Source organism: Streptomyces sp. NPDC006624 (assembly GCF_040611555.1).
In the GTDB taxonomy this organism is placed as follows: domain Bacteria; phylum Actinomycetota; class Actinomycetes; order Streptomycetales; family Streptomycetaceae; genus Streptomyces.
The window spans coordinates 1-55,646 of sequence record NZ_JBEXOM010000032.1; the positions used below are offsets into that span (position 1 = coordinate 1).

General features: G+C 73.3%; 52 protein-coding genes and 1 pseudogene (1 of these 53 running past the window's edge). 22 read left to right on the forward strand and 31 right to left on the reverse strand.

All coding sequences use genetic code 11. The annotated features are described in order from the left end of the window. Positions 1-146: 146 nt before the first annotated feature. Entirely contained in the window at positions 147-377 is a 231-nt protein-coding gene (locus ABZY20_RS34660) for a chaplin (RefSeq protein ID WP_356447093.1), read from the reverse strand. Positions 378-595: 218 nt separating this feature from the next. Between ABZY20_RS34660 and ABZY20_RS34665 the strand changes: the two genes are divergently transcribed. Continuing rightward, positions 596-802, forward strand: coding sequence for a hypothetical protein (locus ABZY20_RS34665; RefSeq protein ID WP_356447095.1), 207 nt, complete (start codon positions 596-598; stop codon positions 800-802). A gap of 76 nt (positions 803-878) precedes the next feature. Here the strand turns inward: ABZY20_RS34665 and ABZY20_RS34670 are convergent, their stop codons facing one another. The 4 genes from ABZY20_RS34670 to ABZY20_RS34685 form a co-directional block, all read right to left on the reverse strand. After that, entirely contained in the window at positions 879-1,376 is a 498-nt protein-coding gene (locus ABZY20_RS34670; protein ID WP_356447192.1) for a DUF5709 domain-containing protein, read from the reverse strand. Positions 1,377-1,516: 140 nt separating this feature from the next. Then, a complete protein-coding gene (locus ABZY20_RS34675) occupies positions 1,517-2,992 on the reverse strand; it encodes a hypothetical protein (protein WP_356447097.1) in 1,476 nt (491 codons plus the stop codon). 113 nt (positions 2,993-3,105) lie between these two features. Next, positions 3,106-5,460: a glycosyl hydrolase family 65 protein gene (locus ABZY20_RS34680; protein WP_356447098.1), complete on the reverse strand. Its 2,355-nt coding sequence runs from the start codon at positions 5,458-5,460 to the stop codon at positions 3,106-3,108. Further along, the gene (locus tag ABZY20_RS34685; protein WP_356447100.1) at positions 5,457-6,194 is read right to left on the reverse strand and encodes a beta-phosphoglucomutase family hydrolase; all 738 of its coding nucleotides are present in this window, start codon (positions 6,192-6,194) and stop codon (positions 5,457-5,459) included. The genes ABZY20_RS34680 and ABZY20_RS34685 overlap by 4 nt, the downstream gene beginning before the upstream one ends. Positions 6,195-6,298: 104 nt before the next feature. Here ABZY20_RS34685 and ABZY20_RS34690 point away from each other — a divergent pair, with 104 nt between their 5' ends. Continuing rightward, a complete protein-coding gene (locus ABZY20_RS34690) occupies positions 6,299-6,970 on the forward strand; it encodes a nucleoside/nucleotide kinase family protein (protein WP_356447102.1) in 672 nt (223 codons plus the stop codon). Between the two features lie 15 nt (positions 6,971-6,985). Continuing rightward, on the forward strand, positions 6,986-7,495 hold the full coding sequence (locus ABZY20_RS34695; protein WP_356447104.1) for a GNAT family N-acetyltransferase: 510 nt from the start codon (positions 6,986-6,988) through the stop codon (positions 7,493-7,495). A 64-nt stretch (positions 7,496-7,559) separates the two neighbouring features. Here ABZY20_RS34695 and ABZY20_RS34700 read toward each other — a convergent pair whose 3' ends face one another. The 5 genes from ABZY20_RS34700 to ABZY20_RS34720 all read right to left on the reverse strand — a co-directional run bounded on the left by ABZY20_RS34700 (position 7,560) and on the right by ABZY20_RS34720 (position 13,963). Beyond that, entirely contained in the window at positions 7,560-9,302 is a 1,743-nt protein-coding gene (locus ABZY20_RS34700) for a hypothetical protein (RefSeq protein WP_356447105.1), read from the reverse strand. Positions 9,303-9,307: 5 nt separating this feature from the next. Beyond that, on the reverse strand, positions 9,308-10,210 hold the full coding sequence (locus tag ABZY20_RS34705; protein WP_356447107.1) for a carbohydrate ABC transporter permease: 903 nt from the start codon (positions 10,208-10,210) through the stop codon (positions 9,308-9,310). Then, a complete protein-coding gene (locus ABZY20_RS34710) occupies positions 10,207-11,118 on the reverse strand; it encodes a sugar ABC transporter permease (RefSeq protein WP_356447108.1) in 912 nt (303 codons plus the stop codon). The genes ABZY20_RS34705 and ABZY20_RS34710 overlap by 4 nt, the downstream gene beginning before the upstream one ends. A gap of 114 nt (positions 11,119-11,232) precedes the next feature. Beyond that, entirely contained in the window at positions 11,233-12,561 is a 1,329-nt protein-coding gene (locus ABZY20_RS34715; protein ID WP_356447110.1) for an extracellular solute-binding protein, read from the reverse strand. Between the two features lie 280 nt (positions 12,562-12,841). Beyond that, on the reverse strand, positions 12,842-13,963 hold the full coding sequence (locus ABZY20_RS34720) for an ROK family protein (RefSeq protein ID WP_356447112.1): 1,122 nt from the start codon (positions 13,961-13,963) through the stop codon (positions 12,842-12,844). Between the two features lie 239 nt (positions 13,964-14,202). Between ABZY20_RS34720 and ABZY20_RS34725 the strand changes: the two genes are divergently transcribed. The 3 genes from ABZY20_RS34725 to ABZY20_RS34735 all read left to right on the forward strand — a co-directional run bounded on the left by ABZY20_RS34725 (position 14,203) and on the right by ABZY20_RS34735 (position 19,005). Further along, positions 14,203-15,102: a BadF/BadG/BcrA/BcrD ATPase family protein gene (locus ABZY20_RS34725; protein WP_356447114.1), complete on the forward strand. Its 900-nt coding sequence runs from the start codon at positions 14,203-14,205 to the stop codon at positions 15,100-15,102. 231 nt (positions 15,103-15,333) lie between these two features. After that, on the forward strand, positions 15,334-17,250 hold the full coding sequence (locus ABZY20_RS34730) for a phosphatase PAP2 family protein (protein WP_356447115.1): 1,917 nt from the start codon (positions 15,334-15,336) through the stop codon (positions 17,248-17,250). A 216-nt stretch (positions 17,251-17,466) separates the two neighbouring features. Continuing rightward, a complete protein-coding gene (locus tag ABZY20_RS34735; RefSeq protein ID WP_356447194.1) occupies positions 17,467-19,005 on the forward strand; it encodes a phospholipid carrier-dependent glycosyltransferase in 1,539 nt (512 codons plus the stop codon). Between the two features lie 33 nt (positions 19,006-19,038). Here the strand turns inward: ABZY20_RS34735 and ABZY20_RS34740 are convergent, their stop codons facing one another. Together ABZY20_RS34740 and ABZY20_RS34745 are read right to left on the reverse strand one after the other, a co-directional pair. Further along, positions 19,039-19,440 (reverse strand): DUF3662 domain-containing protein, encoded by a 402-nt coding sequence (locus ABZY20_RS34740; RefSeq protein ID WP_356447117.1) that lies wholly within the window; start codon positions 19,438-19,440, stop codon positions 19,039-19,041. Positions 19,441-19,493: 53 nt separating this feature from the next. Beyond that, the gene (locus tag ABZY20_RS34745) at positions 19,494-19,661 is read right to left on the reverse strand and encodes a hypothetical protein (protein ID WP_356447197.1); all 168 of its coding nucleotides are present in this window, start codon (positions 19,659-19,661) and stop codon (positions 19,494-19,496) included. A 151-nt stretch (positions 19,662-19,812) separates the two neighbouring features. Between ABZY20_RS34745 and ABZY20_RS34750 the strand changes: the two genes are divergently transcribed. From ABZY20_RS34750 to ABZY20_RS34765, 4 genes are all read left to right on the forward strand, one after another. Next, the gene (locus tag ABZY20_RS34750) at positions 19,813-20,730 is read left to right on the forward strand and encodes a MurR/RpiR family transcriptional regulator (RefSeq protein WP_356447119.1); all 918 of its coding nucleotides are present in this window, start codon (positions 19,813-19,815) and stop codon (positions 20,728-20,730) included. A gap of 260 nt (positions 20,731-20,990) precedes the next feature. Further along, positions 20,991-21,371: a hypothetical protein gene (locus ABZY20_RS34755; RefSeq protein ID WP_356447121.1), complete on the forward strand. Its 381-nt coding sequence runs from the start codon at positions 20,991-20,993 to the stop codon at positions 21,369-21,371. Positions 21,372-21,417: 46 nt separating this feature from the next. After that, positions 21,418-21,984 (forward strand): antibiotic biosynthesis monooxygenase, encoded by a 567-nt coding sequence (locus ABZY20_RS34760; protein WP_356447123.1) that lies wholly within the window; start codon positions 21,418-21,420, stop codon positions 21,982-21,984. A 108-nt stretch (positions 21,985-22,092) separates the two neighbouring features. Next, entirely contained in the window at positions 22,093-24,489 is a 2,397-nt protein-coding gene (locus tag ABZY20_RS34765; RefSeq protein WP_356447124.1) for a SpoIIE family protein phosphatase, read from the forward strand. Positions 24,490-24,750: 261 nt separating this feature from the next. On the opposite strand, the gene ABZY20_RS34770 is transcribed toward ABZY20_RS34765, so the two are convergent. Together ABZY20_RS34770 and ABZY20_RS34775 are read right to left on the reverse strand one after the other, a co-directional pair. After that, entirely contained in the window at positions 24,751-25,239 is a 489-nt protein-coding gene (locus ABZY20_RS34770) for a flavin reductase family protein (RefSeq protein WP_356447126.1), read from the reverse strand. A 145-nt stretch (positions 25,240-25,384) separates the two neighbouring features. Continuing rightward, positions 25,385-26,110, reverse strand: coding sequence for a peptidoglycan-binding domain-containing protein (locus tag ABZY20_RS34775; protein WP_356447128.1), 726 nt, complete (start codon positions 26,108-26,110; stop codon positions 25,385-25,387). Positions 26,111-26,290: 180 nt separating this feature from the next. Between ABZY20_RS34775 and ABZY20_RS34780 the strand changes: the two genes are divergently transcribed. Together ABZY20_RS34780 and ABZY20_RS34785 are read left to right on the forward strand one after the other, a co-directional pair. Continuing rightward, a complete protein-coding gene (locus ABZY20_RS34780; protein ID WP_356447130.1) occupies positions 26,291-27,001 on the forward strand; it encodes a TetR family transcriptional regulator in 711 nt (236 codons plus the stop codon). Between the two features lie 152 nt (positions 27,002-27,153). Continuing rightward, a complete protein-coding gene (locus ABZY20_RS34785) occupies positions 27,154-27,567 on the forward strand; it encodes a zinc ribbon domain-containing protein (protein WP_356447196.1) in 414 nt (137 codons plus the stop codon). A gap of 7 nt (positions 27,568-27,574) precedes the next feature. Here ABZY20_RS34785 and ABZY20_RS34790 read toward each other — a convergent pair whose 3' ends face one another. The 3 genes from ABZY20_RS34790 to ABZY20_RS34800 form a co-directional block, all read right to left on the reverse strand. After that, complete coding sequence (locus ABZY20_RS34790; RefSeq protein ID WP_356447132.1) at positions 27,575-27,763, reverse strand: hypothetical protein; 189 nt, start codon at positions 27,761-27,763, stop codon at positions 27,575-27,577. Between the two features lie 65 nt (positions 27,764-27,828). Further along, positions 27,829-28,215, reverse strand: a complete 387-nt coding sequence (locus tag ABZY20_RS34795; RefSeq protein WP_356447134.1) for a PPOX class F420-dependent oxidoreductase — start codon at positions 28,213-28,215, stop codon at positions 27,829-27,831. Positions 28,216-28,295: 80 nt separating this feature from the next. Further along, on the reverse strand, positions 28,296-29,474 hold the full coding sequence (locus ABZY20_RS34800) for an aminotransferase class I/II-fold pyridoxal phosphate-dependent enzyme (protein WP_356447135.1): 1,179 nt from the start codon (positions 29,472-29,474) through the stop codon (positions 28,296-28,298). A gap of 24 nt (positions 29,475-29,498) precedes the next feature. Between ABZY20_RS34800 and ABZY20_RS34805 the strand changes: the two genes are divergently transcribed. Together ABZY20_RS34805 and ABZY20_RS34810 are read left to right on the forward strand one after the other, a co-directional pair. After that, positions 29,499-30,488: a hypothetical protein gene (locus ABZY20_RS34805; protein ID WP_356447137.1), complete on the forward strand. Its 990-nt coding sequence runs from the start codon at positions 29,499-29,501 to the stop codon at positions 30,486-30,488. Positions 30,489-30,647: 159 nt separating this feature from the next. Beyond that, positions 30,648-32,000 carry a S1 family peptidase gene (locus tag ABZY20_RS34810; protein WP_356447139.1) on the forward strand — a complete coding sequence of 451 codons (1,353 nt, stop codon included), beginning with the start codon at positions 30,648-30,650 and terminating at the stop codon, positions 31,998-32,000. Positions 32,001-32,040: 40 nt separating this feature from the next. Here ABZY20_RS34810 and ABZY20_RS34815 read toward each other — a convergent pair whose 3' ends face one another. From ABZY20_RS34815 to ABZY20_RS34835, 5 genes are all read right to left on the reverse strand, one after another. Further along, complete coding sequence (locus ABZY20_RS34815; RefSeq protein ID WP_356447141.1) at positions 32,041-32,226, reverse strand: hypothetical protein; 186 nt, start codon at positions 32,224-32,226, stop codon at positions 32,041-32,043. A 170-nt stretch (positions 32,227-32,396) separates the two neighbouring features. Then, complete coding sequence (locus ABZY20_RS34820; RefSeq protein WP_356447143.1) at positions 32,397-33,092, reverse strand: L,D-transpeptidase; 696 nt, start codon at positions 33,090-33,092, stop codon at positions 32,397-32,399. Positions 33,093-33,234: 142 nt separating this feature from the next. After that, complete coding sequence (locus ABZY20_RS34825; RefSeq protein ID WP_356447144.1) at positions 33,235-34,149, reverse strand: SDR family oxidoreductase; 915 nt, start codon at positions 34,147-34,149, stop codon at positions 33,235-33,237. Between the two features lie 89 nt (positions 34,150-34,238). Next, positions 34,239-34,868: an MBL fold metallo-hydrolase gene (locus tag ABZY20_RS34830; protein WP_356447146.1), complete on the reverse strand. Its 630-nt coding sequence runs from the start codon at positions 34,866-34,868 to the stop codon at positions 34,239-34,241. Next, the gene (locus tag ABZY20_RS34835; RefSeq protein WP_356447147.1) at positions 34,868-35,953 is read right to left on the reverse strand and encodes an S-(hydroxymethyl)mycothiol dehydrogenase; all 1,086 of its coding nucleotides are present in this window, start codon (positions 35,951-35,953) and stop codon (positions 34,868-34,870) included. Before ABZY20_RS34835 ends, ABZY20_RS34830 begins: the two co-directional genes overlap by 1 nt. A gap of 163 nt (positions 35,954-36,116) precedes the next feature. Between ABZY20_RS34835 and ABZY20_RS34840 the strand changes: the two genes are divergently transcribed. Beyond that, positions 36,117-37,871: an ABC transporter ATP-binding protein gene (locus ABZY20_RS34840; RefSeq protein WP_356447149.1), complete on the forward strand. Its 1,755-nt coding sequence runs from the start codon at positions 36,117-36,119 to the stop codon at positions 37,869-37,871. Between the two features lie 59 nt (positions 37,872-37,930). Here ABZY20_RS34840 and ABZY20_RS34845 read toward each other — a convergent pair whose 3' ends face one another. Next, entirely contained in the window at positions 37,931-38,218 is a 288-nt protein-coding gene (locus ABZY20_RS34845) for a hypothetical protein (RefSeq protein ID WP_356447151.1), read from the reverse strand. 163 nt (positions 38,219-38,381) lie between these two features. Between ABZY20_RS34845 and ABZY20_RS34850 the strand changes: the two genes are divergently transcribed. Together ABZY20_RS34850 and ABZY20_RS34855 are read left to right on the forward strand one after the other, a co-directional pair. Then, a complete protein-coding gene (locus tag ABZY20_RS34850; RefSeq protein ID WP_356447153.1) occupies positions 38,382-38,747 on the forward strand; it encodes a nuclear transport factor 2 family protein in 366 nt (121 codons plus the stop codon). A 617-nt stretch (positions 38,748-39,364) separates the two neighbouring features. After that, positions 39,365-39,706 (forward strand): hypothetical protein, encoded by a 342-nt coding sequence (locus ABZY20_RS34855; RefSeq protein WP_356447155.1) that lies wholly within the window; start codon positions 39,365-39,367, stop codon positions 39,704-39,706. Positions 39,707-39,774: 68 nt separating this feature from the next. Here ABZY20_RS34855 and ABZY20_RS34860 read toward each other — a convergent pair whose 3' ends face one another. Continuing rightward, positions 39,775-40,434 carry a TetR/AcrR family transcriptional regulator gene (locus ABZY20_RS34860; RefSeq protein WP_356447157.1) on the reverse strand — a complete coding sequence of 220 codons (660 nt, stop codon included), beginning with the start codon at positions 40,432-40,434 and terminating at the stop codon, positions 39,775-39,777. A 164-nt stretch (positions 40,435-40,598) separates the two neighbouring features. Here ABZY20_RS34860 and ABZY20_RS34865 point away from each other — a divergent pair, with 164 nt between their 5' ends. Beyond that, positions 40,599-41,846: a YncE family protein gene (locus tag ABZY20_RS34865; RefSeq protein WP_356447159.1), complete on the forward strand. Its 1,248-nt coding sequence runs from the start codon at positions 40,599-40,601 to the stop codon at positions 41,844-41,846. On the opposite strand, the gene ABZY20_RS34870 is transcribed toward ABZY20_RS34865, so the two are convergent. Then, complete coding sequence (locus ABZY20_RS34870) at positions 41,839-43,704, reverse strand: cellulase family glycosylhydrolase (RefSeq protein ID WP_356447161.1); 1,866 nt, start codon at positions 43,702-43,704, stop codon at positions 41,839-41,841. The two genes, ABZY20_RS34865 and ABZY20_RS34870, sit on opposite strands and share 8 nt — an antisense overlap. A gap of 76 nt (positions 43,705-43,780) precedes the next feature. Next, a pseudogene (locus tag ABZY20_RS34875) lies at positions 43,781-45,754 on the reverse strand (translation factor GTPase family protein). Between the two features lie 184 nt (positions 45,755-45,938). On the opposite strand from ABZY20_RS34875, the gene ABZY20_RS34880 reads away from it, so the two are divergent. Continuing rightward, positions 45,939-47,045: an XdhC/CoxI family protein gene (locus ABZY20_RS34880; protein WP_356447163.1), complete on the forward strand. Its 1,107-nt coding sequence runs from the start codon at positions 45,939-45,941 to the stop codon at positions 47,043-47,045. Between the two features lie 233 nt (positions 47,046-47,278). On the opposite strand, the gene ABZY20_RS34885 is transcribed toward ABZY20_RS34880, so the two are convergent. Beyond that, on the reverse strand, positions 47,279-47,806 hold the full coding sequence (locus tag ABZY20_RS34885; RefSeq protein WP_356447165.1) for a metallophosphoesterase: 528 nt from the start codon (positions 47,804-47,806) through the stop codon (positions 47,279-47,281). A gap of 95 nt (positions 47,807-47,901) precedes the next feature. Between ABZY20_RS34885 and ABZY20_RS34890 the strand changes: the two genes are divergently transcribed. From ABZY20_RS34890 to rfbC, 3 genes are all read left to right on the forward strand, one after another. Beyond that, positions 47,902-49,806 (forward strand): DEDDh family exonuclease, encoded by a 1,905-nt coding sequence (locus ABZY20_RS34890; protein WP_356447167.1) that lies wholly within the window; start codon positions 47,902-47,904, stop codon positions 49,804-49,806. A 174-nt stretch (positions 49,807-49,980) separates the two neighbouring features. Continuing rightward, entirely contained in the window at positions 49,981-51,924 is a 1,944-nt protein-coding gene (locus ABZY20_RS34895; protein ID WP_356447169.1) for a glycosyltransferase family A protein, read from the forward strand. A gap of 3 nt (positions 51,925-51,927) precedes the next feature. Next, the gene (gene rfbC / locus ABZY20_RS34900; protein ID WP_356447171.1) at positions 51,928-52,524 is read left to right on the forward strand and encodes a dTDP-4-dehydrorhamnose 3,5-epimerase; all 597 of its coding nucleotides are present in this window, start codon (positions 51,928-51,930) and stop codon (positions 52,522-52,524) included. Between the two features lie 63 nt (positions 52,525-52,587). Here rfbC and ABZY20_RS34905 read toward each other — a convergent pair whose 3' ends face one another. The 4 genes in view from ABZY20_RS34905 to ABZY20_RS34920 are tightly spaced (each overlapping or abutting the next) and all read right to left on the reverse strand, a layout consistent with a single transcriptional unit that may run on beyond the window. Then, positions 52,588-53,391, reverse strand: coding sequence for a class I SAM-dependent methyltransferase (locus tag ABZY20_RS34905; RefSeq protein WP_356447172.1), 804 nt, complete (start codon positions 53,389-53,391; stop codon positions 52,588-52,590). Continuing rightward, positions 53,378-54,265, reverse strand: coding sequence for a dTDP-4-dehydrorhamnose reductase (rfbD, locus tag ABZY20_RS34910; protein WP_356447174.1), 888 nt, complete (start codon positions 54,263-54,265; stop codon positions 53,378-53,380). Before rfbD ends, ABZY20_RS34905 begins: the two co-directional genes overlap by 14 nt. Next, entirely contained in the window at positions 54,262-55,242 is a 981-nt protein-coding gene (rfbB, locus tag ABZY20_RS34915) for a dTDP-glucose 4,6-dehydratase (protein WP_356447176.1), read from the reverse strand. The genes rfbD and rfbB overlap by 4 nt, the downstream gene beginning before the upstream one ends. Continuing rightward, on the reverse strand, positions 55,239-55,646 hold the 3' end of the coding sequence (locus ABZY20_RS34920) for a glucose-1-phosphate thymidylyltransferase (RefSeq protein ID WP_356447178.1). It continues 660 nt past the right edge of the window; only the last 408 of its 1,068 coding nucleotides appear in the window; the start codon falls outside the window, past its right edge; its stop codon occupies positions 55,239-55,241. Before ABZY20_RS34920 ends, rfbB begins: the two co-directional genes overlap by 4 nt.

Genomic DNA, 55,646 nt, shown 5'->3' on the forward strand with positions numbered 1-55,646 from the left:
GGGGCGCGCGCCCGCGCCGGGGCGGGCCGCGGCCGCGCCGGCCGGGGGGGGCCCCGCCCCCCCCCCCGCCGGCGACCCCCCCTCCCGCGGGGCGGCCGGGGGCTCCGCGGCCCCGCCCGCCGCCGGGAGGCCGTACGACCGGTACGTCAGTCCTCGATCGAGCACTTGACGCCGAACACAGGGCTGAGCAGCCCGTTGTACGAGTTACCGCAGAAGTTGGTGTTGATCTCCACCGGCAACTGGATGACGTTGCCGGAGAGCACGCCGGGGCTGTGGCTGGCGACACCGATCACTCCGTCGTCGGCGCTCGCCGTACCGGCCGTGGCCAGAAGGGCGGCGCAGGCCAGGCCGACCGCGGCAGTCACACGTGTACGCATGGAAAAGCTCCTGTCGTTCGCAGGGACACGTGTGACCACCGTGGCCCGAGGGGCGGCAGTGCGACATCGGGGAGCGTCCGAACGGGGTGCCCGGCCTTCCGTGGGGCCGGGTCCGCACCCTCCGGATGCACACCGGGCTCCCGCGGGGAATGGTGATAGCGGACCCGTTTTTCAGCACCGGGGCCGCACCAGCGATCCGGACCCTAGGAGCAGAGAACATGTCGACGTCACAGCCCCCCGCGTCCCGGCCGCCCGAGGACCGCACCACCCCCGACCGTCTGCTCCACGCCCGCACCGGCACCGACGTGTCGCCGGAGGACCTGGTCCTCGCCTCGGGCAAGGACCTCACCCCGAAGAACCTCGACTGGGCCAGGCGCAAGCTGGAGGCGGAGGGACCTGCCGCCATGGAGAAGCTGCTGCCCTAGCCCTCGGCACGTGTGAGGCCACCGCGTCCGGCGCCGTACGCGCCGGACGCGGTGGCCTCACACGGGGGCAGCCGGTTCAGATGCCGCTGTCGTCCTCGTCCCCGGGCAGCGCGGTGTCGTCCGCCACGACGTGCACCGCGGCCTCCTCCGCGCCGGCCGCGCCGCCGTCGATGCCCACGTCGCTCGCGACGGCGTCCTTCGTGGTGTCGGGGTGGGCGCCCTCGTCCGGGGCGACCAGGCGGCCCGCGCGTTCCGTGCCCGCCTCGGGGTCCACCGGTTCGCCGTCGCCGTCGGGGCTGTCGCCCACCCCGTCCCCGACCGGCTCGGCCGTCACGTCGGGGACCTCCTGGGCCAGCCGCTCGTCGAGGGTCTCGCCCTCGTGCTGCTCGGCGGCGGTGGTGCCGGTCTTGGTGACGCCGAGCGGCTTCTCCGGCGGGGAGTAGCCCTCGTCGAGGGTGTCGTCGTAGGTCCGCTCGTCGACGGCGTCCTGCAGGTCCAGCGGCGCGGCGTCCTCCTGCTCCTCGTTGCTCCCGGTGGGCTGGTACACATCGTCCGCCATCGGTTCGGGGCGCATCGGTTCCGTGCCCATCGTTCCTGCCTCCCTGTCGTGGTGCGACGACTCGTTCGTCTCGTCCGCCCGTTCCGCGTTTCCCGTTACGCGCGCTCTAACCTCGGCGGATGCCCCTGGCAGGGTCGGGGGACGCGGCTCGCGGGTCAGGGGCGCGGTGCGATGCGGACGTCCAGGTCCGGGATCCGGTGGAGCGGCCAGGCGCGGGCGTAGCGGGGCGGGGTGGTGCCGGTGGGCGCGAGATGGGCGACCGGGAGGCGCTCGGCGGTGCGCAGGATGCCGGCCACGGTGGTGTTCTCGTTGTTCCCGGAAATCGCTCCGGAGGAGCAGCCGGTGTAGTAGCCGATCGGGATGGCCTCGTGGCCGGTGAGCAGGCACGGCGGGCGGACCCCGAGGCGGTGCAGGGCGGCGGCCGTGCGGTCCCAGTCGCGGCGGCTGTCGGTGTTGCGGACGACGGCGCCGTGCAGGACGGCCGTCTGCACCGCCAGGTGCCCTGCCAGGCCGAGCGCGACCAGGGATGCGGTGACCGTGCGCCAACGCCCGTCCGGCGTCCTGACCAGGTGCCACAGGGCGTCCGCGACCGGGACGGCGAGCAGGGCGTAGGCCGGCTGGAGGAAGCGGGGCGCGGCGTAGCCGATCATGAACAGGTACGGCACGGCGGCCGTGGCGGCGCAGGCCAGCGGGATCAGAGTGCGTCCCAGGCGCCGGGCCCGGCCGGCGACGACCAGCGCGAGACCCGCCAGGACGGGCAGCACGAACCACCAGATCAGCACCGGCGGGTCCGGCATCGGCCCGGTGCACGGCCGGCACAGGGCCCGTCCGCCCAGGCTGCGCATCTGGTCGTCGACGGCGAACTGCCAGCCGAGCCCGCCCTGGATGCGGGAGGCCTCCGACAGCCGCTCCCGCAGCCCGCCGTGCGCGGCGTAGGCCTCGACGATCCACTGCACGGCGCCCGCCGCGAGGCCCGCGACCAGCGCGAGGAGCAGTCGCGGGCGGCGGCGCGCCAGGGCGAGGACGAGGAGCGGGACCGTCACCCAGACCGCGTCGGTGGGGCGCATCCACGCCATGAGGGCGGCGCCCGCGGCGACGCCCCACACGGCCCCCCGGGCGGAACGTTCCTCCCGGGCGCGCAGGAAGCAGCCCACGCTGATCAGGGCGCCGATCGCGACCCAGTAGTTGGGCATGGCCTGCGGCCCGTAGAAGAGGGTCATCCACAGGGACGCGAAGAGGGCGCCGCCGGTGACCAGGACGCGGGTCGGGAACAGGCCCCGCCAGGCGCGCAGCGCCAGGAAGAGGGCGAGGCCGGACAGCAGGGCGAGGTAGACCCGCAGCAGCGGGACGGACGACGACCAGGACGCCACCGGCGCCACGAGCAGGGAGACGCCCCGCGAGCGCGGGGCGCTGAAGAAGGCCGCCGGGGTGTGGGACGTGACCTGGCTGACGTAGACGATCTCGTCCCAGCCCAGGCCCAGCACGGGCCGTACCAGGGCGAGTTGCGCGACGGTGAAGGCGGCGGCCAGTACCGCGAGGGCCCGGTCGCCGCGCCCGCCGCCGGTCGCGCGTGACGCCGTCTGCTCGCGCCGCCGCCTGCGGACGAGGATGGCGTTCGAGCCGTCGGCCATGTTCCGCCCCTTACCCGGTCGGGCCACAGAGTCACAAACACGGACAAACTAACTCGCGTGCGGTGGGGGTGCAGGGCGGAATACGGCCAAGCGCCTGACCGGAGGCCGGGCCGTCAGCGTGTGTGCGGGGCGCGGTGCGGGGGCTGGGCCGGGGCCGGACGGTGGGTCGGCACGGGGATGGAGCGGACCGCGGGCGCGTCCTCGCCGACCGTCAGCTCGCTGCCGTGGTGACGCAGGGTCAGGGCGGGTCCGGAGACCAGGTGGTACGTGGCCCGGTCGGCGGTCAGCTCCACGCGCAGGCGGCGGCCGAGGAAGCCGACGGTGAACGCCAGGCGGCCGTACCGCTCGGGCAGCCGCGGCGAGAAGCTCAGGGTGCCGTCGGTGCAGCGCATGCCGCCGAAGCCGGCGACCAGCGCCATCCACGTGCCGGCCAGCGAGGCGATGTGCAGTCCGTCGCGGGTGTTGTGCTCCAGATCGCCCAGGTCCATCAGCGCGGCCTCGGCCGTGTAGGCGGCGGCCAGGTCGAGATGGCCGGACCGGGCGGCCATGACGGCCTGGACGCAGGCGGACAGCGAGGAGTCCCGGACGGTCAGCGGTTCGTAGTAGGCGAAGTTGCGGGCGATCTGCTCCTCTCCGAAGAACTCCTCGAAGAAGCTGCCGCACGTGTACATCGCCAGCACGAGGTCCGCCTGCTTGATCACCTGCTTGCGGTACAGGTCGAAATAGGGGAAGTGCAGCATCAGCGGGTACTGGTCCGGGCCCGTGCGGGAGAAGTCCCAGCGCTGGTAGCGGGTGAAGCCGGCGTGCTGTTCGTGCACGCGCAGTTCGTCGTTGTAGGGGACGTGCATGGCCTCGGCGGCGTCCCGCCAGGCGGCCATCTCCTCCTCGTCGGCGCCGAGCCGGGCCGCCTCGTCGGGGTGGCGCTTGCAGGCGTCGGCGGCGGCCAGCAGGTTCGCCCGGGCCATGAGGTTGGTGTACGTGTTGTCGTCGGCGATGGCGCTGTACTCGTCCGGCCCGGTGACGCCGTCGATGTGGAAGACGCCCCGGTCGTCGTGGTGGCCGAGGGAGCGCCACAGCCGGGCGGTCTCCACCAGCAGTTCCACGCCGACCTCGCGTTCGAAGGTCTCGTCGCCGGTGACGGTCACGTACCGGACCACGGCGTCGGCGATGTCGGCCCCCACGTGGAAGGCGGCAGTACCGGCCGGCCAGTACGCGGAGCCTTCCGAGCCCTCTATCGTGCGCCAGGGGAACGCGGCGCCGCGCAGGCCGAGTTGGGCTGCGCGCTCGCGAGCGGCGGGCAGCGTGTCGAGGCGCCAGCGCAGCGCCTCGGCGGCGGACTTGGGCGCGGTGTAGGTCAGCAGCGGCAGCACGAACGCCTCGGTGTCCCAGAAGGCGTGGCCGTCGTAGCCGGACCCGGTGAGTCCCTTGGCGGGGATGGCGCGCTGCTCGGCGCGGGCACCGGCCTGCAGGACGTGGAACAGGGCGAAGCGGACGGCCTGCTGGATCTCCTCGTCGCCGTCGATCTCCACGTCGGCGCGCGCCCAGAAGTCGTCGAGGTAGGCCCGCTGCTCCTCCAGGAGCCCCTGCCAGCCGCTGTGCGCGGCCGCCGCGAGGGCCGCCTCGACCTGGTCGCTCATCGCGGGCCGGGAGCGGGTGCCGGACCAGCCGTGCGCGACCAGCTTCTCCACCCGCAGCCGCTCCCCCGGCTCCAGCACGGAGGTGACGGTCAGCCGGGCCACGTCCGCGTTGCTCTCGCCGGCGGTCGTGGTCCGTTCGGGCCCGGTGACGACGTGGTCGGCGGCGACGGCGACCCGCAGGCCGCTGCGGCGGGTGCGGTGCACCAGGCGCAGCCTGCGGCCCAGCGCGAGGTCCTCCTCGGGCTCCAGCGGCGACTTCAGCGCCTTGGCGGCCCGCGGGTCGCCGTCCGGCTCGGGCAGGCTCTCGTTGGCGACCAGCTCCGACTGGACGACCACCCGGGTCCGGCCCCCGACGGGCTCCACCTCGTACGCCACGGCGGCTATCGCGCGCTGGGTGAGGGAGACCAGCCGCGTGGAGCGCACCCGGACGGTCGAGCCGGCCGGGGAGGTCCACTCGCAGACCCGCTCCAGCACGCCCCGCCGCAGGTCGAGGGTCCGCTCGTGGACGACGACCCGCCCGTAGCGCAGGTCGAACGGCTCGTCGTCGACGAGGAGGCGCAGCAGCTTGCCGTTGGTGACGTTGATGGCCGTCTGGCCGGACTCGGGGTAGCCGTAGCCGGCCTCGGCGTAGGGCAGCGGGTGCAGTTCGTGGACGCCGTTGAGGTAGGAGCCGGGCAGTCCGTGCGGTTCGCCCTCGTCGAGGTTGCCGCGCCAGCCGACGTGGCCGTTGGACAGGGCGAACACGGACTCGCTCTGGGCCAGCACGTCCAGGTTGAGTTCCGACTCGCGCACGCTCCAGGGTTCGACGGTGTAGGCCCGCTGCGCGATCACTCCGCGTCCCCCAGTTCGGCGAGGTCCTTCACCACGATATCGGCCCCGTGCCGGTACAGGGCGTCGGTCTGCCCGACGCGGTCGACGCCGACGACGTACCCGAAGCGGCCCGCGCGGCCGGCGTCCATGCCGGCCAGGGCGTCCTCGAAGACGGCCGCCCCGGACGGCTGGACACCGAGGTCCGCGGCGGCGGCCAGGAACGTGTCGGGACGCGGTTTGCCGGGCAGTCCGCGCTCGGCGGCGACGACACCGTCGACGCGTACGTCGAAGAGGTGCTCGGCGCCGATCGAGTGCAGCACGTCCCGGCAGTTGGCGCTGGAGGAGACGATCGCGGTGCGCAGGCCGTGCGCGCGGACCGCCTCCAGGTAGCGCAGCGTGCCCTCGTAGGGCTCCACACCCTCGGTGCGGATCTTCTCCAGGAGCAGCGCGTTCTTGCGGTTGCCGAGCCCGTGGACCGTCTCGGCGCCCGGCGGGTCGTCCGGGTCGCCGTCGGGCAGGTCGATGCCGCGGGAGGCGAGGAAGGTGCGCACTCCGTCGGCGCGCGGCCGGCCGTCGACGTACTCGTCGTAGTCGGCCGCGTCGAACGGCCGGTAGTCCTCGCCGTCCCGTGCGCGCAGGAAGGCGTCGAACATCTCCTTCCAGGCGGCCGCGTGCACGGCGGCCGTCTTGGTGACCACCCCGTCTAGGTCGAAGAGGCAGGCCTGGATGTCGTCGGGTAGACCGAGCTGCGTCATACAGGACCGTTTCCCCATTGCGGGGGCATCCACTGAGTGGCGCACGCCACATCGGCGGACGACTCCCCGCGGCACGGGCGGCGGAGGGTGACACACTCTGCGGTGTGCCGCTCACCTTCGACGACCTCCTCCGGCGCGCCCGGGCCCTGCCCCGGCCCGGCCGGCGCGCGCTCCTCGGCATCGCCGGCAGCCCCGGCGCGGGCAAGTCGACGCTCGCCGAGCACCTGGTGCGGGAACTGAACGGGACGGACGAGCCCTGGGTGGCGCACGTGCCCATGGACGGCTTCCACCTGGCGGACGCCGAACTGGAGCGGCTCGGGCTCCGGGACCGCAAGGGCGCGCCCGAGACGTTCGACGCGGCCGGATACGCGGCGCTCCTGGGCCGCCTGCGCGACGACCCCCGCGGCGACACCGTCTACGCCCCCGGTTTCGAACGCGTCCTGGAGCAGCCGCTGGCCGGGGCGATCCCGGTCCCTCCACCTGCCCGGCTGATCGTCACCGAGGGCAACTACCTGCTCCTGGACACCGGCGCCTGGGCCCGCGTCCGCCCCCTCCTGGACGAGGTGTGGTTCTGCGAACTCCCCGAGCACGAACGCCTGCGGCGCCTGGTCACCCGGCACGAGGAGTTCGGCAAGGCGCACGACGAGGCGGTGGCGTGGGTGGAGCGAACGGACCAGCGCAACGCCGAGCTGATCGCCCCGACCCGGGACCGGGCCGACCTGGTGGTGCCGCAGTCGGCGCTGCCGCGGGGCCGTTTCCCCTCCCCCGGCCGATGAGGCAGGATCGACCGCATGATCAGACCGGCCACCGTGCACGACGTCCCCGCCATCCGGACGATGATCCGCGAACTCGCCGCCTACGAGAAGGCCGAGGAGCAGGCCCGCGCCAGCGAGGAACAGCTGCGCGAGGCCCTGTTCGGCGAGCACCCGGCCGCCTACGCCCTGATCGCCGAGGACGACGGCACGGGCGAGGCCGTGGGCTACGCCCTGTGGTTCCCGCGCTTCTCGACCTGGACGGGCACGCGCGGCATGCACCTGGAGGACCTGTACGTACGGCCCGGGGCGCGCGGCGGTGGCCACGGCAGGGCGCTGCTCGCGACCCTCGCCGCGCTCTGCCGGCGCGAGGGCTACGACCGGTTCGAGTGGTGGGTGCTGGACTGGAACGAGCCGGCGATCGGCTTCTACTCGTCGCTCGGCGTGGAGTTCCTGGACGAGTGGAGGGTGTGCCGGCTCAGCGGCGAGCCCCTGGAGGAACTCGCCGCCCGGGCACCGGAGGCGGTGGGCACGGCCCGCGCCGTGTGAGCCGCCCCCAGCCGGACGGGATCGGTGCCGGTTCCCCGTGCGCGTCGCCCGCCCTGATGTCCCGTCACCGCTGCGGAGGCTCCTGCGCGCGCCGGCGGGCGCGCAGTGCGAGGGTCAGGGTCTGCGGGCCGTGCCCACCGATGTGGACGCGGTTCCCGCTCGTGGCATCGGTGCCGCCCACCACGGTGTGGTCCTGCCCCGGGTCGTACCGCAGGAGGTCGCCCCGGTCCGGCCCGGCCAGGGGCTCCCCCGCCTCGACCGCGGCCCGGACGCGGATCTCGTCGTCACCGACCCGGTAGGTCATCGGCCCGGCCGTCAGGCACCAGCGCCCGTCACCGATCGGAACCGCGCCCTGCGGCACGCCACCCGGCCGGAAGGTCAGCTCCAGCGCCCAGGGCACCCGGGGCCCGCTGATGTCGATGCGCAGGTCGGCGCCGTCCTCCCGCAGGTCCACCTCGACGCGGGTCGTGTGGGAGACCTCGTCCCGGGGCCGGTCAGCGAAGGCCATCGCGGCCGAGAAGCGTCCCTCGTCCGCCATCCGGTAGGAGCCGTCGTCCCGTCGCCGGTCCGGCGCGAGCGGCTGGTAGTAGGCGGCGGAGAGGGTCTCGGTGAGCCGGTAGCGGCCGTCGGCGAGCCGCTGCATGCCGGCGGCGCGGAACGGGCCCAGGTCGAAGAAGCCCCGGGACAGGCGGACCGCGTCGAGGACCGCGTCGCCGGCGAACAGGCGCAGGAAGGTGGGGTTGCAGGCGAGACCGGAGCGGATGCGCCGGTGCTCGGGCACGTCGGAGCCGCCGTACACCACCGTGTGCGCGGTGTCCGAGGCGCGTGCGGCGAGGCGCGCGGTGGTGAGGTACCGCTCGCGCGGCAGCACCTGCGCCGCCGGTGCCGGCAGGACGTGGCACAGGTCCGGGGTGAGCAGGGTCCCGGCGAGCAGGCCGGGGTCGTCGATGCCGCCGTGGGCCGCCTGCCGCGCCGCGCGGCTGAAGTCGCCGCGGCCGGTGCGGATCGCGAGCAGCCGGTAGTGCGGCAGGTAGGGCGCGAGCGGGAACGGGCCGTGCTGGTCCTGCCGTCGCGAGTGGACGGTCTCCACCGTGCCGTCCGGCCTGATGAGGTCCAGGGTGGCGGCGAGGTTGCGTTCGACGGCGTCGAGCAGGTCGGCGCGGCCGAGCACCTCGGACAGCAGCAGCAGCGACGGGTTGGTCACGTGGGCCGCGTAGTTGGCGCTGCGTTCCGAGTACAGGCCCTCCGCGTCGATGTCGACGCCCTCGGCGAGCCACTGCCCGACGCGGTCGAGCAGCCGGCCGTCGGGGAACGACCGGTGCAGGCGGGCCAGCGCCGCGCACAGCTCCCAGCGGTGGTTCGGGGTGTGCACCCCACCGGTCAGGAGGCTCTCGGTGGCGGCGCCGGCGATCTCGGCGAGCGCGGCCGTGGCCGCGCGCAGCCCGGGCCCTCCGCCCGCGGCGAGGACGTGCGCGTCGCACACGTCGTTGACGGTGAACGCGGAGTCCGGCGGTGACTGCACGTTGTCGCCGCCGGCGAACAGGCCGGTGCCGGTCTGTGCGGCGCGCAGGGCGCGGAGGTGGGTCATCGCCGCGGCGACGGCCTGCCCGCTGCCGTGCAGTGCCGAGTCCGGGGACCGGTATGCCGCGAGCAGGGTCTTCACCCGGCTCGCCAGGGTGCGATGGGGCACACCGGCGGGCTCTGCGCCGGGGCGGGCCGCCAGCGGGGCGGCCAGCCGGTCGGCGGCGGCGGCCGCCGCGCGGACGAAGTCGTGGTCGACGAAGTCGTGGTCGGGCGGGGTGGGCACGGTCGTCAGTCCTTCAGTCCGGCGTTGATGTCGGCGTTCATGACGTAGCGCTGGAACACCAGGAAGACGACGATCAGCGGCACCATGGAGATGACCGATCCGCCCAGCAGCACCGACCAGTTGATGTTCTGCGCCCCGACGAGGCTCTGGATGCCGATCTGCACGGTGAACTTCTCGGGGTCGTTGAGCATCAGCAGCGGCCAGATGTAGTCGTTCCACCGCCACTGGAACGACAGGATGGCCAGCGTCAGCATGATGGGCCGGGAGATCGGCACCATGATCCTCAGGAAGATCGACAGCTCGCGCGCGCCGTCGATGCGGGCGGCCTCGAGGAGCTCGTCGGGGACCGTCAGGAAGAACTGGCGGAACATGAAGCACCCGGTCGCGGTGAGCACGGCGGGGAGGATGATGCCGGCGAGCGAGTTGTACAGGCCGAGGTCGCGGACCACCAGGAACTGCGGGGCGAGCATGACCTCGGACGGCAGCATCGTGGTGGCCAGGATGCCGATGAAGAAGGCCTTGAGCCACTTGTTGTCGTACTTGGCCAGCGCGTACCCAGTACAGCAGCTGACTCCCACCGTGAGGATCGTCGCGATCACGCACACGATGGTCGTGTTGATGAAGTACTGGGAGAAGTTGGCGCTGTCCCACGCCGCCTTGTACCCCGACACGGTGGGGTCGGACGGGAAGAGCGTCAGCGGAAGGGAGAACAGGTCTCCCGCCGGTTTGAAGGAGCTGAGGACGAACCACAGCACCGGCACCCCGTAGAGGGCCGCCAGCACCCACAGCAGTGTCGTCGCGGGCACCGCGCGCCGGAATCCGCCGCGGGACGCGCCGCGGGGCTGCTTCTTCGAAACGGCCCGGCCGGGTCCGGCGTCGACGGGGCGGGGCATGTCAGTGGTTGTCATCGGTTCTCCACCCGCCGGTTGACGAACAGCTGGATGACCGCGACGGCCATCAGGATGAGCATGAGCACGAACGACGCGGCGCTCGCGTAGCCGATCTGCCCGGACTTGAAGCCGGTCTGGTAGATGTACTGGACCAGCAGGTTGTTCGACGTCCCGGGCCCGCCGTTGTTGAGGGAGGCGAAGAGCGGATACTCCTTCATCGCGTGGATCGTGTTGAGCAGGATGACGATGAAGGACGTGGGCGCGATGCTCGGCAGGGTGATGCTGACGAACTGGCGCCACGGGCCGGCGCCGTCGAGCGCTGCCGCCTCGTAGTACGACGTCGGGACGTTCTTGATCGCCGCGATGAACAGCAGCATGGAGAAGCCCGTCCAGGCCCAGGACGCCGCCACCACGACCACCAGCAGCGACAGGTCCGCGTTCGACTGCCACGGAACGGCGCTGCCGCCGGCCTTCTCGATCAGGTAGTTGACCAGGCCGAAGTTCTCACCGAACAGCCACCGCCACAGCACGCCCACGACGATGGGCGACAGCAGCCACGGGATGAAGAAGAAGACGCGGGCGACGGACACGCCCTTGGCGTGCCTGCTCACCAGCACGTTGGCGATGAGCAGCGAGAACACGAAGTTCAGCGGGACGAAGAGCACGGTGTACAGCAGGGTCCGGGTCACCGCGTCGTAGAAGGTGGAGTCCCCGAGGAGGTTGCTGTAGTTGTCCAGTCCGATGAACTGGAACGCCCCCACGCCCGTGTAGTTCGTGAAGGAGTAGACGAGCCCGATCACCGCGGGCCAGACGAAGAACAGCGCGAAGAGCACGACGTTGGCCGCGATGAGGACGAGCGGCGCGAGGGTGTGGCGGCTGCGTCTCCTGGGCGGGCTCACGGACACGTCCGGGGCGCGTTTGGTCATCTTCCTGACTCCGTGCTGGTGAGGGGTTCCGGTGGGCTCAGGCGGTGAGCCCGGTGTCGCGCGGGCGGCCGGGGCCGGGCGGCGGGTGCTCGGACCCGCCGCCCGGCCCCCGGCTCACGATCCGCCGCCGACCTGCTGGTTGTAGCCGGCCACGATGTTGTCCAGGGCCTTGTCGACCGACTGCTGGCCGTTGATCGCCTTGCCGAGTTCCGTCTTGGTCGGGTCCTCGGTGAGGCTCTTGCCCTTCAGCACCCAGTTCGTCTGCGCGGTGTTGAAGTAGCCCGAGATCGGCTCGTACAGCGGGATCGACTCGTTGTAGAGCTTGAACGCCGCCTGGGCCGCCTCGGAGGTGAAGGGGTACTTCGGGTCCAGGCCGGTCTCGACGGGCAGGAACCCGGAGGTCTCGCACAGCTCGCGGTAGTGGTCCGGCTCGTACAGCCAGGACATGAACTTCTTCGCGGCGCCGGCCGCGGCCTCGTTGTTGTTGAAGCCGACCATCATGCCGCCGCTGTTGACGTCGCTGGCCTGCACGGGCTCGGCCGGGGTCGGGACGCTGGCCCACTCGAACTTCTTGATGCTCTCGGCGAAGGCGGGCACCTGCCACACACCGGACCAGTAGGCGACCACGTCACCGCTCTGGAACATGGCGGACGGGTCGGCGCCGCTGGTCCACACCGACTTCGGCATGGTCTTGTCGTCGTTCAGCGCGACGAAGCGCTTCACGGCCTTGCGGGTGGCGGCGTCCACGGAGAACTTGCCCGAGGAGTCGGCGTGGACGTACTTCCCGCCCAGCTCGTAGACCATGGCGCGCAGCCGGGAGGGCGACTGGTCGAAGGTGAGCGAGTACTTGGCGCCGGTCTTGTCGCGGACCTTGTCGGCGGCCTTGACGAATTCGGTCCAGGTCCAGGTCTTCTCGGGCGAGGTGGGGAAGTCGACGCCGGCCTTCTCGAACAGCGACTTGTTGATGTACAGACCGGAGGCGGTGATGTCCGAGGGGATGGACAGCACCTTCCCGGAGGAGTCCTTGGCGATGAAGTTGGGGTTGATCTTGTAGCTCTTGTTGCCGGCGATGGAGCCGAGGTCGATCAGCTTGTTCGCCCAGATCGGGTCCAGGGCCGGCACGGCCGCCACGTCGGGCAGCGAGTTCGCCTGCGCGGCGTTGTGCAGCTTGGCCGGGTATCCGTCGTAGGGGATGTTGACGAGCTTGACGGCGACGCCGGTCTCCTTCTTGTACTGCGCCACCATCTTCTTCCAGCCCGCGTCCTGCCCCGGGACCGTGGAGACCCAGAACGTCAGCGACTTCTCGGTCCCGCCCGAGCCCGAGCCCGACCCGCAGGCGGAGAGCAGAAGGGCACCTGCCGTGGCCACGGCAGCGAGGGGAACCACGCGGCGTATGCCGCCGCGGCCGAGCCGGCGGGAGCGCCGCACACCCACACTGATCATGTTCGATCCCATTTCTCGTGACGGAGGAAGCACGGCGCCAGCCGAGGCGGCACGGGTGCATTGTGCAGGAGATGTCGAATGTCGCTTCCCGGGGCGCGGCCTCGCCCGGCCGCGTCGCCTTCACGGGTGGGGTCCCCGGCCTCGGCGGCCGAGCGTCGCACGAGCTCGCCCTCGTGCGGCTGCCGTACGTCGCGTACGAGCGGGAGGCTTACCCGGAGTCGGCGTCCCGGCCGACTTAGAAAGCGCTTGTCCGGACATTGGCAGACCGATGGCGCAGCCGTCAATGCCTCGCTCGCACGGCTCCGGTCACGGTTTGAATTCCATGGGCGACGGCCAGCCTGCTGGCGCCCGCCACCGTGCCGGTGTCGCCCACGACGCTGCTGACCACCTCGGTGGGCCAGCTCAGCCGGGCCAGCTCGGCCCGCACACCCGGCAGGAGCTGCGGATCCGCGCCCGTGCCGCCGCCGAGCACGATCAGCCCGGGGTCGAGGACCGCGGCGACGGCGGCGGCGAGCCGGCCCACGTCGGCGGCGTGCGCGCCGACCACGGCACGGGCCGTGGCGTGCCCCTGCGCGGACAGGGCGAGCAGCCGCTCCGCGGTGCGCGGACGCGGCCCGTCGCCGTCCCGCCAGGCCTCGGCGGCCCGCCGGAGCAGGGTGCGCGAGCCCATGCGCTGCTCCAGGCCCTCGTGGCGCGGGGCGCGGTCGTCGTCCCAGGGGTAGGGCAGCCGGGCCACCTCACCGGCGGCGCCGTTCGCACCGCGCAGCACCCGGCCGCCGATGACGACGGCGAGACCGATGCCGACGCCGATGCGCAGGTAGCCGAAGGTGTCGCGGCCGACGGCGGCGCCCTCGTGCAGCTCCGCGAGCGCGGCGCAGTTGACGTTGTTCTCCAGGTGGACGGGCACGCCCTCGGGCAGGGCGACGGCCATGGCGTCGAAGGCGGGGCCGGCCTTGGAGGTGGCGGGGCGTTCCCCGGCGCCCTCCCGGTCACGGGTGGTGACGTCACCGACGGCGACCACGACGGCCCGCAGTGGAGCCCCGGCGGGCAGTGCGTCGAGGACCTCGCGGACGGTGCCGGCCGCATCGGACCGGGAGCCGGTGCCCTCGGCGAGCAGCGTGCCGTCCAGGGCGCAGCCGCGCACCCGGGTCTCGGCGGGGCCCAGGTCGACCGCGAGCACGGCGCCTGCGGCCGGGCCGAGCCGGTAGACGGCGGCGCTGCGGCCGGTGGAGCCGGAGGCCCGGCCGGAGTGCGCGGCGAGCTCCGCGGCCTCCAGTTCGGCGACGGCCGAGGAGACGGTCGGCTTGGACAGGCCCGCACCGGCCGCCAGCTGGGGGCGGGTGGCCGTGCCCGTCCCGGCCAGTACGTCGAACACCACACGGGCACTCTCACTCAGCTGCATGGTCTCCCCAGGTCGTGCTGCGGCCGGACACGGCGAGCCGCAAGAGTGGCGCGGCAGCGGTGATTCCGTGCCTCTTGACGCACCCTACTTCGTTAGTTAACTTCCTAACGAACTTCACGGTACTCGCCTGCCGTGCCCCGCAGAAGCCCGTCCCGGGGCTTCCCTACCTCTTCAACTGCCGTGGTCCGGCGCGCGGTTCGCCTGCCGCTCGCCGTGACCGCGCGACGAAAAGAGGACCCGTGCAGGACTCCACGCCTTACGCGGTCGGTATCGACGTGGGCGGCACCAAGACCTGGTTGCGCGCTCACGCGGGCGGTGCGGCGGTCGTCGATCACGTACGCCTCAGTACGGGATGGCGGCCGCACGACGCCCGGGCCGCGGCCGGCTGGCTTGCCGCGCTGGTCCACGAGGCACTGCCCGCGGGCGCACGCCCGTCCGCCGTCGCCGTGGGCGGGCACGCCTGCGAGACACCTCGCCAGTGCGAGGGCATCCGGGCCGCGCTGCACGAGCGGCTGGGGGTGCCCGCACGGGTCGTGGGGGACGCCGAGCTGCTCGTCCCGGCCGCCGGTCTCGACAAGGGTGCGGGCCTGGTCGCCGGTACCGGTTCGGTCGCCGTGGGGCGGTCGCCCGACGGCGGTCCGGTCCAGGTCGGCGGCTGGGGCGCGGTGCTCGGCGACGAGGGCGGCGCGGCCGGACTCGTCCGCGAGGCCGCCCGGGCCGTCTGGGCGGCGCACGACCGCGGCGAGCGGCCCGACGCCCTGGCGTCCGGTCTGGTCGCCGCCTTCGGGGTGGCCGAGGTGCCCGCGCTCGGCGCGGCCCTGGAGGCCGCCGCGGACGTCTCCGCCGAGTGGGGCCGGCACTCCCCCGTCGTGTTCGCCGCCGCCGAGGCGGGCTCACCGCTCGCCCGGGCCGTGGTCGCCGACGGCGGCCGGGCCCTCGCCGCGCTCGTCGTACGGCTCGCCGCGCGCGGTGCCGCCGTGGACGACGTGGTGGTGGCGGGCGGCACGGTGCTCGCCCAGCCCGCGCTGTACGAGGCGTTCACCGCGGCGCTCGCCGAAGCCCTGCCCGGGTCCCGGCCGCGGCGCCTGCGCGTGCCGCCGGTCGAGGGCGCCCTGAGGCTGGCCCGCGCCCTGCTGTGAAGGGCGCCGCCCGGCCGTTCCGGTGAGCCGGGCGGGGGCCGTTCACGTTCCGGACACCGGCCCGTGGCCGGACCCACCGCGACGGGTCACCGCACGGCCGTAGATCTTCACTCGTCACAGGTGCCACGGCAGTCACACAGGCATCAGCCGTCGCACCTGGCACCACCTCGTCGGCCGTCCGGCCGCAGCACCGCCGCAGAGATCCCCCGCAGACTCCAGAGAGGCGCACCCATGCCGTCATCAGCCGGGACCCGCACCGCCACCGCCGTCGACCGGCGGGGATTCCTGAAGACCTCCCTCGGGGCCTCGGCGGGCGTGCTCGCCGCCCCGGCCCTCGTCACCTGGGCGGCCGCCGCGGACGCCAAGGCGGCCACGGGCTTCCCCGCCTTCGTCGACGACTACACGTCGAACGTCCTGGCCAACCAGACCCCCGAGACCAACGCGGTCGTCCGGATCCTGGGCGGTATGGCCGAGGTCTGGAAGACCGGAGACGCCTGGAACACCGGCCGCGTCCTGGACCGCGAGGTGCTGCGCGCCAACATGCGCTACTGCGCCCGGATCACCCGGGCCCGCACCGAGGCGCAGGCGAAGGAGGCGTTCCTCCACGACCGCCAGCACCAGAGCTACGCCGTGATCGCCGGTCTCGGCCCGCTCGCCGGACCGTACCGGGAGGGCGCCAAGGCGGTCACGTCGATCACCGCGGCCCCGGACGGCACGCCCCCCGGGAAGATCAGCGACACCCTGCCCGCCGACGCCCCGGCCGGCTCCGCGCTCGGCGCGGGCTCCCACGACTCGGACCTCGGCCGGGTGGCCCGGCTGGTCGACACCGTGCGCGGCCCGTTCGCCTCGGGCAACCCGGGCAAGTTCGCGTTCCAGTACCCGCGTCCGTGGCGCATGAACGAGGACAGCGAGGTCGTCGACACCGGCCGGAAGGACGCATTCGGCTACCCGGTGTACGACTCGGACGTGGTCGTCGCCCCGCAGCTGCTGCGCCAGCGCTCCGAGCACCCGGAGGAGGACGGCGGCTTCCCCAGCGGTCACACCAACGCCTTCCACCTGGCCGCCCTGGCCTTCGCGTACGCGGTGCCCGAGCGGTTCCAGGAGCTGGTGACGCGCGCGTTCGAACTGAGCCACACCCGGATCGTCGCGGGCATGCACTCCACCGTCGACGTCATCGGCGGCCGCGTCATGGCCACCGCCCTGACGGCCGCGGCGCTGGCGGACCCGGCGAACGCCGAGCTGAAGGCGGCGGCCCGCGCCCAGGCCCTGGACTACCTCACGCGCGCGACCGGCACGACCCCCGACACCCTGTACGCCTACGCCCACGCGGACGCCGGTGACGCCTACGCCGACCGCGAGGCCAACGCCCGCGCGGTCGGACCGCGGTTGACCTACGTCCTGCCGCGCCGCGGGCGCAAGGAGCCGATGACCGTGCCCAAGGGCGCGGAGGTCCTGCTGGAGACGCGGCTGCCGTACCTGTCCGCCGGGCAGCGCCGGGAGGTGCTGCGCACGACCGCGCTGCCCTCCGGCTACGTGCTGCTGGACGGCTTCGAGCAGTGGGGGCGGCTGAACCTGTTCGCGGCGGCGGACGGTTACGGCGCGTTCGCACAGGACGTCACCGTGACGCTGGACGCGCGGGCCGGCGGCTTCCACGCGGCCGACAGCTGGCGCAACGACATCGAGGGCGAGGGCGGGCTGACCAAGCGCGGCACGGGCACGCTCACGCTGACGGGCCGCAACACCTACCGCGGCGGGACGGTGGTGGCGGACGGCACGCTGGTCGCGGCCTCGGCCCACGCCCTGGGCCGGGGAGACGTCCGCGTCACGGGCGGCACGCTGCGCGCCGGGGACACCCTGCGGGTGGGCGGCTCGTACGTGCAGGAGGGCGATTCCACACTGGAGTTGACGCTCCGCCGGCAGCACGGCCCGGCACTGGCGGTGGGCCGGCGGGCCCTGCTGGGGCGGGGCGCCGTGCTGTCGCTGCGGCTCGACACCGAGCGGCCCCCGGCCGCGGGGACGACCGTGCCGGTGCTGTCCGCTCCGGGGCTGCGCGGCCGGTTCGAGCGGGTCGAACTGCGGTCCGACACGCTGACGGCCGTGCCCGTCCACACGCCGGAGGGCCTGTCGGTGCGACTCGTGCGGCGGTGACGCCGTGCGCGGCGGGGGCTGATGCAGAGTGGGTCCATGAGGGACCTGTGGACCGCCCCCGCCGTGCCCCGGCCGGTGCCGCTTCCTCCCCCGGCACCGGCCGGCGCCGTGCGGCGGCGGCCCGGCGGACGGTGGCCCGGCGGACGGTGGCCCGGCGGACGGTGGCCCGGCGGACGGTGGCCGGTGGCGCTCGCGGTGGTCCTGCTGCTGGCGCAGATGGCCTTCGCGATGGTCACGACGGCGGTGCGGCAGACGCCGACCATCGACGAACCGGTGTACGTGGGCGCGGCCGTGGAGTACGTGCGCGAGCACCGGCTGCGGCACAACCCCGAGCATCCGCCGCTGGGCAAGCTCGTCATCGGCGCGGGTGCCGTCCTCGCGGATCCGCGGGCCGGCACGGGGTTCACCGGGGACCAGGGGCGGCTGGGGCGGCACCTGCTGTACGAGTCGGGCAACGATCCCTGGCGGCTGATGCTGTGGGCCCGGCTCCCGGTGATCGCCCTGACACTGCTGTTCGGGCTGGTCGTGTTCGCCTTCGCCCGTGAACTGGCGGGGCGGTACGCGGCGTTGGCGGCGCTCGCGCTGTACTGCTTCTCCCCCGACGTCATCGCCCACGGGTCGCTCGCCACGCTCGACGTCCCGGCCGCCGGGTTCGTGCTGACGTCGGTGTGGCTGACGTGGCGGGCCCGGGTGAGGCCCCGGACGTACGTGCCGCTCGCGGGGGCGGCGCTGGGTGCCGCCCTGGCCACGAAGATGAGTGCGCTGCCCGCCGTGCCGGTGGTCATGGCGCTGGCCGCGGTGTCGGTGTGGCGGGCGTCCTCGGCGGGCAGGCGGCTCGGGCGGGCGGTCGCCGCGGCGGCCATGGTGGCCGTGGCCGCGGTCGCCGTCGTCTGGGCCGTGTACCTGATGGTCGATCCGCGGCTGCGCTGGGATCCGGAGCAGCCGGTGCCCGTGGTGCGCGGACTGCGGGGCCTGCTGGTGCACCTCCTTCCGTTCCCGGAGGCCTACCGGGACGGCATGCGGATGCAGTTCGCGCTGGAGAACCGGCCGTGGCAGGGGTTCCTGTTCGGGCGGTTGTACGACGGCTCGCTCTGGTACTACCTGCCGGCCGCGCTGCTGGTGAAGACACCGCTGGGCATGCTCGCGCTGTGGGCGGCGGGGGCGGCGGCGGCGGTGGCGATCCGGCGGCTGCGGCCCGCCGCGCCGTACGTGCTGGCCGCTCCCGTGGTGCTGCTGGCGGCGGCCATGCAGGGGGCGCGGGACTTCGGGACCCGGTACGCCGTGTTCCTGCCGCTGTTCCTCGCGGTGGCGGCGGGGTGCGTGACGGCGTTGCGGCGGCGGTGGGCGTCCGCCGGGGCGGCCCTGCTGGTGGCGTTCACCGCGGTCAGTTCGCTGCGGACGTTCCCCTACTACCTGCCGTACTCCAACGAGGCGTTCGGGGGGCCCGGCCGGACGCGGGAGTGGCTGCACGACTCCAACGTGGACTGGGGGCAGGACCTGGGGCGGCTCGCCGAGCGGCTGCGGGAGCGGTATCCGGGCGAGCGGGTGTGGCTGGTGTACAAGGGCAGCGGGGTTCCAGCCTTCTACGGGATCGAGGCCTGCGATCCCCGGCGGGTGCCGCTCCGCGAGGTGCGGGGGCTGCTGGTCGTCTCGGACTCCGCGGCGGCGAAGGCCACGGGGCGGCTGGCCGGACTCATCGGCGGCAGCCGCCCCGTGGACCACGTCGGGCACTCGATCACGGTCTATCGCCGCTGAGTACCCGTCAGGTGCCGTGCGGCGTGCGGTACTTCAGTGCGTCGCGCGGAAGAAGCCGTCCGCGCTGACGTGCGGCATGACTTTGCTGGACACCCGGTAGCGGCCGTTGGGCACCTCGGGGCACCGGGCCACGTGGACCGCCAGCGGGCCGGCCCACTCGTAGCCGCGGCGCTCCGCGTGGCGGGCCAGGCTGTCGGTGAGGGCCTGGCCCACGTCCGTGCCGCTGCGGGCCAGGTGTTCGTGCACGTCCTCGGGCAGTTCCACGTCGTAGGCGTTGGGGACCATGACCCGGCCCTCGCACGAGACCACGGCGTTGCCGTCGCACTCGCGGCGCAGGGCCTCCAGGACCTCGACCGGCTCGCGGTCGCGGATGCGGGCCCACAGCGCCTCCCATCGGTTCTCCAGTGTCTCTTCCAGCGCACTCAGTGCGCCCATGCGGCCTCACCTGCCGGTAGCTCGTCGGTTCGCTTGCGGTTCCGGGAGGCGGGCTACCGCTCGTCGAAGTCGTCGGGGCGGACCTCGGCCTCCTCCAGGGCCTCGCGCATCGTGCGCCCGGTCGCGCCGGCCGGCCGGTCGCGGTTCTCGTCGTGCTGCTCCAGGACCTCGTCCGTGGTCCCGGTCTTCGGACGGTTCTCCTCGGGGACGGTCATCGTCATGGCTCCTCTCGCGATCTCGGGGCGGCGGGTTCCCGCCCGGCGTCCGGGTATCCCCCCGGCGGGCGGCTCATGTGCACCAGCGAAGAAGCCGCTGGTCACTACGGTGCGTGAGCTATGTTGAACGTCCGTGGGAGACGAAGGAGGCGCACCGGTGCCATCGCCGCAGCAGGCACGCGCACAGGCATCCGCGATCAGTTCGGGGAAGACCGACCCGGAGACGGAGGTCTCCCCGTCCTCCCAGCTGCGCACTCTCTTCGACCGGCCCCGGCTGTCCCCGGGGCAGCGGCGCATCGCGCAGTACCTGATCGAGAACATCACCGAGGCGGCGTTCCTGTCGATCACGGATCTCGCGGACCGGGTCGGGGTGAGCCAGCCGTCGGTGACGCGGTTCGCCTCCGCGGTCGGGTTCAGCGGCTACCCGGCCCTGCGCGAGAAGCTGCAGTCGATCGCGCTCGGCACCCTCGCCGGCGGCCCGGCCGAGGAACACCGGGGCAACGAGCTGCAGGCGGCGGTCGACGCCGAGATCGAGAACCTGGAGAACCTGCGGCGCGACCTTGCCGACCCGGACGCGGTCATCGACATCGGCCGCAAGCTGTCCTCCTCCACGCCCCTGACCGTCCTCGGCCTGCGCATCTCCGTGTCGCTCGCCGAGTACTTCGCCTACGCCGCGCGCCGGATCCACCCGGACGTACGGCTCGTGACGCGGGGCGGCAGCGTCGCCTACGACGCACTGCTGCAGTCACGTGAGGCGGGTGGTACGTGGGTGCTGGCGTTCTCGATGCCGCGGCACGCCCAGGAGACCCTGACGGCCGTGCGGGTCGCGCGGGGCGCCGGGCTCAAGGTCGCCCTGATCACCGACCTGGCCCTCGGGCCGCTCGCCGACGAGGCCGACGTCGCCTTCGCCACCGGCACCGGTTCGCGCCTGGTCTTCGACTCCTACGCGGCCCCGGGCGTGATGTGCTCGGCGCTGCTGCAGGCGATGACGGACGCCGACCCGGAACGGACGCAGGCCCGCCTGGAGGAGTACGAGCAGGTCGCCGACCAGCACCATTTCTTCCTGAAGGACTGAGCGCTCCGCCTCCGGGCGCACCACGGGACCACCCGCAACAAAGCGCGCATGAATGTTTTCATGCGTCTTGCAAACCGGAAGGCATATATAAATACTGCTCACGGATCGCGACCCGGCTCGTCCGGATCCGTTCCGCACCCGAGGAGGCCGGGTCCTACCCGCTCCGGCGTCCCGGGTGTCCGTGGCGGCCCCGGTCATCCCCTAGGCCGGGGCCGCCCCGACCCGTCGTCCACCCTCACGACGCCGCACACCCGGAAGCGATGATCATGCCCCTGACGTCCACGCGCATCAGCCCGGACTGGCCCTGCCAGGTGAAGACCCCCGGGAGCTACGACTGGGAGCGCTCGGCGGCCAAGTGGCTGCGCGAGCTGGTGCCCGCGCGCTACGCCGGATACCCCGTGTTCGTCCGCCACCCCGTCCTCCTCGCCCGGCACGCCCAGATCCAGGTCCAGCAGGAGATCCGGGTGGCCCGCACCGCCCTGCAGACCGCCCGCGCCGACCTTCCCGGGCTGGGCCTGCACGAAGGCGTCATCGAGCACACCATCAAGCTGTACGCGGCCGAGGTCATGCAGCTGCAGCACATCGCGCGCAGCGTCCGGGTCGTCACCCAGGCCCTGGTCGAGGCCCACCGCCACGCGTGACGCCCCGGGAGGCATGACCCGCGGCGTACGTGGCACGCGTAATGCGATGAGCACCACGCAAGCGCGCCGCGCGGAGCCGGTGACCACGGTTCTGACCTGGCAGGTGCGCCCCGGCCGGGAGCCGCAGTTCGAGGAGTGGACGCGCGGCATCACCCGCTGCGCCCGGCGGTTCCCGGGCAACGAGGGCGTCTCCTGGCTCACCCCCGAGGACGGGCACCGCTACCACGCGGTGCTGCGCTGGTCCGACCGGTACCGGCTCGCCGCCTGGCTGGAGTCCGAGGAGCGGGCCCACTGGCACCGGCGGATCCAGGACATCGCCACCGAGGTCAGCAGCGCGCGCCAGTCGACGACCGGCATGGAGACCTGGTTCAGCCTGCCGGGCACGACCGTGCAGGCGCCGCCCCGCTGGAAGATGGTGCTGACGACCCTGCTCGGCGCCTACCCCTTCGTGCTGCTGATCCAGTGGCTCGTGACGCCGTACACCGCCGGCTGGCCGCTGCCGCTGCGGGCCGCCGTGTTCCCGCTGGTGCTGCTGCCGGTGCTGACGTACCTCGTGATGCCGCGGCTGAGCCGGCTGCTGCGGCAGTGGCTGTATCCGCGCAACGGCGACTGACGGTCCTCCCGGGCGGGCCTACGGGACGCATGAGGCGAGAGTGGCGTCCGAGCGGCTCCCGCCCGCACAGCGCTCTTCGAATCGGGCCAGGTGTGAAATGCTCGACGGGTGACGAGCGAGCCCGTGACACCGGAGCAGCCCGGGGCCGCACCGGACCTGGTCGAACTGGCCAAGATCGTCGCCCGGCAGCGCGCGGAGCTGGACCGGCTGCGCGACCAGGCGGCGACGTCGGCCGTGGTGGAACGCGCCAAGGGCGCCGTGATGGCCCTGACCGGATGTCCCGCCGACGCCGCGGGCGAGCGGCTGCGCGAGCAGGCCAAGGCGGCCCGTCACACCCTGCTGGAGGAGTGCTGGATCACGCTCGGCGGCCTGGCGCCCGCCGGGCACGCCCCGGGCGAGGCGGCCGGGTCCGCCGGTGCCGGGACACCCCGCACGGAGGCCGCCGCCCTGGAGGGTGCCGCCGCGCCGGACGACGTCGCCGCCGCCCTGGGCCGCCTCGCCCGTGCCCTCGTCCGCGTGATGACGCCGCAGGATCTGGCACGGTGCCTGCTGGAGCACCTCTCGACGGACATGGCGGCCGACGCGATCCTGATCTACGCCCGCCGGGCCGACGGCGGCTTGGAGCTGACCGGGCACGCGGGTGTCGACGAGAAGCTGGCCGCCCAGTGGAGCCAGGTACCGCCACTGAGCGGGATCGCGGCGCTGGACGCACTGCGGGCGGGCGAGCCGCGCTGGCTCGAGGACCACGCCGCGGACGAGCGGCGGTACCTGCTGATAGGCGACCCTCCCGACCGGTGGCGCTCGCGCGCCTGGCTGCCCGTGGGCGTCGCGGGCTCCGCCGAGGTCTGCATCGGCGTGCTGCGCGGACGGGACGGTGTCTTCACCCCGCGCGACCGCGCGCATCTGCGGGGGGTCGCCCTGCTGTGCGCCGGCCGGCTGCGGACCTTCGACACCCCGGCCGAGCGGTCCGCCGACGCCGCCACGGACGCGGTGCAGGCGCTGTTCGAGGCGCTGCCGGTCGCGGCGATGCTGCTCACGCCGCTGCGTTCCGTCTCCGGCGAACCCGAGGACTTCCGGGTGGAGGCCGCCACCGCCCAGGCGGGCGACCTGCTGGGCCGCGCCGGGGAGGAGCCCGCCGGGCGGCGGCTGCTGGAGTTCCGGCCCGCCCTTCCTGCGGAGCCGCTGTGGCGCGGCCTGGTACGGGTCCTGGCCACCGGGGAGCGGTACGAGGGCGAGCCGTTCGCACACGAGGAGGTCGTGGACGGCGTCGCCGAGCTGTTCACGTACACGGCGCGGGTGGCGCCGCTGGGCGACGCGCTGGTCGTCTCCTGGGTCCGGCGCGGCTCCTCCGACCGGCAGGAACAGCGGCTGGCGGACCTGCAGCGGCTCGGCAGCCTCGGCTGGGCGCAGTGGAACCTGGCCTCCCAGGAGGCCTCCTGGTCGACCCAGGTGTTCGCCCTCCTCGGCCGGGACCCCTCGCGCGGCCCGGTCCCCCTGACCGGGGTGCCGGAACTCGCGCTGCCCGAGGACACCCCCGCGCTGACCCGTGCCGTCGGCGAACTCGTCCAGCAGGGGCGGGCGTTCGACGTACCGTTCAGGATCCGGACCAACGGCGGCATCCGGCATCTGCGGCTCGCGGCCGAGGCGGTGACCGACACGCACGGCACACCGGTCGAGGTGCAGGGCTTCGTGCAGGACATGACGGCCCGGCGGCGGGCGGAGCTGGCCCTGATCGAGAGCGAGCGGGCCATCGTCACACAGCACGACGTGCTGCGGGCGGAGCGGACCCTGGCCTCCCGGCTCCAGCACGCGCTGCTGCCGATGTCCAACCGGCCGGTGCATCTGGCGGGGCTGCGCGTCGAGGTCGCGTACCTGCCCGCCCAGTCGGGGGTGCACGTCGGCGGCGACTGGTTCAGCGCCTTCGAACTGCCCGACGGGGACGCCCTGCTGGTGGTGGGGGACGTCGCCGGGCACGGGGTCGACGCCGTCGCCACCATGGCCCAGCTCCGGTTCACCGCCAAGGGCATGGTGCTCACGGGCTCCTCGCTGACCGGCGCCCTCCACCGGCTGAGCACGCTGCTGCTGCACTCGCGCGACACCTACGCGACCGCCACGATGGTGATGGCCCGCTACTCCCCCGGCGACCGCCGGCTGGTCTGGGCGCAGGCCGGGCACACTCCGCCGCTGCTGCTGCGCGGCGGTGAGGTGCGGTACCTGGACCGCCCGCGCGGCATGCTGCTCGGCGCCTCCGCAGCGCCGGTCTACGAGGAGGCCGAGTGCCGTCTCGAACCGGGTGACCGGCTGATCCTGTTCACCGACGGCCTGGTCGAGCATCCGCCGGAGAGCATCGACCGGGGCCTGGAGCGTCTCGCCGAGGCCGTGGCGGCGCCGCACGCCGACGCGCCGGCGTCACTGGGGCCGCTGCTCGCGAAGATGCTGCCGCAGGAGCGGCGGGACGACGTGTGCGTCGTGGACGTCCGGGTGCCGGAGGTGCGGGAAGGGTAGGGGCGCTCGGGGCGGGCCGTGCCGGGGTTCACGAGTCGCCGCGGTGCCGCCAGTACCACCACAGCCCCATGATCACGGCCAGCAGGAACAGGACGGGCAGGACCAGGCCGGGGATGCGGGAGCCGTTCATGGGGTTGGCCTTCGGTTCGCGGCGGAGCGGGCGGCCCGTGCGCCGCCCCCGCCCAGGGTGCGGCAGCGCGGGCCCGCGGCTGCCGTGCTTTTCCGAGCTGTTGCCGGGCGTTCGACGGCCGGGGGGCGACGTCAGTCGACCGGGTGACCGGGTGCGATGTCGACGGTGTCGGAGAGGCGCAGCAGGGGACCGTCGCAGGACGTGCGCGCACCCCACTCGACCGGGTCGAGGACGAAGCCGATGTGGTCGCCGCCGCCGCAGCGCGTCAGGATCCGGCCGACGAACCAGGCCGCCGCGTCCTCCAGCACGAGGGCCCCGCCGTACGCCTCGCGCAGCCGTACGTCCCGGAACTTGTCCTCCTCGTCGCCGGTGTGGCCGCCGAACAGCTCGGCGAGGCCGTGCTGTTCGCGGGTGAGCAGGTGCACGGCGAGGACCTCGGCGGTGCGGGCCACCCGGAAGGTGTGGTTGAGCTCGGACAGCCAGACCACGAACCGCACGGGCCGTAGCGAGCACTGCGAGGCGAATCCGACCAGGCAGCCGGCCCGTTCCCCTCGCGCGGCGGCCGTGACGAGGCACATGTCGGGGTTCAGCCGGTCGACGAACTCGTCCATGCCCGCCATGGTCGCATCACTGCCGCGGCCGGGCGACGCGCGGCACCGACCGCCCCGCGGTCGACACCGGCGCGCGGCACCGACCGCCCCCGCGGGCGACACCGGCGAGCGCGGTGCCGGACACCCCGTGGTGCCGGTCAGCCCGTGGTGCCGGTCAGCCGGTGACCGGTGCCGTGCGGGACTCCAGTGCGGCGCGGGTGTCGTTGCCGTAGACGCCCGTCTCGTCGCCGCGGATGCCGTACCAGAGCTGGAAGCGGGCGACCGCCGCGGTGAGCGTCGGGTCGTAGCGGCCGCTGGTGGAGCCGTCGCGGTAGACGTCGGGGATGCGCAGCAGGCGTTCCTGGAGTTCGGTCACCTCGGGCCCGGTGGCTCCCTCGCGCAGGGTGCCGGCGCCGTCGGGGTCCACGGGCGCGGTCGCGGGCGGGGTGGGCGTGGGTTCGGGGGCGGCGGCGGACGGTGTGGGCCGGGGGGCGGGTGCGGCGTCGTCCTCGGTGGTCCCGCTCTCCCGGAGCAGCAGCGCGCCGCCGAAGCCGATCACCGCGGCGGCCACGACGGCCAGGGCGACGGCGGCGCGGCGCAGTCCGCTTCCGGGGCGCCCGGCGCGGTCCCCTCCGTGGGAGGGGGCGTGGAAGGGTCCGTGGGTGGGACCGGGTGAGGGGGCGACGGGCGGCAGTTCCTGGGTGAGGGCCTCGGAGCCGGCCGGCGGCCTCGGCAGGGCAACGGACTCGTAGCCGCCGGGTGCGCCGGCCGCGCGGTCCGTCTCCTCGTGGTACTCCCGCATCAGCTCCGCGAGCGCGTCGGTGCGGCGCGGCCGCAGGACGCGGATGGGTTCGAGGGGCGGGCCGTCGTGCGGCCGCCCGGGCCCGGACGGTGTCGACACGCTGCTCTCCTTCCGTCCGGGCGCGCGGGTGCCCGACGTCGAGGATCGTCCTGCCGCTAGATACGCGGCCGGGGCGCAGGCGACTCAACGGGGGTCCGGCCGGCGCCGGAGAGCACTCAGTACCTCCTGAACAGTGCACTGAGTGCCATGTGGGGCCCTCCGGGTGCTACGTTCGCGCTCATGAGCTCCGAGAAAGCCGACGCGGGCAACGGGAAGCCGCCCATGCGGGACGCCCTGGTCGCGGCGGCGTTCCAGCTGTTCCTGGAGCGGGGGTACGAGCAGACCACCGTCGACGACATCGTGGCGCTCGCCGGGGTGGGGCGGCGCTCGTTCTTCCGCTACTTCCCCTCCAAGGAGGACGTGGTCTTCCCCGACCACGAGCGGTGCCTGGCCGACATGACGGCCTTCCTGGCCGCCGGCACGGACGACGACGAGCCCGTGCGGCGGGTGTGCGACGCGGCCCGGCTCGTGCTGCGCATGTACGCGGAGAACCCGACCTTCTCCGTGCAGCGCTACCGCCTCACCAAGGAGGTCCCCGGGCTGCGCGCCTACGAACTGTCGGTGGTGTGGCGCTACGAGCGCGCCCTCGCCGCGTATCTGCGCCGGCGTTTCGCGGCCCGCCGGGACGGGACGCTCCAGGCCGACGTGATCGCGGCGGCCGTGGTCGCGGCGCACAACAACGCGCTGCGCTCCTGGCTGCGTTCGGACGGGCGGGGCGAGGCGGACGCCGCGGTGGACCACGCGCTGGCGTACGTGCAGTCCTCGTTCGGGGACGTGCCGGCGCCTCCGGCCGGGGAGGAGCCCGACGACGTGGTGGTCGTGGTCTCGCGGCGCGGGGCGCCGCTGTGGCGGGTGGTGCAGGAGATCGAGTCGACGCTGGGGCGCGGCTGAGCCTCCGCATTTTGAGGGTACGGAGTGCCTTTACGAGTGGCACTGAGTGCCATACTCTGTGCTGCGTGCACGGTGGCACGGCGAACCGCGCACCCGTGTGCGCGGTCGCCCGCGCCCACGGATTTCCGGCCGAGTGCAGGGAGTTGACCAGCGTGTACCACCCCTCAGGAAGCGTCGCTCAGCAGGCAGCCGGCCCCGCGACGGGTCTCCTCGACCCGAAGGGCGCGGACAGGGACGCCCTCCTCTTCCAGCGCTGCACCTGGTGCGGCACCGCCATGTACCACCGGCTGCTGTGCCCCGTCTGCCGGGGTGCCGATCTGCGCACCGAACGCAGCGAGGGCACGGGCACGGTGCGCCACTCCACGGTGGTGCACCGCAACACGCCCGCGGCGCGCAACGTGTCCCTGGTCGAGATGACCGAGGGCTTCATCGTGCGCGGCCGGGTGATGGGCCCGCCGATCGGCATCCACAGCGGCGACCGCGTACGGCTGTCCACCGCCAAGGACCCGGTACGGGGCGAGCCGGTCTTCCAGTTGCTGGACGAGCCGTACCGGGCCTGGAGCTGACGGAGCCTCAGGCGGTCGCCAAGTCCGTGAACAGGGTGCCGGTGCGCACGGGCCGTCCGGTCTCGAAGCTCCGGTCGGCCGCCAGGCCCACGGTCAGGGCCGGCGCTCCGTCGCGTGCGGTGGCCGCCGCACGGGTCACCGCCGCGGAGCCCGTCGGCCGGTCCGGGCCGACGGGGCCGGGCAGCGCGTCGCGCATGCGCGGGTCGCCGCCGTGGGCCTCGTGGGCGACGCCGAGCCCCGAGGGAAAGTGCTTGCCGGATCTCAGGGTGTGAGGGTGATCCGGATGCCCACGGTGCCGTCGAGGCCCCGGCGCAGCCGGCTGCCCAGCAGGGTCAGCCGGCCCATGACGCCGTACTTGCGGGCGAGCAGCCGCCGGTAGCGCGCGGTGGTCGCGGGGTCGCAGATCTCCGCCGTCGCGGGTACCTGGTCCCCGGTGGGGTTGCCGCGCAGGTCGCAGGGCCCGACCAGGACGTCGGGACGGTTGCGGATCCGCTTGACCTTCCAGGAGTCGGCCGCGGTCCAGGCGCCGAGCGCGTCCCCGTCGCGCACCACCCAGACGGGGGTGGACACCGGCGTACCGTTCTTGCGGTAGCTCGTGACCAGCAGGTACTTGCCTTCGCCCAGCTTGTCCAGCGCGGTTGTGTCCATGACGGGCAGTCTACGTTTCCGGCACGCAGTCCCGACGGCAGGCCGCTGTGGCGACAGGGGCGGGGAGGGCGGGCCGGTGCTCAGCCCACCGCCGCCGCCATCCTCCGTACCGCCTCCGTGATCACCTCCGGCGAGGTCGCCAGGTTGAGGCGGACGTGGCCGGTGCCGCCGGTGCCGAAGGGGATCCCGGAGTTCAGGGCGACGCGGCCGCGGTGCAGGAAGGTCTCGGCCGGGTCGTCGCCGAGTCCGAGTGCGCGGCAGTCGAGCCAGGCGAGGTAGGTGGCGTCGCCCGGGCGGTAGCGGATCGCGGGCAGGTGCTCGGCCAGCAGTTCCGCGAGCAGCCGCCGGTTGGCGTCGAGGCCGGTCAGCAGGTCGTCCAGCCAGGCGCCGCCGTCGCGCAGGGCGGCGGTGTGGGCGAGGATGCCGACATGGCTCGGGCCGTGCCCGACCTCCTCGGGCATCCGGGCCAGGTCGGCGGCGGAGTCCGGCCCGGCGATCGCCAGGGCCGCCTTGAGCCCGGCCAGGTTCCACGCCTTCGACGCCGACATCAGGGACAGGCCGCGCCCACCGCCCGGCACGCTCAGATACGGCACGAAGCCCGCGCCGCCCACCACGAGCGGCGCGTGGATCTCGTCGGCGACGACCCGCACACCGTGCCGCCCGGCGAGCGCGGCCACGGCGGTCAGTTCCTCGGCCGTGTGCACGGTGCCGGTCGGGTTGTGCGGGCTGCACAGCAGATACGCGGCCCGCCGCCCGTCCGCGACGACCCGCCGGAACGTCCCCTCCAGGACGTCGAGGTCGATCCGCCCCTCCGGCCCGAGCGGGGCCTCCACCACCCGCCGGTCCAGGTGCGCGACGAAGTCGTAGAACGGCGGGTAGACCGGCGGGTTGACGACCACCGCGTCCCCGGGCCCGGTGACCAGCTTCAGCATCTCGACGACGCCCAGCATGACGTCCGGCACGATCGCGGTGCGCTCCACGGCGATCCCGTCCCAGTCCCACCGCTTCGCCGCGAAGGCGGCCAGCGCCTCGGCGTAGGCGGTACCGGCCGGGTAGCCGGTGTCGCCGAGCTCCATCGCGCGGGTGACGGCACGGACGACGGGTCCGGCGAGCGGCACGTCCATCTCGGCCACCCACAGCGGCAGCACGTCCTGGGGATAGGTGCGCCACTTCATGCTCGTACGCCTACGGAGGTCATCGAGCGAGAGGGCCTGCAGAGGATTCGGTTCACCGGACGTCTCGTGCGGGATCCTGGTCATGGGCACACGATAGGGGGCCGTGCAGTGAGCGGGAATCTTGCCGACGGGGAGCGGGCAGGGGCGGCGCGTCCCTGCCTGGAGATCGCCTGCGACGAGTCCGGGTCGGACGGGGAGAACCTCACCGGCGGCAACACGGACGTGTTCGCACACGCCAGTGTGTCGCTGTCCGTGACGGCCGCCGCGGCGGCGGTACGGGAGACCCGGGACCGGATCCGGTCCCCTGCGGAGGAGTACAAGGCGAACCATCTGCTGCGGGAGAAGCACCGCGCGGTGCTGGAGTGGCTGCTGGCGACGGACGGGCCGATCCACGGGCGGGCGCGGGTGCACCTGATGGAGAAGACGTACTTCGTGGTGGACCGGGCCGTGAGCCTGCTGCTGGACGACCCGGAGGGGGCCGTCACCCTGTTCCGGGAGGGCCGCCGGACGTTCGGGGAGGAGGGCTGGCGGGCGTTCCTGGACGCGGCCAACCGGCTGCTGCGGGTCCGCCCCAACGGGGACCCGGTCGAGATCTTCTACGGCACGGCCGACTCCCTCGCCCGCGCCCATCCGGGGACGGACGCGGCGCGGATCCTGGAGCGGCTGGCCGCGACCCGGCCGCGTGCCGAGTCCTACCGGGCGGGGTGCGCGGACGGCCCGCCCCTGATCCCCGTGCTCAACCCGCTGCTCCCGGCGATCGTGCGGACCGCCGCGCTCTGGAGCGGCGACGGCCGGCCGGTGACGCTGGTGCACGACCGGCAGAACATGCTCACCCCGGACCGCATCGCCTGGATCGAGCAGACGGCGCGCCGGGCCGGGGTGGGGCTGGCCGGGGTGCGGCTGGTCGTCGCACGGGACGACGCGCGTGTGCAGGTGGCGGACTTCCTCGCCGGGATCGCCCGCAAGATCGCATCCGACGAGCTGAACGGGCGCGCGGACCCGGCCCTGACCGCCCTGCTGCGGCCCTACGTCGATCCGGCCTCGGTCTGGGGCGACGCGCGCAGCCGGGCCCTGCTCGCCGACCCGGTCGCCGGCTGACGGCTCACGGCTCACGGCTCACGGCTGACGGCTCACGGCTGAAGAGATCACTCCTGCGGTGAACACCGCGCGCCTGCGCCCCGTATGGGAGGAAGGGCACTCGATTCGACGGGGGTCCCGCGGTGTTCGAAGCGTGATGTTCGGGTTCGGGAGCCATGCATGAGGCACGCACGACGACGGGTCGTCCGGCGAGTGACACGGCTGGCGGCCGTCGGCGGACTCCTCCTCGGAGGAGCGATGGTCACCACCGCCGTGGCGAGCGAGCCCCCGGGACCGTCCATCGGCGTGCCGTACACCGCGCCACCGGCGGCGGGCAAGGGGACGGACCTCGTGTCGCGGCTGGGGTCCACGCGTACGGCGGGCAGCTGGGTCGACTCGGCCGGGCGGCCGGTCGTCGCGGTCACCGACGAACGGGCGGCGGCGGAGGTCGAGCGCGCCGGGGCCCGGGCGAAGATGGTCCGCCACAGCATGAGCGACCTCAAGTCCGCGACGGCTACGCTGCGTTCGGCGCCGAGGGTGCCCGGGACCTCGTGGGCGCTGGACTACAAGAACAACGCGGTGGTGGTCCGGGGCGACGAGACCGTCTCCGCCTCCGACTGGTCGCGGCTGACCGAGGTCGCCGAGAGCATCGGCGGCTTCGTGCGCATGGAGCGCACCGAGGGCACGTTCACGACGCGGCTCAACGGCGCGCAGCCGATCCTGTCGACCGCCGGGCGCTGTTCGGCGGGCTTCAACGTCACCGACGGCACGAGCGACTACATCCTCACGGCCGGGCACTGCGGACCCGACGGTTCGGACTGGTTCGCCGACGACCGGGGCCGGGAGCAGGTCGGCACCTCGCTCCGGGGGAGCTTCCCCGGAGACGACTACTCCCTGGTGAAGTACGACGGCGGCCGCGCGGGCAAGGGCGCTGACGTGGTGTCGATCGGAGACGGCAAGGGCGTGCGGATCACGGGCCTGGCCGATCCGGAGGTCGGGCAGAGGATCTTCCGCAGCGGCAGCACGAGCGGTCTGCGCGAGGGTGAGGTGACCGCGCTCAACGCCACGGTCAACTACCCCGAGGGCACGGTCACCGGCCTCATCGAGACCGACGTGTGCGCCGAACCGGGCGACAGCGGCGGCCCGATGTTCGCCGACGGCATCGCGCTCGGCGTGACCTCGGGCGGCAGCGGCGACTGCACGGCGGGCGGGACGACGTTCTTCCAGCCGGTGACGAAGGCGCTGACCGAATTGAAGGTCAAGCTGATCGTGTCCAAGCAGACCGGCGGCACCGGAGCCGCGCCCGCGCCGTCGGCGTCGCAGGGTGCGGCGGCGGCCTCGCCCGGCTCCTCGGTGCCGGTGACGGGCGAGGACGTCTCGTCGCTGGTGAACCGTCTCGCCGACCCGCGCAACGTCGGCCCGGGCCTGCTCGTCATCGCGGGCAGTCTCCTCGCGCTGGTGGCCACCCGGTGGATCCGGGCGGAGCAGGACCGCAAGGCGTACCGGCAGCACTACTCGGCCACTTGGGGATGAGGGAGGGGCGCGCGGGGCGCGGCCGGACTCCGTCTGGGGGTCAGGCCGCCGGCGACGACTGCGGGGCCGCGGTGGCCCACTCCATGACGAGGCGCTGGTACTCCTCGCGCTGCTCGACGCTCAGTGTCCCGCCCGACCGGCGCCACAGCGCGCGGATCTCCTCGTTGACCTCGTCAGCCGATCGCTCGGAAGAGGTTTCAACAGTGGTGGACATGTTGTGAAGCATACGTCGCCCAAGGTGAAGACGATGTGAGTAATCACGAGGAAATCGGGCATTCCGGACAGTGTTGCTGATCACGTCCATCTGCCGGTAAACGTGAGCCTGTTCACGTCTCCCGCTCCCCGGTGACGGGCCTCATACGGGCCCGTCACCGGGGATTCGGAGGGAGCAAGGGATCAGGTGCCCGGCTTGCGGCCGTACACGAAGACGTCGTCGCCCTTCTTCAGCAGCGACCAGTACTTCTTGGCGTCGGTCTTGGTCATGTTGACGCAGCCGTGCGAGCCCGGCGGGTTCCACATGCTGACGCCGACCGAGTGGAAGGCCTGGCCGCCGTCGAAGAACTGGGCGTACGGCATCGGCACGTCGTAGATGGTCGACACGTGGTCGATGTTGCGCCAGTAGACCTTCTTCAGGCCGGTGCGCGTCTCGTAGCCGTCACGGCCGGTGCGGACCGGGACGGGGCCGTAGACGAGCTTCTTGCCGTCCTGGATCCAGCTCAGCTGGAGCGTCAGGTTCACACAGGCGATCCGGCCCTTGTTCACCGGGCACTTGCCGTCCTTGTTGGGATTGCTCCCGACGGCCTTCTGCTTCTGCATCAGGTCCATCACCCCCCAGGTGATGGGACCGGCGTAGCCGATGTTCGGGGAGATGCCGTGCTTGGTCTGGAAGGCGCGGATCGCCTTGCAGTCGGCGGCGGACTGCTTGCCGTCGACCGGGCGGCCGAGGAACTTCTCCACCTGCTTCTGGTACGGGCCGGTCTGCGTGGTGCAGCTCGCGGCCTGCGCCGGCGTGGCACCGAGCGCGAGCGTGAGCGGAGCCACGAGTCCGGTGATCCCGAGTGCGACGGCGCCCCGTCTGCGTACGTCCCCCATGGTGGGTCCTGCCTTTTCGCGGAAGTGGTCACATGGTTGCGATCCCTGCCACCTAGACGGACGGGCGGCCGCTTCGGTTGTGCGGCCGGCGGGGGTTGGGACGAATCAGTGACATTTCCCACCGTGGGCGGAAGCGTACGGGTCAGCGGTAGCCGGTCGTGTCGGCGGGCTTGCCCGCGTCCTGGACCTCGACCAGGTAGCGCCAGGCGTCCGGGCGGCTGCCGTCGAGGTCGGTGAAGCCGTACTCCCGGGCGAGGCCGCCGCTGGACAGGGAGCGGCCGTTGAAGCGCGCCACGTCCGGGTCGGCGGCGAGGGCGGCGACGGCCCGGCCGACGTAGCGCGGGGTCTCCGAGATGGCGAAGTGCGGGACCTGCTCCAGGGCGTCGCGCCAGTTGTCCTCCCGCACCCCGAAGCCCTCCAGCATGATCTCCGAACGCATCCAGCCGGGGGTGAGGGCGACGGCGGTGGCACCGCGCGGTCCGAGTTCGTGCCCCAGGGCGAAGGCCATGCGCAGGACGGAGGCCTTGGCGAGGTCGTAGAAGAAGTTCACGCGGTAGGTGCCGGCGTTGTAGTCGGCGGTGCCGTCGGTGACCTCGACGACCAGGCCGCCGGGACGGCGCAGCAGCAGCGGCAGGGCGTGGTGGCTGGTGACGGCGTGCGTCTCGACGGCGAGCCGGAGCAGGCGCAGGCCGTTGTCGAGGTCGTGCTCCCACAGCGGGGCGTCCCACTCGAAGAGCTTCTCGCCGCCCCAGATGTCGTTGACGAGGACGTCGAGGCGGCCCCGCTCCTCCGCGATGCGGTCGACCAGGGCGCGCACCTGCGCGGGGTCGAGGTGGTCGGTGGGGACGGCGATGCCCCGGCCGCCCGCCTCGGTGACCAGGTCGGCGGTGTCCTCGATGGTCTCCGGGCGGTCGTACTCCGAGCGGCGGGCGCGGGTGGTGCGGCCGGTGACGTAGACGGTGGCGCCGGCCGCGCCGAGTTCCACGGCGATCCCCCGCCCCGCGCCCCGGGTCGCTCCCGCGACCAGTGCGACCTTGCCCTCGAGTGAAGCTGACATGTCCGGCCTCCCGTGCCCTCGACTGTGTGCCGCTCTCAGGGTGCCGGGGAAGCCGGACATCTTCTGTCGCCTTTTACGGGCGACACGGATCAGTGCCCCCGGGCGATCCACTCCTGGAGGTGCGGGGCCTCCGCGCCGATGGTCGTGGAGTCGCCGTGGCCGGTGCGCACCTCGGTCCCGGGCGGCAGGGTGAGCAGCCGGTCGCGGATCGAGTCGATGATCGTCGGGAAGTGCGAGAAGGAACGGCCGGTGGCGCCGGGGCCGCCCTGGAAGAGCGTGTCGCCGGTGAAGACGGTGCCCAGTCCCGGGTCGTACAGGCAGACGGCACCCGGCGCGTGCCCCGGGGTGTGGATCACCCGCAGGTCGGCGCCGCCGGCCTCGATGACCTGGCCGTCGGCCAGCCAGGCGTCGGGCTCGCGGTCCGGGTGGGTCTGCTTCCACAGCGGCAGGTCGTCGCGGTGCAGCCAGATGGTGGCGCCGGTGCGGTCGGCGAGCGCGGGGGCGGCGTCGATGTGGTCGTTGTGGGCGTGGGTGCACACGATCGCGGTCAGCCGGCGGTCGCCGACGGCCTCGGCGATGGCGTCGGCGTCGTGGGCGGCGTCGATGACGACCGCCTCGTGGTCGTCGCCGACGATCCAGACGTTGTTGTCGACATCCCAGGTGCCGCCGTCGAGGGTGAACTGCCCGGAGGTGACGAGGTGTTCGATACGGGTCGTCATCACAGCACCACCACCGAGCGCAGCACGTCGCCCTGGTGCATCCGCTCGAACGCCTTCTCCACCTCGCCCAGCCCGATGGTCTCGGTGACGAAGGCGCCCAGGTCCAGGCGTCCCTGCAGATGCAGGTCGATCAGCATGGGGAAGTCGCGGGAGGGCAGGCAGTCCCCGTACCAGCTGGACTTCAGCGCCCCGCCGCGGCCGAACACGTCGAGCAGGGGCAGTTCGAGCTTCATCTCCGGGGTGGGGACACCGACGAGGACGACCGTGCCGGCGAGGTCACGGGCGTAGAACGCCTGCTTGTAGGTCTCCGGGCGGCCCACGGCCTCGATGACGACGTCGGCGCCGAAGCCGCCGGTCAGTTCGCGGATGGCCTCGACGGGGTCGGTCGTGCGCGAGTTGACGGTGTGGGTGGCGCCCATGGAGCGGGCCGTCTCGAGCTTGCGGTCGTCGATGTCGACGGCGATGATCGTCGCCGCCCCGGCCAGGCGGGACCCGGCGACGGCCGCGTCACCGACACCGCCGCAGCCGATGACGGCGACCGAGTCGCCGCGGCCCACGTCGCCGGTGTTGATCGCGGCGCCGATGCCGGCCATGACACCGCAGCCCAGCAGCCCGGCCACCTGCGGCGCGACCGCCGGGTCGACCTTGGTGCACTGCCCGGCCGCGACCAGCGTCTTGTCGGCGAACGCGCCGATGCCGAGGGCCGGGGAAAGCTCGGTGCCGTCCGTCAGGGTCATCTTCTGCCGGGCGTTGTGGGTGTCGAAGCAGTACCAGGGCCGTCCGCGCAGACAGGCCCGGCACCTGCCGCACACCGCGCGCCAGTTGAGGATCACGAAGTCGCCGGGCGCCACGTCGGTGACGCCGTCGCCGACCTCCTCGACCACGCCCGCGGCCTCGTGGCCGAGCAGGAACGGGAAGTCGTCGTTGATGGCGCCCTGCTTGTAGTGCAGGTCGGTGTGGCAGACCCCGCAGGCCTGGACGCGCACGACGGCCTCGCCGGGGCCGGGGTCGGGCACGACGATGGTCTCGATCCGCACCGGCTCGTCCTTGCCTGGTGCGATCACACCGCGTACTTCCTGGGCCATGCGCTGACTCCTTCGTCGGCCGGGGGTCCGTTCCCTCCCGACCCTACGCGCGACTGATCGGTAACGGGCGCGGACCGGCCACCTGCCGCTACCCGAAAAGGGCAGGCCGCACGGGTCGGCACCGACGTAGCCTGAACGCTCCGCCCGACGCCGAAGGAGCGACGTGAGCATCGCAGAGACCGAGACCGCCGCGCCCGCCTGGCGACTGCTCCTCGGATACGTACGCCCGCACCGCTGGGCGCTGGCCGCCGGCGCCGTGCTGTCGCTGGTCACCGGGGCGACCGGGCTGCTGCTGCCGCTCGTGGCGCAAGGGCTGATCGACGACCTGTCGCACGACCGCGCCATCACGGGCGCGCTGCTGGCGATGTCGGCCCTGGTCGTGGCCAACGCCGCGGTGGGGGCGCTGGGTTCGTACGTGCTGCAGCGCACCGCCGAGTCGGTCGTGCTCGGCGCGCGGCGGGCGCTGTCGTCGTATCTGCTGCGGCTGCGCATCACGGCCGTGGACCGCAGCGAGCCCGGGGACCTGATGGCCCGCATCACCTCCGACACGACCCTGCTGCGCGCGGTCACCACCGACTCGCTGGTCGGTCTCGGCACGGGCGGGCTCACGCTCGTGGCGACGGTGGTGATGATGGGCCTGGTGGACGCCGTGCTGCTGGGCGTCACGCTGGCGGTGATCCTGGGCGCGGGCGTGGTCCTCGGTGTGATCGTGCCGCGCATCAACAAGGCGAGCCGGCGGGCACAGGACGCGGTGGGGGTGATGGGTGCCTCGCTGGAGCGGATCCTCGGCGCGCTGCGCACGGTGAAGGCGTCCGGCGCCGAGCACCGCGAGGAGATCACGCTGCACGAGGCGGCGCAGGAGTCGTGGCGGCAGAGCGTGCGGGCCGCCAAGTGGTCGGCCGCCGCGGGCAACACGGCGGGGCTGGCCATGCAGATCGCGTTCATCACGGTGCTCGCGGTGGGCGGCGCGCGGGTGGCGACCGGCGCGGTCGACGTGGGCACGCTGGTGGCGTTCCTGCTGTACGTCTTCTACCTGATGTCGCCGATACAGCAGGTCGTCGGCGCCGTCACGCAGTACCAGACGGGCGCCGCGGCCCTCACCCGCATCCAGGAGGCGCTGCGGCTGCCCGCCGAGCCGGCCGTCTCCCACGCGCCGCTGCCCGCCACCGGCGCCCGGCCCGCGGAACTGGCCTTCGAGGACGTCCGCTTCCGCTACGCCGACGATCTGCCCCACGTCCACCACGGGGTGACGTTCACCGTGCCCGCCCAGGGCATGACGGCGTTCGTGGGCCCGTCCGGGGCGGGCAAGACCACCGTCTTCTCGCTGATCGAGCGGTTCTACGACCCCGACTCCGGGGTGATCACGCTCGACGGCCGGGACCTGGCCGACTGGGACCTGACCGCCCTGCGCGCCGCCATCGGCTACGTGGAGCAGGACGCGCCGGTGCTGTCGGGCTCCCTGCGGGACAACCTGCTGCTGGGCAACCCGGAGGCGGACGAGAGCGCCCTCACGGGGGTGCTGAAGACCACCCGGCTCGACGGGCTGGTGGACCGGCTGCCGAACGGTCTCGACACGCTCGTCGGGCACCGCGGCACCAAGCTGTCCGGCGGCGAGCGGCAGCGCGTCGCCATCGCCCGGGCGCTGCTGCGGCGCCCGAGGCTGCTGCTGCTCGACGAGGCGACCTCGCAGCTGGACGCGGTGAACGAGGCGGCGCTGCGCGACACGGTCGCCGACGTGGCCCGCACGACCACGGTGCTCGTGGTGGCGCACCGGCTGTCGACGGTGACGATGGCCGACCGGATCGTCGTGATGGACGCGGGCCGGGTGCGGGCCGTCGGCACCCACCGTGAGCTGGTGACCGCCGATCCGCTCTACGCCGAGCTGGCGGCGACGCAGTTCCTGGCCGCGGCGGACTGAGCGCCCCGGCATGCGTGAGGGCCGCCCCGGCCGGGGCGGCCCTCGGCGCGTTGCGGCCGTCAGCGCACGTTGGGGACGAAACCGAAGACCGGGGAGACCAGTCCGGCGACCTGGTTCAGCTGCTTGAGGTCGTTGAGGCGGTTGAGCCCGGCCAGCTGGGAGGACGGCCGCGGGATCTCGTCCTTGTGCGCGGCGGGGATGTCGCTCACGGCCAGCGAGTCGAGTGCGGAGACCGGGCTGAGCCGGCTCTTCGCCTCCGCGTCGGCCGCCTGCGCCATCGGGGCGGCGAGGCCGGTGACACCCACGGCGAGACCAACGGCGGCGGCGATACGTCGTGTTGAGATCATGCCCAGCGCAACGCGGGCGGGTCCCCGGCGGACACGGGCGGACGGCCGCCCTCACCCGTCAGGCCCAGCGCTTGCCGACGCCGCCGGGCCGGAGGAGCCTCGGGAGGAGAGGCCTTCCGCGGCCCGCTGCCGACCGGGTCGCGGCCCGTCGAAGGAGGTCGTCATGGGAACAGCGGCAGAGCCCGGCTTCGACCGGGAGACCCTGCGCCGGGGCGTGGAGGGGCAGACGCCGGAGATCCTGCTCTCCCTCTACGCCGACGACGCGGAGCTGCGCATCGTGGACCGCATGACCCAGCCCAGCCACCCCAAGGTGCTGCACGGCCGGGAGGAGATCGGCCGGATGCTGGAGGACGTCTACAGCCGCGACATGTCGCACAAGCTGGAGAACTGCGTCATCCAGGGCGATCAGGCCGCCTACAGCGAGAGCTGCCGGTACGCGGACGGGGTGCGCGTCCTGTCCGAGTCGATGCTCTCGCTGCGCGACGGCAAGATCACCGAGCAGACCCTGGTCCAGGCCTGGGACGAGTAGGAGCGGCCGTGCCCCCGGGCGTAGGAGCGGCCGTGCCCCCGGGCGCGGTGCGGACGGTGCGTGCTGCGCGCACCCGGGCGCTGCACGCCGTGATGTCGCCGGTGCGGTGAGGGCCGGGCTCCAGGACCGCGGGGCGTGCCCTCGCGCAGGCGGAGCACCTCGCCCTCACCGCCTCCCCCGTACCTCGGCAGGCCGGCGTCATCGGCAGGCCGGCGTCACCCCGGCCTGACAATTTGTCATGTGACAAGAAAATTTCCGGCAGGCGCAGTAGTCTGAGGCCGGTTGCTCTCGATCGTTTGCGTCGGCCTTCCGTCACAAGGTCTGCGTGAAACGTCCGACCTTGGCTTGCCGCAGGAGTGCCGGCCTGCCGTCCCGGGTAACCGCGCACCATCCGTGCGGCGGGACGATGCTCTACCGGCCGCGCGACGGGACGCCCGCGTCGGCTCGCACCGGCGCGGGACCTCCCGGCAGCACGCACCGCCTTGATCGATCGGATGGGATGGGGGCCAGCAATGCCTTGGGGGCGGAGACGAAGACGGCCTGCACCCGCACCACCGCCGGAGAACGATCTCCTCGCATTCGAGCTGACCCGCGCCGACTTCCGGACCCTGACCCGCGTGATCGAACACGCCCGGCGGTGCCTGGAAGCGGAGAGCGACGCGGACCCGCAGACGATCGGCAACGCCAGCGGAGCCGCACTGCTGCCCCTGCTCTACGCCCGGGCCGGCGCCGCGCTCGCACGCGGCGCCGAAGGCGTGCCCCTGCTGGTCGCCGAGATCGGCCACGTGGAGGCGGCCGTGGTCAACCTGGAGTCCTACGGCGGGCACGAGACCGTGCTGTGCGAAGGGCACTCCCTCCTGGAGCGGCTCACGGTGCTCAGCGAGGAGGCACGAGCGGGCCGGACGGTGGACGGAGTGCTGCGGCTGCCGCGTTCCACTCCGCAGGCCCCGTGCGGGTGAGGTCGCCCCAAGGCCGGTGAGCGCGACGCGCGGAGGGACCGCGGGTGTCGCCTCGGCCTCCCGCGTCGTCACCCCGGCGCCTCCCAGCCGGGCGGACGCAGGATCCCCAGCAGTTGGCGGACCAACTCGTCGACCACCTCGTCCAGCGTCGCGTCCACCCAGCCGGCGCTCCAGTCGTGGAGCAGGCCGTTGACGCTGCCGATGAAACCCGTCGCCGCGAGACGGTAGTCGCGGGGTGCGGCGTCCTCGCGCGCCGCGGCCGCCTCGGCCTCGGCACAGATGAGGTCGACCCAGCCGGCCCGGCGGGCGAGCCGCTGCTCCTCCAGGCGCGGGCTGACGCCGATGATCTCGACGAACGCGATGCGCATCCGGCGCGGGTCGGCGGCGAGGTTGCCCGCGTAGGCGCTGAAGATCGCGGTGACGCGTTCGGCCAGCGGCAGCCGGGCCGCGCCCGCGGCAGCCTCCCGCACCGCCGCCTCCGCCCAGCCGTTGACCTGGAGGTGCAGCGCGGCGAGCACGTCCTCCAGGGTGCGGAACTCCTCGTAGAACTGACGGGTGGACAGCCCGGCCGCCTCGCTGAGGGCGGCGACCGTGGTGGCGCGGAAGCCGGGGGTGTCCCCGAAGAGCTGGAGCCCGGCGTCGAGGAACCGCCGGCGCCGCTCGGCCTGCCGCTCCGCGGCGGTCTTGCCGCCGTAACGGCCGGTCGGTGCTCTGAGCCTGCCCGGCAACGGGCTCCCCCTTCCCTCGTACACACACGCTCTTCGGTCGAACACCGATTTTGTCGTGCACGCGGTCTTGTGGAGAAGGCCGCCCCCTCCTTACTTTGCAGTAAGTTGACTGTGAAAGCACGCGTGTTCAGATTCCTCACCCCACCTCCGAGGAGGGATCAGCCATGCCCGTCTTCCGACGACGGCACCTGTGCTCCCTGACCGCCGCCCTCGCCCTGACCGCCGCCGTGCCCGCGGCCCAGGCCGCCCCGGACTCCTCCGCCGCGCTGCGCGAGGTGATGTTCGTGGGCAACAACTGGGACGGCACCGCCGACGTCATCGGATCGACCGGTGACTTCGGGAAGATCGGCCGGATCGACGTCATCCCCGACAAGGACCGGCGGATGGCGGAGATCAACGCCGACCCGATCAAGTGGATCTACTTCATGGCCATCCGCAACAGCGTCGGCGAGGGCCACGACCAGTTCGTCGACGACATGTACTCCACGCCGGACGGCACCTCCGTGGTCGTGTCCCGGCCGAGCTTCGCCGACGTCGTCTCCATCGACCTGGCCACCGGCGCCGTCAACTGGCGCTTCCCGGTGTCCGGTTACCGCTCCGACCACATGGCCGTCTCCCCCGACGGCACACGGGTCGCGGTGTCGGCGTCGACCTCGAACACCGTCCATGTGCTCGACATCGTCACCGGGAAGGAACTGGGCAGGTTCGCCACCGGCGACAAGCCGCACGAGAACATCTTCACGCGGGACGGCAAGTACCTCTACAACATGGCGATCGGCGACGTGAACACCCAGACCGACGCCCCCTGGCTGGACTGGACGAAGGGCGACCGGCGCATCACCGTCGTCGACGCGACCACGTTCAAGCAGGTCAAGGTCATCGACATGCGCCCGCACCTGGACGCGCTCGGCCTGAAGGACCACTCCGACGCGGTGCGGCCGGCCGTGTTCTCGCCCGACGAGTCGAAGCTGTACTTCCAGGTGTCCTTCTTCAACGGCTTCTTCGAGTACGACGTCGCCGCCGACCGGATCACCCGCACCAAGACCCTGCCGAAGAACCCGGCGACCAGCGACGACCGCACCTCGTTCGTCAACGACTCGCGCCACCACGGCATCTCGATGAGCCCCGACGGCCGCAAACTGTGCGTCGCGGGCACGATGGACGACTACGCCACGGTCGTCGACCGCGCCACGCTGGAGGAGGGCCCGCTCGTCACCGCCTCCAAGCCCTACTGGGCCACGGTCAGCGGTGACGGCAGGTCCTGCGTGGTCTCCGAGAGCGGCACCGACCAGGTCACGGCCATCGACTTCGCCACCGGGAGGAAGGTCGTGTCCGTACCGGTCGGTGACCATCCGCAGCGCGTCCGGCTCGGTCACGTCCGGTCCGACTGGACGGGTCCGGCGGCTAACTGACCTCCCTCGCCGCCCACGCCGCCAGCTCGGAGCGGGCGGCGGCGAGCAGGTCCGCCGGGGGAGCCGTCGCCCCGTTGGTCACCAGCGCGAAGTGCGCGACGCCCGCGTCGGGCGCGGTGAGCAGCAGGCGGCGGCTTCCCGTGCCGCCGGGTTCCGGTGCCACGCCGACGGGGGTCGTGGAGCCGTAGGCGGGCGGGGCGTGCACCGTGCCGAGGTCGGAGACGACCGTGGTGGACGCGGCGGGGAAACTCGCCGGCAGATGCAGTTCGGTGGGCGCCGCAGTGCCGTTGGAGCGCCACAGCAGCAGCCCGTACTGCCCGGACCCCACCAGCTGCCGTACGTGCGGCAGCGAACGCGGCACCGGGTTCCAGGTCAGGGTGGCCGAGCCGTCACGGGAGCGGTCCTCGTAGGTGAAGCCGACCGTCGTACCCGCCGTGGCGCTCGGGTAGAGGCGATCCAGGAGCCGGGCGTCCTGGCGCAGCACGGGCCTGCCGGAGTCGTCGAGGCGCACGGCGGACAGGTCCTCGTCGTTCCAGGCGTCGCCCTCGGTGCGGACCTTGTCCGGGTTGCCGTTCATCAGCTCGCGGTGGCGGCCGTGGTAGATGTCCCACTGCCACTGGGAGCCGGACAGGACCGGTCCGGAGGCCGCCGGGTCGTTCCACCAGTCGGCGCCCTTGAGACGGGAGTCGAGTGCCTGGTACATCGCCTTCAGGACGGTCGGCGCCTTGTCGGCGACGGCTCCCGCCAGCGGGTGCCCGAACTCGCTGACCACGGCGGCCGTCCGGGCCGCGGCGGCCCGGTCGCGGACCGTGCGGAAGTCGTTCGCGTACTGCCCGTCGGCCGCCTTGCCCCACATGAAGACGCCCGAGATGGCCTTCTGGTCGTAGAAGTGGGTGTTGAAGACGTAGCGCGGTCCCAGCTCGCCGGCGTCGAGCAGGCCGCCCTCCTGCCGCTGGAAGTCGAGGTTGGCGTTCCAGAAGAGGTTCGGCTCGACGAAGGCGGGCTTGTCGCGCCAGCCGGCCGCGTCCATGCGGGCCCGGAACCTCTCGTAGAACGGCCACAGCACGTCCTTCTCCCAGGCGCGGCTGGTCTGCCCGGAGTCGTACGTCCCCGCGTGCGGCTCGTTGTAGGGGTCGAAGCCGGCGATGCCCTCGAACTGGTCGTCGCTCAGGTGCCGGCGCAGGTGGGCCAGGGTCTTCCCGGCGGTGGCGAGGAAGGCGTCCTGCACGCCGTGCGCGTTGTGCCAGAAGTCGTACGACGCCCGCTTCACCGCCTCGTTCTGGGTGATGTTCTGCCCCCAGAAGAGGCAGATGCCGCAGGACTCGTCGGGATAGTCACCGGCGTCGACCGCCCATCGGGGCGCGCCGTCGCCGGTGTACCAGCTGTCGGCGTCGAACAGGTACCGGGAGTGGAGGTCCTGGTGGAAGTCGGGGTAGACGCGCAGGCCGGCGTCGAGGAAGGCCTTGATCTGGTCGGTGGCGGCGGCCAGGTAGGCCGTGTCCACCCGGCCGCGCTCGGGCTCGGCGTAGGCCCAGGAGAGCAGGAAGCGGACGGTGTTGCCGCCGCCCAGGGCGCGCAGCGCGGCCGCCGAGGTGCGGGCGTCGGCGACCGAGGCGAAGGGCAGGCCGTTGTTCTCGGCGAGCTTGGTCTCGCCGGAGACGTTGTAGCCGCGCAGCACGATCTCGCGGCCGTGGGCGTCGGTGAGGCGGCCGTCGTGCACGGTGACGGCGGGGTCGTCGAACCAGAGGGAGCCGGAGGGCGGCGCGGCGGCGGCCGGTGGGACGCCCGCCACCGGGAGCGAGCCGAGGAGGACGGCCAGGACGACCAGCAGACGCGCTCGAATAGTCGGCATGTCCATTACAGTCCGGCGATATCACGACACCGTCAACACCCCTGACTCCAGAGTAAGTTGCCGTCCGGCCGGCGCCCGCACCTCAGCCACCCACCCTCCGCGTCACGTTCAGCAGGTACTCCTTCCTGTTCAGCGGGTTGTGGTCGGTGCGCGGGCGCTCGGGGACCGTGCCGTGCGCGACGGGCGCGTAGCGGTCGAAGAAGCTCTCCAGCTCGCCCTCGCCCCGCGTGAGCCCCGGCAGCCGCTGCCCGAGGGCGTGCACCCGGGCCGCCGGCACGGTCCCCTCCAGGACGCAGCGGTCGTCCCGGTTGCGGGTCGTCTCCGGGACCGCCGCGAGCCGGGCGAGGACCGGCAGCAGGGCGCCCAGGGTGTCGGCCGGGGCCTCGACGCGGAAGCGGTGCAGGGGCTCGTGCACCCGCGTGCCGGCCCGCCGCAGCGCCTACATCAGCACCAGCGGGGTCAGACCGCGGAAGTCGGCGCCGGTGCTCGACATGCTCTTGTCGAAGCCCTGGTGGGCGTGGCTCTGGCGGGGCGAGTAGCCGCAGTGGGTCATGGTGACCGTGCAGTCGGGGATCTGCCAGCCGTGCAGGCCCTGCCCGAGGGTCTCGCGCACGGTGTCCTCGACGGCCTTGAAGAAGGCGTACGGCATCGAGCCGAGCTCGACCTCCAGACGGAAGGCGACACCCGAGCCGGCCGGTGCGGGCTCGACGCGCAGGCCGACGGTCGCGAGGAACGGGTTGGGGTCCCGCTTGTTGAACTCGACGGCCTGCCCGGTGCCGACGAGCCGTTCGACGCACAGCGGGGTGGTCTCGCGGAAGGTGACGTCGAGGCCGTACTCGTCGGCGAGGGTGGCCTGCAGGACCTCCTTCTGCACCTCGCCGTAGAGGGAGACGGAGGTCTCCCGCCGCCGCTCGTCGTGGCGCAGGCCGATCAGCGGGTCCTGCTCGGCGAGCCGGGTCAGCGCCGCATGGAGCGCTCCCCGGTGCACGTCGGGGCCGGGGACGACGACCGTCTCCAGGGTGGGCGGGGCGAAGAAGTGCTCGTACGCCTTGTGCGGTTCGCCGATCGCGTCGCCGATGCGGATGCCGTCGAGCCCGGTGAGGCGGGCGATCCCGCCGGCGGTGACGGCGTCCGCGCGGGTGTCCGTGCCGTGGCCGAAGACGCTGATGCCGGTGATCCGGCCCTCGGCGCCGTCCGCCCCGAAGGGGATCCGGTCGCGCAGGCGCAGGGTGCCGGAGAACATCCGGGTGTAGGCCACCTGCTCCCCCGCCGGGCCCCGGTCGACCTTGAACACCGTGGCGGAGACCGGCCCGTGGGCGTCCCCGCCGGCCGTCGGCAGCAACGCGCGGATGCCGGACAGCAGTTCCTCGACGCCGGCGCCCGTCACGGCGGAGCCGAGGTAGACGGGGTGGACCAGGGCCTCGCGGGTGCGGGCGGCCAGGGAGCCGTGCAGGAGAGCGTCCGTGACGCGGTCCTCCACGTACGCCGACAGCAGGGCGTCGTCGTGTTCGGTCAGGACGTCCAGGGCGGCGGCCGGTCCGCGGCCCGGGGTGAAGCGGGCGGCGCGGGTGCCGGGACGGGTGGCCGTCCCCATCGGGACGACGGAGGGCGTCAGCCGGGCGGCGATCTCCCGCAGCACCTCTTCCGGGCGCGCCCCGCCGCGGTCGATCTTGTTGACGAAGAGCAGGGTCGGGATGCGCAGCCGCCGCAGCGTCCGCATCAGCACCCGGGTCTGCGCCTGCACGCCCTCGACGGCGGAGACGACGAGGACCACGCCGTCCAGCACGCCGAGCACCCGCTCCACCTCCGCGATGAAGTCCGGGTGGCCGGGGGTGTCGATGAGGTTGACCGTCACCCCGTCGAGCGGGAAGGAGACGACGGCGGACTTGATGGTGATGCCGCGCTGCCGCTCCAGCGCGAGGGTGTCGGTGCGGGTGCTGCCGTCGTCGACGCTGCCGATCTCGTCGATCACACCGGCCGAATGGAGCAGCCGCTCGGTCAGGCTGGTCTTACCGGCGTCGACATGGGCGAGAATCCCGAGGTTGAGCAGGTGCACGAAGCGTCATGTCCTTCGGAGAGAGAGCTGTTCCGGCCTGGGGGGACATGAACGCAGTGCGCATCTCGGCTCCTGGGAATCGATGACGTCGGTGTCCTGTGCAGTCCAGCAGAGGTGCCCGGCGGGGCACAACGGAATTTGCCGCCGCCGGGGTACCCGGTGCGGTGCGCGGAAGGAGCGGCTCGTGCGTGACGTTCTCCCGGTGCTCGGCCGCTGGTACGCGGCGGGGCTGCCGTTCGGGCTGGCGACGGTCGTCCAGGTCAGCCGCAGCGCGCCCCGCGACCCGGGCGCGGCGATGGCGGTCGGCCCGGACGAGGAGGTCGTGGGCAGTGTGTCCGGGGGCTGTGTCGAGGGCGCGGTGTTCGAGCTGGCGCGGGAGGCCGTCGCGGACGGGGAGGCCCGCCTCGAGAGCTTCGGATACAGCGACGAGGACGCCTTCGCCGTCGGGCTGACCTGCGGCGGCGAGATCACGGTGCTGGTGCGGGCCGTGACGCCCGGGCGGGATCCGGCGTTCGGCGCGGTCGCGGAGTCCGTCGCGGCGGGCGAACCGGTGACCGTCGCCACGGTGGCCGACGGACCCGCGCGGCGCGGGGCGTCGCTCGCCGTCTGGCCGGACCGGGTGCTGGGCACGCTCGGCGCGCGCGGCCTGGACGCGGCCGTGACGGCGGACGCACGCGGCGAGCTCGCCCTCGGCGCGACCGGCCTGCGGCACTACGGCCCTCAGGGGCAGCGCCGGGAGGACGCCGTCGCCGTGTTCCTGCAGTCCTTCGCCCCGCCGCCGCGGATGCTGGTCTTCGGCGCGATCGACTACGCGGCGGCCGTGGCCCGGATCGGCGACTTCCTCGGCTACCGGGTCACCGTCTGCGACGCCCGCCCCGTCTTCGCCACGCCCCGGCGCTTCCCCGAGGGCGTCGAGGTGGTCGCCCGGTGGCCGCACCGCTACCTGCGCGACACGGACACCGACGAGCGCACGGTGATCTGCGTCCTCACGCACGATCCCAAGTTCGACGTGCCGCTGCTGACGGAGGCGCTGCGCCGCCCGGCCGCGTACATCGGCGCGATGGGCAGCCGCCGCACCCACGCCGACCGGGCGGCACGGCTCGCCGAGGCCGGGCTGACCGAACGGGAGCTGGCGCGACTGCGCTCCCCGGTCGGGCTCGACCTGGGCGCCCGTACGCCCGAGGAGGTGGCGGTCTCCGTCGCCGCCGAGATCGTGGCACTGCGCTGGGGCGGCACCGGCGCGCCCCTCACCGCCACGCAAGGCGCGGTACACCCGCCCCGCCCGCACTGAGCCGGGCCGGCTCGCCGAGTCGCGTGCGGCCCGGCGACGGGCTCATCGGTGCCCGTGCCCATGGCCCTGGCGGCCGCCCAGATCCGCGTGACCGAGCGGGCGGACATCGGTGCCCGTGTGGCCCTTGCCACCGCCCGGACCCACGCGACCGAGCGGACCGGACACTCCGCGACGGCCCCCGCCGGGCCGAGACGGGCACCTGTCGCCGCACCGGCGCACCTCGGCGCGCCTGTTCAGCGCGGCGTGCGCGGCGTGCGCGGTGTGCGCGGCGGCAGCCGGTGCAGTGTGACCTCGGTGAGCCGGCCGTCGGCGAGCGTGGCGGTCATGTACGTGCAATAGGGCTGGCGGCGGCGGTCCGTCGGGGAGCCCGGGTTGAGCAGGCGCAGGCCGCCCGGGGCCGTGGTGTCCCAGGGGATGTGGCTGTGCCCGAAGACCAGCACGTCGAGGTCGGGGAACCGGGCGGCGCACCGCTGCTCCCGGCCCTGCTTCGCGCCGGTCTCGTGGATCACGCCGAACCGCAGTCCGTCCAGCTCGGCGTACGCCACCTCCGGCAGGCGGGCGCGCAGGTCCGGTCCGTCGTTGTTGCCGTGGACGGCGACGAGCCGGCGGCTGCGGTCCTGCAGCAGGTCGAGCGTGGCGGTGTCGACCCAGTCGCCGGCGTGGAACACGACGTCCGCGCGCGGGAGTTCGGCCAGCAGCCGCGCGGGCAGCTCCCTGGCGCGCTTCGGCAGATGGGTGTCGGACATCAGGAGCAGACGCACCCCTTCACCCTAGAGGGTGCCGCACGATATCCACTTATGCGGATGAATCGCCATCCAGGTTGAACGTTCGGTGAAGATCCCTCCATCCTTCGCCCATGTCTCTGCTCTCCCCCGCCGCCGATCCCTCCGCCCTGCGCGACTACGCCCACGACTGGGCGGTGGTCGACGTCGAGACGTCGGGCCTGGTCGCCCGCCGCGACCGGGTGCTGTCCGTGGCGGTGGTGACGCTGGGGCCCGACGGGGAACAGACGGACGAGTTCTCCACGCTCCTCGACCCGGGCTGCGATCCCGGGCCGGTGCACGTGCACGGGCTGACGGCCGAGAGGCTGCGCGGTGCGCCGGACTTCGGCCGGGTCGCGGCGCGGATCGGGGCGATGGTGCGGGACCGGGTGCTCGTGGCGCACAACGCCCAGTTCGACTACGACTTCCTCGCCCACGAGTTCGCTCGCGCCGGCGCTCGCCTGCCGGTGGCCCGGCGCCTGTGCACGCTCGCGCTGAACCGGCGGGTCGACCCGCCGACCGAGGACCTCAGGCTGGGCACGCTCGCCGCCCACTACGGCGTCCGCCAGGAACGCGCCCACGACGCGCTCGACGACGCACGCGTGCTGGCGGGGGTGCTGCGCGGCTCGCTGCGGGAGGCGGCCCGTCTGGAGCTGCCGCTGCCGTTCGTCCCCTGCCCGCCGCGCCAGGACCCCCAATTCGCGCCCAGGACACCCAAGACGCCGTGCGCGTACCGCAATCCCGGCCGGGCCGAGCCGGGCGGTCCGCTGGTGCAGGGCATGAAGATCGCGCTCACCGGTGAGACGCGCACGGCGCGCGCGGAGCTGGAGCGGCGGGCGAATGAGGCCGGGCTGAACGTCATGACGTCCGTCAGCCGGCACACCAGCGCGCTCGTCACGAACGACTCCTCCTCCGCCTCCGGGAAGGCGCGCCGGGCCCGGGCGGAAGGGGTGCCCGTCCTCGACGAGGCCACGTTCGTCCGGCTCCTGGCCGACGTCCGCCCGGGGACGCGCCACGAGCGGGGGCGGTCCGCGGAGGGCGTGATCCCCTCGCCGGCGGGGCCCGCCGAGCCGCGCGATCCGGCCCCTTCCCGTCCGGCCGGCCAGGCCACCGCGCCCGTGCGGGAGACCCCGGCAGGCCGGCCGGAGCCGGCGCCGTCCGGGCCCGCGCGCCCGGCCCGCCGGGTCGCCCCGGACCTTCCGCTGTCCGGCCGGCGGGTCCTGGTGCTCGGCGGCACGCACCCCGAGGCGGTGGCGGCCCGCCGCAGGATCACCGAGCTCGGCGGGGCGGCGGCGATCAACCTCTCCGCGAGCGTCACCGACGTCGTCCTGCTGGAAGGCGGCGCACGGGACCGCCGGATGAAGCGGATCACCGCGCTCGCGTACCCCACGCACGACGCCGCGTGGCTCGACGCCCCGGTCGTCGCACCGCTCTCCGGGCCGGGCGGCGGACCGGCGGCCCCGCTCGTCCTGCCGCGCGGCGGCGTCGTCGATCTTCCGCAGCCGAGCGGCCCGGCGTGCGGGGTGCCCTGGACCGTCACCGCGTCCTGGGCCCAGCGGACGCCGTGCGAGATCGACGTGGTCGCCTTCGTCGTCGACGAGGACGAACAGGTCTGCTTCGACGAGGACTTCGTCTTCTACGGCGCCCCGGAGAACCCGGGCGGGACGGTGCGGCTGCACAGCGACGGACCGACCGAGCAGACCATCGGCGTCGGCCTCGCCGCGCTGCCCCCCTCGGCGCGCAAGGTGGTGGTCGCCGCCGCCCTCGACGGCTCGGCCGTCTTCGGCGACGTCGGCGCCATCCACATCAGCTCCGGGCCGGGCACCAGCGCCGCGCCCCTGGTCCAGGCCACCCTGGACGCCGCGACGACGGAACGCACCCTGATCCTCGCCGAGCTCTACCGCCGCGGCCCGCTGTGGCGTCTGCGCACCGTGGGGCAGGGGTACGACGAGGGCCTGGACGCCCTCGCCCGGCGCTACGGCGTGGACGTCGCCGACTGACCTCCCTTTGACCGTGAACAGACAGGCGGAGCAGGCCAGTTGCCCGTCGGGCGCGGAGTTGATCACGGCCAGGTCTCGAAAGGTGAGGCGAAATCGCCGACCGGGTTAGCATCGGGCAACACGCAGGACAACAGGACGTCTACGGCAAGCGACCCGAAGGGGCCCGGAAACCCGATGCCGGTCAAGGTCAGCGTCATCGTCCCCGTCTACAACCCGGGGATCTACATCGAGGACTGCATCTCCTCGCTGCAGCGGCAGTCGCTGCCTCCCGACGAGTACGAGGTGATCTTCGTCGACGACGGCTCGACCGACGGGACCCCGGCCCGGCTCGACCGGCTCGCCGCCGAGGACCCCCGGATGCGGGTCGTCCACCAGGAGAACTCCGGCTGGTCGGGCAAGCCCCGCAACGTCGGCATCGAGGCCTCCCGGGGCGAGTTCGTGATGTTCGTCGACAACGACGACTACCTGGGCGACGAGGCCCTGGAGCGGATGTACGACTACGGCGTGGCCAACGGCGCCGACGTGATCGTGGGCAAGATGGCCGGCAAGGGCCGCGGGGTGCCGGTGGAGCTGTTCCGCCGCAACCACCCGCGGGCCAGTGTCGAGAACGCCCCCCTCATCGACAGCCTCACCCCGCACAAGATGGTCCGCCGGGCCTTCCTGGACCGCATCGGGCTGCGCTTCCCCGAGGGCAGACGGCGGCTGGAGGACCATGTCTTCATCGCCGAGGCGTATCTGCGCGCGGAGAACGTCTCCGTGCTCAGCGACTACGTCTGCTACTACCACATCCGCCGGGACGACGGCTCCAACGCCGGTTTCGAACGCTTCGATCCCGTCGGCTACTTCAAGAACCTGCGCGAGGCCCTCGACGTCGTCGAGCGGTACACCGAGCCCGGCCCGGTGCGCGACCGGCTCTTCCGGCGCTGGCTGCGCGTGGAGATGGTCGAGCGGCTGCGGGCCCGGCGCCTGCTGAACCTGCCGGACGACTACCGCAGGGAGCTCTTCGCCGAGATCCACGCGGTCGTCGTCGAGCGGTTCGGCCCCGGTGTGGCGGCCGGGCTGCAGCCGACGCAGCAGGTCGTCGCCGCGCTGACGGCGGCCGGCCGGTACGACGACGTGGTGTCCTTCGCCGAGTGGGAGGCGGGCATCGGTCCCAAGGCGGCCCCCGTCGCGATCGAGTGGCGGAAGGGCTCCCTCGGGGTCTCCTTCACGGCCGAGTACGTGTCCGCCGGGGAGCCGATGCTGTTCCCCGCGAAGGCGCAGGCCGCACCGCTGGACGACGTGCCGAAGGACGTCGCCGGGGCGGTGGCCTGGGTCGCCTCCGAGACGGCCGCGCGCTTCGGGCAGGCCACGGCCGATCTGCTGCTGCGGGAACGCTCCAGCGCCGCGCAGTACTTCCAGCCGGTCGAGCTCACCCGCGAGAGGGTGCCGGCCGGGGGCGGCGAGCAGGTCCGGCTGGTGCTGCGGGCGACCGCCGGGATCGACCCGGCCGACCTGCCGGGTGACGGCGTCTGGGACGCGGTCGTCCGGGTCAAGCTGGGCGGCTGGACCAAGGAGTGCCGGCTGGGCCCGGTGCCGCGCGAGGACCGCCCCGCGCCGGGTGTGGGCGTCGTCGGCGACCGCGCGGTCCTGCCGTACTGGACGACCCCGCACGGCAACCTCTCCCTGGAGCGCGGAGCGCGGGGCAGGCGCCTCGGGCTCCGCGCGGTGCGGCTGACGGACATCGGCGTCTCCGGCGGCCGGCTGCGGGTCCCGCTCCCGGTGCACGTCCCCGGCGAGACGCCGGTGGTGCTGCGGTTCGTCTCCGCCACTCGCTTCTTCGACGCGACCGCCACGCTGTCGCCCGCCCCGCGGGGCACGGGCTCGGTGCTGGAGGCGGACCTGCCCACCGGGGATCTCCTGGGCGCTGTCTGGCGGGTGGCACTGTGCCTGACCCCGGGCGGCGACCGCCCGCGCTTCACGGGGCTGCCGTTCTCCCTGCGCGTCGCGGCGGGCAGTGTGCTCGTGGGGCCGGTGCCGCGGCCGGGCGCGGCGCTGCGGCTGGCGCGAGGGGCGCGGCGCGTGCTCGGCGCCACGCGCCGCAAGGTGGTCACCCGTATCAGGACCGGAGGGCAGTGACGGATGCGACCGCTGGGGATAGAGGGCTCCTGGGTACTGGAGCCCAAGGTCTTCCCGGACGACCGGGGCAGCTTCCACGAGTGGTTCCGGGGCGAGGAGTTCCGCGAGGCCACCGGCCGTGACCTCTCGCTGGCCCAGGCCAACTGCTCGGTGTCCCGGCGGGGCGTGCTGCGCGGTGTCCACTTCGCCGACGTGCCGCCCAGCCAGGCCAAGTACGTCACCTGTGTCCGCGGCGCGGTCCTGGACGTGGTCGTCGACATCCGGGTGGGCTCCCCCACGTACGGGATGTCGGAGGCGGTACGGCTCGACGACGACACCCGGCACGCGGTGTTCATCGCGGAAGGGCTGGGCCACGCCTTCATGGCGCTGACCGACGACGCCACGGTGGTGTACCTGTGCTCGGAGGGATACGCCCCGGACCGCGAGCACGGCATCCACCCGCTCGACCCGGCCCTGGGCATCGAGTGGCCGGACTCCGTCCCTCCGGTCCTCTCCCCCAAGGACGAGCAGGCCCCGACCCTCGCCGAGGCGGAATGGCAGGGGCTGCTGCCGTCGTACGAGGCCTGCCGGGCGTACTACGAGCGGCTGCGCAGCGGCTGACACCCCACCGCGGAGCCCGTACGGGAACGCCGGCCGCCCCCTCGGGGCGGCCGGCGTCCTCGTTCAGCGGCTGACGCCGACCTGCTCCAGGGACCGGCGCAGGGGCTCCCAGCCGACGGAGCGGGGCAGGCCCCGGTTGCGGGCCTGGACGAGGGGGCGCCAGAAGCGGGCTTCGAGGAGCGTCTCGGGGCGGACCGCACCGGCCCTTTCGAGGATCGCCTCGGGGACCTTCTGCGGGTCGGGCACCTTGTACTCGGCCATGATCTCGTCGTACTTGTCGTGCAGGACCCGGTTGTTCGGGTCGGCGCCGAAGACGACCAGCTGGCCGGTGGGCGCGGTGTCCACCTGGACCGCGACCAGGTCCGGGCGGTAGCGCGCCAGCACCTCGGTGATCTTGTAGACGTCGCCGGTCCAGGCGTTGGTGTGCCGGTCCCGGGCGGCCTCGTCCACGCTGCGCGGCAGCATGTCGTCGAAGACGATGACGCTGGACCAGTCGGAGTGCTTCTCGACGTTCATGAAGTCGCGCAGGGCGTACTCGAACAGGTGCATGCCGTCGATGAAGGAGAGGTCGAGCGTGGTGCGGCGCCAGTAGCCGAAGGGGCTGCGGCCGCGCCGCAGGTTGCGCAGCGGGTGGCGGCCTCCCTTGAGGTGCTGCAGGGGGTTGTCGCGGGCGAAGAAGTCGTCGCTGGTGGCCTTCACCAGGTGGACGTCGCACTTCAGCTCCGAGACCACCTTGAAGGCGGGGTCGATCGCGATGCTGGGGACGCGGGACAGGCGCAGGCTGCGCCCGTCGTTGACGCCGATCTCCAGGTAGTTGCGATTGGCGCTGACCTTGTGCAGTTCCCGGAGGAACTCATGGCGTTTCACGGAGAGGACCTTCCTTGCGGATGCGGGGCAGTGCTTCGTGCAGGGCGGAGCGCCACTCGCGGGGCCGGGGCAGTCCGATCTCCTGCCAGCGGCCGTGGGCGAGGGCGCTGTACGCCGGGCGGGGCGCGGGCCGTGGGAAGGCCGCGCTGCTGGTGGGGCGCACCCGGTCCGGGTCGGCGCCGAGGAGGGAGAACACCTCGCGGGCCAGTTCGTACCAGGTGGCCTCACCGCAGTTCGTGGCGTGGAAGACGCCGTGCGCGTCCGGGCCGAGCCGCGGACCGAGGTCGGCGATCCGTTCGGCGACGTCCGCGCTCCAGGTGGGCTGCCCGCGCTGGTCGTCGACGACGTCGAGGGTGTCGCGGCGGGCTTCGAGATCGATCATGGTCCGCACGAAGCTGGTGCCGTGCTCCCCGTAGAGCCAGGCGGTGCGCACGATCGCGCTCGCTCCGGGCAGTTCCTCCAGCACGGCCTGCTCGCCGGCCAGCTTGGTGCGGCCGTAGGCGGTGCGCGGGCCGGTCGGATGGTCCTCCGGATAGGGGGCGGTGCGGGCCTGTCCGGAGAAGACGTAGTCCGTCGAGACGTGCACGAGGCGGGCGTCGTGGGCGGCGCAGGCCCTCGCCAGCAGGCGCGGCCCGAGGCCGTTGACCTCCAGGGCGCGGGCCTCGTCGGTCTCGGCGTCGTCCACGGCCGTGTAGGCGGCGCAGTTCACGACGAGGTCGGGGGTGTGCTCGCGCAGCGCCGCGTCGACGGCGTCGGGGCGGGTGATGTCCAGGGCGGCGCGGTCGAGGCCCACCACGCTCCCGCCGCGCCGGGTCAGTTCCTCCACGACGTCCCGGCCGAGCATCCCGCCCGCGCCGGTGACCAGCCACCTCATGCGCGCTCCTGGGCGACGCGCCGCTTCAGGGGCTCCCACCAGGCACGGTTGTCGCGGTACCAGGCGACCGTCTCGGCGAGGCCGTCGGTGAAGTCGTGGCGGGGCCGGTAGCCGAGTTCGTCGCGGGCCTTGGACCAGTCGACGGAGTAGCGCAGGTCGTGGCCCTTGCGGTCCTCGACGTACTCCACCCGGTCCCAGTCGGCGCCGCAGGCCCGCAGGAGCAGCCCGGTCAGTTCCTTGTTGGTGAGTTCGGTGCCGCCGCCGATGTTGTAGACCTCGCCGGGCCGGCCCTTGGTGCGCACGAGGTCGACGCCCTGGCAGTGGTCGTCGACGTGCAGCCAGTCGCGGACGTTGCGGCCCTCGCCGTACAGCGGCACCTTGTGCCCGTCGAGGAGGTTGGTGACGAACAGCGGGATGACCTTCTCGGGGAACTGGTGCGGGCCGTAGTTGTTGGAGCAGCGCGTGACGCGCACGTCCAGGCCGTGGGTGCGGTGGTAGGCCAGGGCGAGCAGGTCGGAGGAGGCCTTGGAGGCCGAGTACGGCGAGTTCGGCTGCAGCGGGTGGGTCTCCGGCCAGGAGCCCGACTCGATGGAGCCGTAGACCTCGTCGGTGGAGACGTGCACGAAGGGGCCGGTGCCGTGGCGCAGGGCGGCGTCCAGCAGGGTCTGGGTGCCGAGGACGTTGGTGCGCACGAAGTCGGCGGCGCCGGTGATGGAGCGGTCCACGTGGGACTCGGCGGCGAAGTGCACCACCTGGTCGGCGCCGGCGACGAGTTTGTCGACGAGTTCGGCGTCGCAGATGTCGCCCTGGACGAACTCCAGCCGGGGGTGGGTCAGTTCGAGGTTGTCGAGGGTGCCGGCGTAGGTGAGCTTGTCCAGCACGGTGATGTGCGGCGCGTCGGGCGGGTCCGAGGCGAGCAGCGCGCGGACGTAGCGGGAGCCGATGAACCCGGCGGCACCGGTGACGAGGAGGTTCATGAAGTGATCTGCACCTTGCTGTGGTCTCCGAGGACGAGGCGGTGGGCGCTGGGGACGCTGGGGGCCGGCGTCACCTCGACGTGCCGGCCGATGAGCGAGGACTCGATCCGGCCGACGCCCTGGATCGAGGAGTCCCGCAGCACGATGGAGAACTCCAGTTCGCTGTCGGTGATCCGGCAGTTCTCGGCGACGGAGGTGAAGGGCCCGATGTAGGAGTCGCGGACGACGGTGCCCGCACCGATGACGGCGGGTCCGACGACGCGGGAGCCGATGATCCGCGCGCCCTCCTCCACGACGACCCGTCCGACGGTCTCCGAGGCGTCGTCCACCTCGCCGTCGATGCGGCGCTCCATGCCTTCGAGGACCATGCGGTTGACCTCGAGCATGTCGCCGACGTTGCCGGT

What these genes read in the sequence shown, in the direction of transcription:
- ABZY20_RS34660 (WP_356447093.1), bottom strand. Translation starts at nt 377, where the DNA reads ATGCGTACACGTGTGACTGCCGCGGTCGGCCTGGCCTGCGCCGCCCTT.
- ABZY20_RS34665 (WP_356447095.1), top strand. Translation starts at nt 596, where the DNA reads ATGTCGACGTCACAGCCCCCCGCGTCCCGGCCGCCCGAGGACCGCACC.
- ABZY20_RS34670 (WP_356447192.1), bottom strand. Translation starts at nt 1,376, where the DNA reads ATGCGCCCCGAACCGATGGCGGACGATGTGTACCAGCCCACCGGGAGC.
- ABZY20_RS34675 (WP_356447097.1), bottom strand. Translation starts at nt 2,992, where the DNA reads ATGGCCGACGGCTCGAACGCCATCCTCGTCCGCAGGCGGCGGCGCGAG.
- ABZY20_RS34685 (WP_356447100.1), bottom strand. Translation starts at nt 6,194, where the DNA reads ATGACGCAGCTCGGTCTACCCGACGACATCCAGGCCTGCCTCTTCGAC.
- ABZY20_RS34695 (WP_356447104.1), top strand. Translation starts at nt 6,986, where the DNA reads ATGATCAGACCGGCCACCGTGCACGACGTCCCCGCCATCCGGACGATG.
- ABZY20_RS34705 (WP_356447107.1), bottom strand. Translation starts at nt 10,210, where the DNA reads ATGACAACCACTGACATGCCCCGCCCCGTCGACGCCGGACCCGGCCGG.
- ABZY20_RS34710 (WP_356447108.1), bottom strand. Translation starts at nt 11,118, where the DNA reads ATGACCAAACGCGCCCCGGACGTGTCCGTGAGCCCGCCCAGGAGACGC.
- ABZY20_RS34715 (WP_356447110.1), bottom strand. Translation starts at nt 12,561, where the DNA reads ATGATCAGTGTGGGTGTGCGGCGCTCCCGCCGGCTCGGCCGCGGCGGC.
- ABZY20_RS34720 (WP_356447112.1), bottom strand. Translation starts at nt 13,963, where the DNA reads ATGCAGCTGAGTGAGAGTGCCCGTGTGGTGTTCGACGTACTGGCCGGG.
- ABZY20_RS34730 (WP_356447115.1), top strand. Translation starts at nt 15,334, where the DNA reads ATGCCGTCATCAGCCGGGACCCGCACCGCCACCGCCGTCGACCGGCGG.
- ABZY20_RS34735 (WP_356447194.1), top strand. Translation starts at nt 17,467, where the DNA reads ATGGCCTTCGCGATGGTCACGACGGCGGTGCGGCAGACGCCGACCATC.
- ABZY20_RS34740 (WP_356447117.1), bottom strand. Translation starts at nt 19,440, where the DNA reads ATGGGCGCACTGAGTGCGCTGGAAGAGACACTGGAGAACCGATGGGAG.
- ABZY20_RS34745 (WP_356447197.1), bottom strand. Translation starts at nt 19,661, where the DNA reads ATGACGATGACCGTCCCCGAGGAGAACCGTCCGAAGACCGGGACCACG.
- ABZY20_RS34755 (WP_356447121.1), top strand. Translation starts at nt 20,991, where the DNA reads ATGATCATGCCCCTGACGTCCACGCGCATCAGCCCGGACTGGCCCTGC.
- ABZY20_RS34760 (WP_356447123.1), top strand. Translation starts at nt 21,418, where the DNA reads ATGAGCACCACGCAAGCGCGCCGCGCGGAGCCGGTGACCACGGTTCTG.
- ABZY20_RS34770 (WP_356447126.1), bottom strand. Translation starts at nt 25,239, where the DNA reads ATGGCGGGCATGGACGAGTTCGTCGACCGGCTGAACCCCGACATGTGC.
- ABZY20_RS34780 (WP_356447130.1), top strand. Translation starts at nt 26,291, where the DNA reads ATGAGCTCCGAGAAAGCCGACGCGGGCAACGGGAAGCCGCCCATGCGG.
- ABZY20_RS34790 (WP_356447132.1), bottom strand. Translation starts at nt 27,763, where the DNA reads ATGCGCGACGCGCTGCCCGGCCCCGTCGGCCCGGACCGGCCGACGGGC.
- ABZY20_RS34795 (WP_356447134.1), bottom strand. Translation starts at nt 28,215, where the DNA reads ATGGACACAACCGCGCTGGACAAGCTGGGCGAAGGCAAGTACCTGCTG.
- ABZY20_RS34800 (WP_356447135.1), bottom strand. Translation starts at nt 29,474, where the DNA reads ATGACCAGGATCCCGCACGAGACGTCCGGTGAACCGAATCCTCTGCAG.
- ABZY20_RS34810 (WP_356447139.1), top strand. Translation starts at nt 30,648, where the DNA reads ATGAGGCACGCACGACGACGGGTCGTCCGGCGAGTGACACGGCTGGCG.
- ABZY20_RS34815 (WP_356447141.1), bottom strand. Translation starts at nt 32,226, where the DNA reads ATGCTTCACAACATGTCCACCACTGTTGAAACCTCTTCCGAGCGATCG.
- ABZY20_RS34820 (WP_356447143.1), bottom strand. Translation starts at nt 33,092, where the DNA reads ATGGGGGACGTACGCAGACGGGGCGCCGTCGCACTCGGGATCACCGGA.
- ABZY20_RS34825 (WP_356447144.1), bottom strand. Translation starts at nt 34,149, where the DNA reads ATGTCAGCTTCACTCGAGGGCAAGGTCGCACTGGTCGCGGGAGCGACC.
- ABZY20_RS34830 (WP_356447146.1), bottom strand. Translation starts at nt 34,868, where the DNA reads ATGACGACCCGTATCGAACACCTCGTCACCTCCGGGCAGTTCACCCTC.
- ABZY20_RS34835 (WP_356447147.1), bottom strand. Translation starts at nt 35,953, where the DNA reads ATGGCCCAGGAAGTACGCGGTGTGATCGCACCAGGCAAGGACGAGCCG.
- ABZY20_RS34845 (WP_356447151.1), bottom strand. Translation starts at nt 38,218, where the DNA reads ATGATCTCAACACGACGTATCGCCGCCGCCGTTGGTCTCGCCGTGGGT.
- ABZY20_RS34850 (WP_356447153.1), top strand. Translation starts at nt 38,382, where the DNA reads ATGGGAACAGCGGCAGAGCCCGGCTTCGACCGGGAGACCCTGCGCCGG.
- ABZY20_RS34865 (WP_356447159.1), top strand. Translation starts at nt 40,599, where the DNA reads ATGCCCGTCTTCCGACGACGGCACCTGTGCTCCCTGACCGCCGCCCTC.
- ABZY20_RS34870 (WP_356447161.1), bottom strand. Translation starts at nt 43,704, where the DNA reads ATGGACATGCCGACTATTCGAGCGCGTCTGCTGGTCGTCCTGGCCGTC.
- ABZY20_RS34890 (WP_356447167.1), top strand. Translation starts at nt 47,902, where the DNA reads ATGTCTCTGCTCTCCCCCGCCGCCGATCCCTCCGCCCTGCGCGACTAC.
- ABZY20_RS34895 (WP_356447169.1), top strand. Translation starts at nt 49,981, where the DNA reads ATGCCGGTCAAGGTCAGCGTCATCGTCCCCGTCTACAACCCGGGGATC.
- rfbC (WP_356447171.1), top strand. Translation starts at nt 51,928, where the DNA reads ATGCGACCGCTGGGGATAGAGGGCTCCTGGGTACTGGAGCCCAAGGTC.
- rfbD (WP_356447174.1), bottom strand. Translation starts at nt 54,265, where the DNA reads ATGAGGTGGCTGGTCACCGGCGCGGGCGGGATGCTCGGCCGGGACGTC.
- rfbB (WP_356447176.1), bottom strand. Translation starts at nt 55,242, where the DNA reads ATGAACCTCCTCGTCACCGGTGCCGCCGGGTTCATCGGCTCCCGCTAC.